Annotated in this window: 52 protein-coding genes (2 of these 52 running past the window's edge); 29 read left to right on the top strand and 23 right to left on the bottom strand. The window is 73.2% G+C overall.

Features of this window, described 5'->3' with window-relative positions; all coding sequences use genetic code 11:
• The 5 genes from ACFY60_RS01730 to ACFY60_RS01750 all read left to right on the top strand — a co-directional run.
• Positions 1-2,258 carry the 3' portion of a PBS lyase gene (locus ACFY60_RS01730; protein ID WP_388607653.1) on the top strand. It extends 73 nt beyond the left edge of the window, so 2,258 of the gene's 2,331 nt are visible here — the last part of the coding sequence; its start codon lies off the left edge, out of view; it ends in the stop codon at positions 2,256-2,258.
• A gap of 104 nt (positions 2,259-2,362) precedes the next feature.
• Positions 2,363-3,235, top strand: a complete 873-nt coding sequence (locus ACFY60_RS01735) for a hypothetical protein (RefSeq protein ID WP_388607652.1) — start codon at positions 2,363-2,365, stop codon at positions 3,233-3,235.
• Positions 3,232-4,647: an ATP-binding protein gene (locus ACFY60_RS01740; protein WP_388607650.1), complete on the top strand. Its 1,416-nt coding sequence runs from the start codon at positions 3,232-3,234 to the stop codon at positions 4,645-4,647. Before ACFY60_RS01735 ends, ACFY60_RS01740 begins: the two co-directional genes overlap by 4 nt.
• A 93-nt stretch (positions 4,648-4,740) precedes the next feature.
• Positions 4,741-6,123, top strand: a complete 1,383-nt coding sequence (locus ACFY60_RS01745; RefSeq protein ID WP_388607648.1) for an FtsW/RodA/SpoVE family cell cycle protein — start codon at positions 4,741-4,743, stop codon at positions 6,121-6,123.
• Complete coding sequence (locus ACFY60_RS01750; protein WP_388607646.1) at positions 6,120-7,643, top strand: penicillin-binding transpeptidase domain-containing protein; 1,524 nt, start codon at positions 6,120-6,122, stop codon at positions 7,641-7,643. The genes ACFY60_RS01745 and ACFY60_RS01750 overlap by 4 nt, the downstream gene beginning before the upstream one ends.
• 43 nt (positions 7,644-7,686) lie before the next feature.
• Here ACFY60_RS01750 and ACFY60_RS01755 read toward each other — a convergent pair whose 3' ends face one another.
• Together ACFY60_RS01755 and ACFY60_RS01760 are read right to left on the bottom strand one after the other, a co-directional pair.
• Positions 7,687-8,115 (bottom strand): VOC family protein, encoded by a 429-nt coding sequence (locus ACFY60_RS01755; protein ID WP_388607644.1) that lies wholly within the window; start codon positions 8,113-8,115, stop codon positions 7,687-7,689.
• A gap of 257 nt (positions 8,116-8,372) precedes the next feature.
• Positions 8,373-9,494 carry a ferritin-like domain-containing protein gene (locus ACFY60_RS01760; protein WP_388607642.1) on the bottom strand — a complete coding sequence of 374 codons (1,122 nt, stop codon included), beginning with the start codon at positions 9,492-9,494 and terminating at the stop codon, positions 8,373-8,375.
• A 175-nt stretch (positions 9,495-9,669) separates the two neighbouring features.
• Between ACFY60_RS01760 and ACFY60_RS01765 the strand changes: the two genes are divergently transcribed.
• The 4 genes from ACFY60_RS01765 (at position 9,670) to ACFY60_RS01780 (ending at position 13,261) form a co-directional block, all read left to right on the top strand.
• Positions 9,670-10,605 carry a diiron oxygenase gene (locus ACFY60_RS01765; RefSeq protein ID WP_388607640.1) on the top strand — a complete coding sequence of 312 codons (936 nt, stop codon included), beginning with the start codon at positions 9,670-9,672 and terminating at the stop codon, positions 10,603-10,605.
• 69 nt (positions 10,606-10,674) lie between these two features.
• Complete coding sequence (locus ACFY60_RS01770) at positions 10,675-11,397, top strand: TetR/AcrR family transcriptional regulator (protein ID WP_388607638.1); 723 nt, start codon at positions 10,675-10,677, stop codon at positions 11,395-11,397.
• A 26-nt stretch (positions 11,398-11,423) separates the two neighbouring features.
• Positions 11,424-11,729: a hypothetical protein gene (locus ACFY60_RS01775; RefSeq protein WP_388607636.1), complete on the top strand. Its 306-nt coding sequence runs from the start codon at positions 11,424-11,426 to the stop codon at positions 11,727-11,729.
• A gap of 77 nt (positions 11,730-11,806) precedes the next feature.
• The gene (locus ACFY60_RS01780; RefSeq protein ID WP_388607634.1) at positions 11,807-13,261 is read left to right on the top strand and encodes a C40 family peptidase; all 1,455 of its coding nucleotides are present in this window, start codon (positions 11,807-11,809) and stop codon (positions 13,259-13,261) included.
• A 23-nt stretch (positions 13,262-13,284) separates the two neighbouring features.
• On the opposite strand, the gene ACFY60_RS01785 is transcribed toward ACFY60_RS01780, so the two are convergent.
• From ACFY60_RS01785 to ACFY60_RS01810, 6 genes are all read right to left on the bottom strand, one after another.
• Complete coding sequence (locus ACFY60_RS01785) at positions 13,285-13,797, bottom strand: DUF6584 family protein (protein WP_388607632.1); 513 nt, start codon at positions 13,795-13,797, stop codon at positions 13,285-13,287.
• Positions 13,798-13,868: 71 nt separating this feature from the next.
• Positions 13,869-15,104, bottom strand: a complete 1,236-nt coding sequence (locus ACFY60_RS01790; RefSeq protein WP_309054098.1) for a styrene monooxygenase/indole monooxygenase family protein — start codon at positions 15,102-15,104, stop codon at positions 13,869-13,871.
• 34 nt (positions 15,105-15,138) lie between these two features.
• Positions 15,139-15,753, bottom strand: a complete 615-nt coding sequence (locus tag ACFY60_RS01795; protein WP_388608155.1) for an ATP/GTP-binding protein — start codon at positions 15,751-15,753, stop codon at positions 15,139-15,141.
• Between the two features lie 94 nt (positions 15,754-15,847).
• Positions 15,848-16,261, bottom strand: coding sequence for a DUF742 domain-containing protein (locus ACFY60_RS01800; RefSeq protein WP_375165247.1), 414 nt, complete (start codon positions 16,259-16,261; stop codon positions 15,848-15,850).
• A gap of 5 nt (positions 16,262-16,266) precedes the next feature.
• Positions 16,267-16,752 carry a roadblock/LC7 domain-containing protein gene (locus ACFY60_RS01805; RefSeq protein ID WP_388607630.1) on the bottom strand — a complete coding sequence of 162 codons (486 nt, stop codon included), beginning with the start codon at positions 16,750-16,752 and terminating at the stop codon, positions 16,267-16,269.
• Positions 16,749-19,820 carry a nitrate- and nitrite sensing domain-containing protein gene (locus ACFY60_RS01810; RefSeq protein ID WP_388607628.1) on the bottom strand — a complete coding sequence of 1,024 codons (3,072 nt, stop codon included), beginning with the start codon at positions 19,818-19,820 and terminating at the stop codon, positions 16,749-16,751. Before ACFY60_RS01810 ends, ACFY60_RS01805 begins: the two co-directional genes overlap by 4 nt.
• A 366-nt stretch (positions 19,821-20,186) precedes the next feature.
• Here ACFY60_RS01810 and ACFY60_RS01815 point away from each other — a divergent pair, with 366 nt between their 5' ends.
• Positions 20,187-20,975 carry a hypothetical protein gene (locus ACFY60_RS01815; RefSeq protein WP_388607626.1) on the top strand — a complete coding sequence of 263 codons (789 nt, stop codon included), beginning with the start codon at positions 20,187-20,189 and terminating at the stop codon, positions 20,973-20,975.
• Between the two features lie 99 nt (positions 20,976-21,074).
• Here the strand turns inward: ACFY60_RS01815 and ACFY60_RS01820 are convergent, their stop codons facing one another.
• On the bottom strand, positions 21,075-21,557 hold the full coding sequence (locus tag ACFY60_RS01820; RefSeq protein WP_309054130.1) for a MarR family transcriptional regulator: 483 nt from the start codon (positions 21,555-21,557) through the stop codon (positions 21,075-21,077).
• A 242-nt stretch (positions 21,558-21,799) separates the two neighbouring features.
• On the opposite strand from ACFY60_RS01820, the gene ACFY60_RS01825 reads away from it, so the two are divergent.
• Together ACFY60_RS01825 and ACFY60_RS01830 are read left to right on the top strand one after the other, a co-directional pair.
• Positions 21,800-22,633, top strand: coding sequence for a lysozyme (locus tag ACFY60_RS01825; protein WP_388607624.1), 834 nt, complete (start codon positions 21,800-21,802; stop codon positions 22,631-22,633).
• Positions 22,634-22,884: 251 nt separating this feature from the next.
• Positions 22,885-23,835, top strand: coding sequence for a lytic polysaccharide monooxygenase (locus ACFY60_RS01830; protein ID WP_388607622.1), 951 nt, complete (start codon positions 22,885-22,887; stop codon positions 23,833-23,835).
• A gap of 102 nt (positions 23,836-23,937) precedes the next feature.
• Here ACFY60_RS01830 and ACFY60_RS01835 read toward each other — a convergent pair whose 3' ends face one another.
• Together ACFY60_RS01835 and lon are read right to left on the bottom strand one after the other, a co-directional pair.
• Positions 23,938-24,615 carry a DUF4240 domain-containing protein gene (locus ACFY60_RS01835; RefSeq protein ID WP_388607620.1) on the bottom strand — a complete coding sequence of 226 codons (678 nt, stop codon included), beginning with the start codon at positions 24,613-24,615 and terminating at the stop codon, positions 23,938-23,940.
• An 87-nt stretch (positions 24,616-24,702) separates the two neighbouring features.
• The gene (gene lon, locus ACFY60_RS01840) at positions 24,703-27,117 is read right to left on the bottom strand and encodes an endopeptidase La (RefSeq protein ID WP_388607617.1); all 2,415 of its coding nucleotides are present in this window, start codon (positions 27,115-27,117) and stop codon (positions 24,703-24,705) included.
• Positions 27,118-27,265: 148 nt separating this feature from the next.
• Here lon and ACFY60_RS01845 point away from each other — a divergent pair, with 148 nt between their 5' ends.
• The 6 genes from ACFY60_RS01845 to ACFY60_RS01870 all read left to right on the top strand — a co-directional run bounded on the left by ACFY60_RS01845 (position 27,266) and on the right by ACFY60_RS01870 (position 35,143).
• Positions 27,266-27,781 carry a hypothetical protein gene (locus ACFY60_RS01845; protein ID WP_388607615.1) on the top strand — a complete coding sequence of 172 codons (516 nt, stop codon included), beginning with the start codon at positions 27,266-27,268 and terminating at the stop codon, positions 27,779-27,781.
• 332 nt (positions 27,782-28,113) lie between these two features.
• Complete coding sequence (locus tag ACFY60_RS01850; RefSeq protein WP_388607613.1) at positions 28,114-28,785, top strand: spermidine synthase; 672 nt, start codon at positions 28,114-28,116, stop codon at positions 28,783-28,785.
• 60 nt (positions 28,786-28,845) lie between these two features.
• Complete coding sequence (locus tag ACFY60_RS01855) at positions 28,846-29,580, top strand: response regulator transcription factor (protein ID WP_309054624.1); 735 nt, start codon at positions 28,846-28,848, stop codon at positions 29,578-29,580.
• Positions 29,581-29,687: 107 nt separating this feature from the next.
• The gene (locus ACFY60_RS01860) at positions 29,688-30,740 is read left to right on the top strand and encodes an ATP-binding protein (protein ID WP_309054625.1); all 1,053 of its coding nucleotides are present in this window, start codon (positions 29,688-29,690) and stop codon (positions 30,738-30,740) included.
• A gap of 269 nt (positions 30,741-31,009) precedes the next feature.
• Positions 31,010-34,828: a multifunctional oxoglutarate decarboxylase/oxoglutarate dehydrogenase thiamine pyrophosphate-binding subunit/dihydrolipoyllysine-residue succinyltransferase subunit gene (locus ACFY60_RS01865; protein ID WP_388607611.1), complete on the top strand. Its 3,819-nt coding sequence runs from the start codon at positions 31,010-31,012 to the stop codon at positions 34,826-34,828.
• A gap of 132 nt (positions 34,829-34,960) precedes the next feature.
• Positions 34,961-35,143 (top strand): DUF6104 family protein, encoded by a 183-nt coding sequence (locus ACFY60_RS01870; protein WP_003961784.1) that lies wholly within the window; start codon positions 34,961-34,963, stop codon positions 35,141-35,143.
• A gap of 153 nt (positions 35,144-35,296) precedes the next feature.
• On the opposite strand, the gene ACFY60_RS01875 is transcribed toward ACFY60_RS01870, so the two are convergent.
• Positions 35,297-36,112, bottom strand: a complete 816-nt coding sequence (locus ACFY60_RS01875) for a hypothetical protein (protein WP_388607609.1) — start codon at positions 36,110-36,112, stop codon at positions 35,297-35,299.
• A 150-nt stretch (positions 36,113-36,262) separates the two neighbouring features.
• On the opposite strand from ACFY60_RS01875, the gene ACFY60_RS01880 reads away from it, so the two are divergent.
• Positions 36,263-37,138 (top strand): DUF4097 domain-containing protein, encoded by an 876-nt coding sequence (locus ACFY60_RS01880; RefSeq protein WP_388607607.1) that lies wholly within the window; start codon positions 36,263-36,265, stop codon positions 37,136-37,138.
• Between the two features lies 1 nt (position 37,139).
• Positions 37,140-38,084, top strand: a complete 945-nt coding sequence (locus ACFY60_RS01885; protein WP_388607606.1) for a helix-turn-helix transcriptional regulator — start codon at positions 37,140-37,142, stop codon at positions 38,082-38,084.
• Between the two features lie 49 nt (positions 38,085-38,133).
• On the opposite strand, the gene ACFY60_RS01890 is transcribed toward ACFY60_RS01885, so the two are convergent.
• The 3 genes from ACFY60_RS01890 to ACFY60_RS01900 all read right to left on the bottom strand — a co-directional run bounded on the left by ACFY60_RS01890 (position 38,134) and on the right by ACFY60_RS01900 (position 41,963).
• Positions 38,134-39,453: a cellulase family glycosylhydrolase gene (locus tag ACFY60_RS01890; protein WP_388608153.1), complete on the bottom strand. Its 1,320-nt coding sequence runs from the start codon at positions 39,451-39,453 to the stop codon at positions 38,134-38,136.
• A gap of 167 nt (positions 39,454-39,620) precedes the next feature.
• Positions 39,621-40,586: a zinc-binding dehydrogenase gene (locus tag ACFY60_RS01895; RefSeq protein WP_388607605.1), complete on the bottom strand. Its 966-nt coding sequence runs from the start codon at positions 40,584-40,586 to the stop codon at positions 39,621-39,623.
• Between the two features lie 165 nt (positions 40,587-40,751).
• Positions 40,752-41,963 (bottom strand): NADP-dependent malic enzyme, encoded by a 1,212-nt coding sequence (locus ACFY60_RS01900; protein WP_388607603.1) that lies wholly within the window; start codon positions 41,961-41,963, stop codon positions 40,752-40,754.
• A 535-nt stretch (positions 41,964-42,498) separates the two neighbouring features.
• On the opposite strand from ACFY60_RS01900, the gene ACFY60_RS01905 reads away from it, so the two are divergent.
• Genes ACFY60_RS01905 through ACFY60_RS01915 form a run of 3 tightly spaced genes read left to right on the top strand, consistent with a single transcriptional unit; the run spans position 42,499 to position 45,221 of the window.
• A complete protein-coding gene (locus ACFY60_RS01905; RefSeq protein WP_388607601.1) occupies positions 42,499-43,476 on the top strand; it encodes an ABC transporter substrate-binding protein in 978 nt (325 codons plus the stop codon).
• A 42-nt stretch (positions 43,477-43,518) separates the two neighbouring features.
• Complete coding sequence (locus ACFY60_RS01910) at positions 43,519-44,463, top strand: amino acid ABC transporter permease (RefSeq protein WP_388607599.1); 945 nt, start codon at positions 43,519-43,521, stop codon at positions 44,461-44,463.
• Positions 44,460-45,221: an amino acid ABC transporter ATP-binding protein gene (locus ACFY60_RS01915; RefSeq protein ID WP_309051233.1), complete on the top strand. Its 762-nt coding sequence runs from the start codon at positions 44,460-44,462 to the stop codon at positions 45,219-45,221. Before ACFY60_RS01910 ends, ACFY60_RS01915 begins: the two co-directional genes overlap by 4 nt.
• 94 nt (positions 45,222-45,315) lie before the next feature.
• On the opposite strand, the gene ACFY60_RS01920 is transcribed toward ACFY60_RS01915, so the two are convergent.
• A complete protein-coding gene (locus tag ACFY60_RS01920) occupies positions 45,316-46,065 on the bottom strand; it encodes a class I SAM-dependent methyltransferase (protein ID WP_388607596.1) in 750 nt (249 codons plus the stop codon).
• 96 nt (positions 46,066-46,161) lie between these two features.
• Between ACFY60_RS01920 and ACFY60_RS01925 the strand changes: the two genes are divergently transcribed.
• Positions 46,162-46,776, top strand: coding sequence for a CGNR zinc finger domain-containing protein (locus ACFY60_RS01925; protein WP_388607594.1), 615 nt, complete (start codon positions 46,162-46,164; stop codon positions 46,774-46,776).
• Here ACFY60_RS01925 and sodX read toward each other — a convergent pair.
• The gene (gene sodX / locus ACFY60_RS01930; RefSeq protein WP_388607591.1) at positions 46,695-47,114 is read right to left on the bottom strand and encodes a nickel-type superoxide dismutase maturation protease; all 420 of its coding nucleotides are present in this window, start codon (positions 47,112-47,114) and stop codon (positions 46,695-46,697) included. The two genes, ACFY60_RS01925 and sodX, sit on opposite strands and share 82 nt — an antisense overlap.
• A 150-nt stretch (positions 47,115-47,264) precedes the next feature.
• Here sodX and sodN point away from each other — a divergent pair, with 150 nt between their 5' ends.
• The gene (sodN, locus tag ACFY60_RS01935) at positions 47,265-47,660 is read left to right on the top strand and encodes a superoxide dismutase, Ni (protein ID WP_030207400.1); all 396 of its coding nucleotides are present in this window, start codon (positions 47,265-47,267) and stop codon (positions 47,658-47,660) included.
• A 158-nt stretch (positions 47,661-47,818) separates the two neighbouring features.
• Entirely contained in the window at positions 47,819-48,949 is a 1,131-nt protein-coding gene (locus ACFY60_RS01940) for a hypothetical protein (protein ID WP_388607588.1), read from the top strand.
• Positions 48,950-48,981: 32 nt separating this feature from the next.
• Here ACFY60_RS01940 and ACFY60_RS01945 read toward each other — a convergent pair whose 3' ends face one another.
• The gene (locus ACFY60_RS01945; protein WP_388607586.1) at positions 48,982-49,935 is read right to left on the bottom strand and encodes a LysR family transcriptional regulator; all 954 of its coding nucleotides are present in this window, start codon (positions 49,933-49,935) and stop codon (positions 48,982-48,984) included.
• A gap of 178 nt (positions 49,936-50,113) precedes the next feature.
• Between ACFY60_RS01945 and snpA the strand changes: the two genes are divergently transcribed.
• Complete coding sequence (gene snpA, locus ACFY60_RS01950) at positions 50,114-50,770, top strand: snapalysin (protein ID WP_388607583.1); 657 nt, start codon at positions 50,114-50,116, stop codon at positions 50,768-50,770.
• A 40-nt stretch (positions 50,771-50,810) separates the two neighbouring features.
• Here snpA and ACFY60_RS01955 read toward each other — a convergent pair whose 3' ends face one another.
• From ACFY60_RS01955 to ACFY60_RS01965, 3 genes are all read right to left on the bottom strand, one after another.
• Positions 50,811-51,230, bottom strand: coding sequence for a DUF6304 family protein (locus ACFY60_RS01955; RefSeq protein WP_388607581.1), 420 nt, complete (start codon positions 51,228-51,230; stop codon positions 50,811-50,813).
• A 127-nt stretch (positions 51,231-51,357) separates the two neighbouring features.
• The gene (locus ACFY60_RS01960; RefSeq protein WP_388607580.1) at positions 51,358-51,591 is read right to left on the bottom strand and encodes a hypothetical protein; all 234 of its coding nucleotides are present in this window, start codon (positions 51,589-51,591) and stop codon (positions 51,358-51,360) included.
• A 39-nt stretch (positions 51,592-51,630) separates the two neighbouring features.
• Positions 51,631-52,218: a dihydrofolate reductase family protein gene (locus tag ACFY60_RS01965; protein WP_388607577.1), complete on the bottom strand. Its 588-nt coding sequence runs from the start codon at positions 52,216-52,218 to the stop codon at positions 51,631-51,633.
• 125 nt (positions 52,219-52,343) lie between these two features.
• Here ACFY60_RS01965 and ACFY60_RS01970 point away from each other — a divergent pair, with 125 nt between their 5' ends.
• On the top strand, positions 52,344-52,919 hold the full coding sequence (locus tag ACFY60_RS01970; protein ID WP_388607575.1) for a TetR/AcrR family transcriptional regulator: 576 nt from the start codon (positions 52,344-52,346) through the stop codon (positions 52,917-52,919).
• 28 nt (positions 52,920-52,947) lie between these two features.
• Here the strand turns inward: ACFY60_RS01970 and ACFY60_RS01975 are convergent, their stop codons facing one another.
• Positions 52,948-53,997, bottom strand: coding sequence for a family 2 encapsulin nanocompartment cargo protein polyprenyl transferase (locus ACFY60_RS01975; RefSeq protein WP_388607574.1), 1,050 nt, complete (start codon positions 53,995-53,997; stop codon positions 52,948-52,950).
• A gap of 143 nt (positions 53,998-54,140) precedes the next feature.
• Entirely contained in the window at positions 54,141-55,556 is a 1,416-nt protein-coding gene (locus ACFY60_RS01980; RefSeq protein ID WP_388607572.1) for a family 2B encapsulin nanocompartment shell protein, read from the bottom strand.
• Positions 55,557-55,838: 282 nt separating this feature from the next.
• Between ACFY60_RS01980 and ACFY60_RS01985 the strand changes: the two genes are divergently transcribed.
• A protein-coding gene (locus ACFY60_RS01985; protein ID WP_388607570.1) for an N-acetylmuramoyl-L-alanine amidase crosses the window boundary here: on the top strand, positions 55,839-56,044 show its 5' end (the start). Its footprint extends 385 nt past the window's final position; the window shows 206 of its 591 coding nt (coding positions 1-206); its start codon is at positions 55,839-55,841; its stop codon lies beyond the right edge, outside the window.

Here is a 56,044-nt window from a genome sequence, read left to right on the forward strand (position 1 = left end):
CACTGCTCCGCGGGCTCGCCTCCCCCGATCCGGCGGAGCGGGAGACCGCGCTCGACGGCATGTACGGCGCGGTGCACCACCAGGGCGACGTCTACGACTCGACGCTCGCCTGCATCCCCTTCCTCCTCGAACTGGTCGCCGACCCGGCCGTCCAGGACCGCGGCTGCATCGTCGAGCTGCTCACCAGCATCGGCGGGATCGAGCTGGACGACGACGAGGACGAGCTGGACGAACTGGGGCCGGACGACGACGAGTTCATCCCCGCCGCCAACTACTCCATGGCGGCGGCCGCCGTCGCCGCCGGGGCCGACGTCTTCCTCGGGCTCGTCGCGGACCCGGACCCCGAGGTACGGCTCGCCGCGCCCTGCGCGCTCGCCTCCCTGCACCCGGAGCCGGGCCGGGTCCTGACCCTGCTGCGGGAGCGGCTCACCGTCGAGCGGGACACCGAGGTGCTGCTCGCGCTGGTGGCCGCCGTGGGGCAGATCGCCCTGCGGCACGCCTTCCTCCGCGACGAGACCGTCGAGTGGCTGGACTGGCTCGCCCGGGCGGCCCAGGACCCGGGGTTGCGGCTCGCGGCCCTCGCCCAGCTGGCGCGGTGCGCTCCGGCCGCCATCCCGGACGACGTGGTGGAGCGGGTGACCGAGCTCCTGGAGCAGATCAGGACCGTGCCGCGCGGCACGGGGCCGGGCGCCGGGCCCGGGCCGGCGGCGGGTGCGGGTTCGCCCGCGCCCACGGGCCCGGGCACCGGGAACGGATCGTCCGCCGCCGGTTCCGGCGAGGGGCGGCCGCCCTCCACCCCGACCCTGGTCGGGCAGGTCCGTGAGCTGCTCGGCGAGCACACGGCCGGCCGGCCTGCTCCCTGGACGGAGGAGCTGCTGCGGACCCTGCACACCGCCCTGGACGACCGGGTCGACGACCGCATCGCCCTCGTCCTGGCCCAGCTGCGCAGCCCCGACTGGGGGCAGCGGGCGGACGCCATCTGGCTGTGCGGCGGGCTGATACGGCGCTGGCGGGGACGGTACGAGGAGGTGGTCCGCCTGGTCGGTGCACAGCTGCACGACCCCGAGCCCCGGCTGCGCGAGGCCGCGACCGCCTTCCTGGAGCGCCTCTTCGAACTGTGCGGCCCGGCCTCCGACGCGCTCGCCGCGCGCGTGGGGGCCCGGTCGGCCGTCTCCTACGTGCCGTACGAGCCCTTGGAGACGTACGGGACGCGGGAGGCGTACGGGTCGGGCGCGTTCCGTGGCTCGAACGGCTCCGGCGGTACGGGCGGCTTCGGCCGTTCCGAGGCGCCGGGCGGTGTCCGTACCGGTCCCGCCGGCGCCCCGGACGGGGGCGGAGGCGGTGACCGGCCGGGAGGTGACGGGGCGCTCCTCGCGCTCGCGCGGGCCGGCGACGCCCGTGCCGTACCCCTGCTCGCGCGCGCCCTGGAACGGGGGGAGGTCCGGCAGGAGCTGCTGTACGCGGTGGACGGCCTCGGCCCCGCGGCCACCGCGCTCACGCCGCTGCTGCGGCTCCGGCTCGCGGAGGTCGACCTCGACGAGCGGCTCTACGACCGGGCCGCCCCGCTCCTGTACGCGCTCGGCGCCGTCCGGGGCACCCAGGCCGTGCCGGAGGTGCTGCGGGTGCTGCGCGGGGCCTCTCCGAACCGGCGCGAATGGGTGTGGGAGTCGGCGCTGCGCACGCTCGCGGCCTTCGGCCCGGCCGCGCGGGCGGCCGCCTGGGACCTGCGCCGGTTCCTGTCCGCCGACGCGGCCCCGGTGGCCACCTGGGCGGCCCGGGCCCTGTGGGCGGCGGAGGGCGACACGCGGGAGGTGCTGCCCGCCCTGGAGCGGTGGCTGCGGCCGGGCGTCCCCGCCGGCGACTGGTGCGCGGCCGCCCAGGCGCTGGGCGCGATCGGCCCGTCGGCGAGCCCGGCGGCCTCCGCGCTGCGCCCCGGCCTGGCCTCGCGGGACCTGTGGGTGCGGGTGCACGGAGCGGCGGCCCTGTGGCGGGTCTCCGGCGAGACGGACCGGACGCTGCCGGTGCTGCTCACCGCGTGGGAGGAGAACCGGCACACGCGCCCCGAGGTCGCCGCGTGCCTGGCGGAGATGGGTCCGGCGGCGGCGGACGCGCAGCTGGTGGTCCTCACGGAGCTGACCCGCAGACGCCGCCACAACGCCCGCGAGGGCACCTCGGGCAGCCACGACATCCACGAGGACGAGAAGCTGCTGACCCTCTGCCGGGCGGCCCTCGCCCGGATGGAGCGGCACTCGCGGTAGGTCCCGCCCTCCGGATGCACCGTGTGGACAAAAAGGACTTCCGTACGAATCAGGCCTTAAGGTCTACGGGAGAACCACCTGTCCCCGGCCCCGCGAGGAACACCGTGACCCGCCGCTCCGCCCCGCCGGCGACGGCCTTCGTCGCCGCCGGTGTCCTCGCGCTGGCCGCCGCCGGCTGCGGGGCGGCGGGCGAGGGGCGGCTGGAGAGCGCGGGACCGACGTCCACGGCCGTGGGCCCGGTGCGGCTCTGGCCCGGTCTGCCGCCCGCCACGAACCCGCCGATCGACTACGGCGAGACCGACAACGCACGCGTGCCCGGCATCGCCGTCACCGCCGGGGACGTGCGCACCGTCGACCCGATGGCCGTCGTCCGCGCGGAGGTCCACGCCCATCCCGACACGGTCTCGGGCCCGAACGGCGTGTACGCGGGGACGGTACGGGCGATCGGGGCCTGCGCCGGCGGGGCCGGATCCGCGGGGTGCCCGCTCATGGAGCCGTACTACCACGACCTCACCGGTGACGGCCGGGACGAGCTGATCGCGGGGATCCGGCTGCCCGACCAGCAGGTGGCCGTGCTGGTCTACCGGGCCGAGGAGGGCGGGCTCACCCGGGTCATGTCCACCGTCGAGCAGGTCATCAGCGTGGAGCTGGCCGGACGGGACCTGATCATGCGGGTGGGCTCCGCCGGCATCCCGGGATACGAGTACCGCACCGCCTGGTCGTGGGACGAGGACCAGGGCAGCATGCTGCCCGCCCGGGACGAGATCGTCCGCGTCCGGCCGCCCGGAAGCGTGCCCTCCGTCGCCGCCCCGTCCGCGCCGCCCACCCCGCCGGCCACTCCCCGGGCCTCGCCGCCTCCGGTGGCACCCGTTCCCGCGCCCGGGGAGACCGGCCCCGACGGCACCGCGCCCGAGGAGACCGTGCCCGGTTCCGTGCCCGGGGAGACCGCGCCCGCCTCCGACGGGACCGCGCCGTGAGGCTGCCCCGGCCGCCCGCCTGGACGGCGACCCTGACCTGGAAGGCCGCCGTCTTCATCGCGGTGATGTGCTGCGCCCTGGCCGCGCTGCTCGGCGTCCTCGTCCACGTGTCGGTGACCGACCGGACGGTGGACGACTCCCGGGAGAAGGCGCTCGCCCGGCTGACCGAGGCGAGCCGCACGTACGAGGCGGGGGAACCGCTCCCCCGGTTCGCCGCGATCGACCCGCCCGGCCTTCCGGCGGCCCTGCGGGCGCTCGCGCTGCGGGGCGAGCACGGCACGATGGTCGCCGACGACGAGGGGCGGCCGACCATGTGGGCGGCGGGCCCGGCCGACTCCCCGCGGACCGGCGGGGCGGACGGGCCGGCGGCCGTGCGCGCCCTCGCCGTGCGGGTCGACCACACGCAGAGCGCCGAGACGATCGAGGCGCTGGACCGGGCCATCCTCGGTTCCTCCGTGCTCGCCATCGGGACGACGCTGCTGGTGGGCGCCTTCGCCGTCACCCGGGTCACGCGGCGGCTGCACGCCACCGCCCGGGTGGCGCGCCGGATCAGCGCCGGCGATCTCGACGCGCGCGTGGACGATCCGCGCACCAAGGACCCCTCCCGCCCGCAGGACGAGGTGGCGACGGTCTCGGGGGCGCTGGACACGATGGCGTCCTCGCTCCAGCGCAAGCTGCAGAGCGAGCAGCGGTTCACCGCCGATGTCGCGCACGAACTGCGGACCCCGCTGACGGGCCTCTCGGCGGCGGCCGAGCTGCTGCCGGAGGGGCGGCCCTCGGAACTCGTACGGGACCGGGTCCGGGCGATGCGGTCGCTGACCGAGGACCTGCTGGAGATCTCGCGCCTGGACGCGCGCAGCGAGACCGTCGACATGGCGGTGCACCGGCTGGGCCCGGTCGCCGAGCGCGTGGTCCGGGCCTCCGCCGGGGGCGGTCCCCGGCCCGGGACCCCGCCCGCCGGCGCCCCGGCCGAGCTGCGGATCGTGCGCGACGCGGAGGTCGAGACCGACCGGCGGCGCCTGGAACGAGTGCTCGGCAACCTGGTGGCCAACGCCTACCGGCACGGGGCTCCGCCGGTCGTGGTGACCGTCGACGGCCCGCTGGTGACGGTGCGGGACCACGGGCCCGGCTTTCCGGCGTACCTCCTGGAGACGGGACCGCAGCGGTTCCGTACGGAGGGCGGTGGCAAGGGCCACGGTCTCGGCCTGACCATCGCGGCGGGGCAGGCGCGGGTGATCGGCGCGGAGCTGGTCTTCGCGAACCCGGAGGGCGGCGGCGCCGAGGCGCGCCTCCGGCTGCCCCCGTACGAACACGCGGCGGACGGCGGTGAGGCGGCGCGCGGGGGCGCGGGGGACGGAGCCCTGGGGGACGCGGGCCAGGACGGCACGGGCGTGGGCGGCTCAGGCGCGTGAGCGCGGGGCCGCACCCGCCACCCGCACGACGACCGCACGGCACACCGTCACACAAAAGGGACATAGGGCATACGGCTTGCTACGTTGCGCACCATGACCGCACCCCCGAGCCCGGACGCGCCGCCGCTCGGGGTCCGTGTGCCGAAGCGCCGCGGGGTGGAGTTCTGCCTCCTGGTCGGCGCGGTCCTGCTGTCCGTCCTCGGATACGCGGAGGTGGGGCTCGCCCGGAACGGTGCCGTCCCGCCCGACGCCCTCCGGTACGGCGCGGGCCTCGGGCTGCTCGCGCTCGTCGCGCATCTCGCGGTGCGGTTCCGCGCCCCGTACGCCGATCCGCTCCTGCTGCCGATCGCCGTCCTCCTCAACGGTCTCGGCCTGGTCCTCATCTACCGCCTCGACCTGGAGACCCCGCACGACCGGGCGGCGGCGCCCCAGCTGGTCTGGTCGACGCTCGGGGTGGCGCTGTTCATCGTCGTGGTGCTGCTGCTGCGGGACCACCGGACGCTCCAGGGGTACGCGTACGTGTCGGTGGCCGCCGCCCTGGCGCTGATGATCCTGCCGATCTTCTTCCCCGCCGTGAACGGCGCCCGGATCTGGATCCGGATCGGCGGGCTGTCCTTCCAGCCCGGGGAGTTCGCGAAGATCCTGCTGGCGGTGTTCTTCGCCGCGTATCTGGCCGCCAACCGCCACGCGCTCGCCTACACCGGCCGCCGGTTCCGGCAGCTGCGGTTCCCCACCTGGCGGGTGCTGGGGCCGATCGTGGCGATCTGGGTGCTCAGCGTCGGCGTCCTCGTCCTGGAACGGGACCTCGGCACCTCGCTCCTCTTCTTCGGACTGTTCGTGATCATGCTGTACGTGGCGACGGGCCGGACCGGCTGGATCGCGATCGGCCTGGTCCTCGCCTCCGCCGGGGCCTTCCTCATCGGCTCGGTCGAACCGCACGTGCACAGCCGGGTGGAGGACTGGCTCGACCCCTTCGCCTCGATCCGTGCGGGCGAGGGACCGGGGCAGCTGGCCCAGTCCCTGTTCTCCTTCGCCGCCGGCGGGATGCTCGGCACGGGGCTCGGACTCGGCCACTCCGTCCTGATCGGCTTCGCGACCAAGTCGGACTTCATCCTCGCCACGGCCGGGGAGGAACTGGGGCTCCTCGGCCTCACCGCCCTCTTCGTCCTCTACGCGCTGCTCGTCGGCCGCGGTTTCCAGGCCGGCCTGTCGCTGCGCGACGCCTTCGGCCGGCTCCTGGCGACCGGGCTCGCCTCGATCGTCGCGCTCCAGGTGTTCGTGATCGCCGGCGGGGTGATGGGGCTGATCCCGCTGACCGGCATGGCGATGCCGTTCCTGGCGCAGGGCGGTTCGTCGGTGGTGACCAACTGGATGATCGTGGCGCTCCTGATCCGGGTCAGCGACTCGGCGCGCGCCCCGCTGCCCGAGGCGGCGGAGACGGGACCGGCCGCACCGGTGCGGGAGGGCGTGCGGTGATCCGGTACATCCGGCGGGCGGCGGTGCTCTGTCTCCTCCTCCTCGTCGCGCTGCTGGTGAACGCGGCCCGGGTGATGGTCTTCGAGGCGGCGGAGCTGGACGGCAACCCGGCCAACCGGCGGATCGCCATCCAGCGCTACGCGCAGCCGCGCGGGGAGATCGTCGTGGACGGCCGCCCCGTGACGGGCTCCCGCGACAGCGGGCAGCAGCTGCGCTGGGAGCGGACGTACCGCGAGGGGCCGATGTACGCCCCGCTGACCGGTTACGCCTCGCAGACGTACGGCACCACGCTCGTCGAGCACGCGGAGGACGCCGTCCTGGCCGGTACGGATCCGATGCTGGCGCCGCTGCCGCTGTGGAACGACCCGCTGCGGGGCCGGCGGCCGGGCGGGGACGTGATCACGACGATCCGCTCCTCGATGCAGGCGGCGGCCTTCCGGGGGCTCGACGGCAAGCGGGGCGCGGTGGTGGCCCTGGAGCCGCACAGCGGCCGGATCCTGGCGCTGGTCAGTTCGCCCTCGTACGACCCGGGGGTCCTGTCGGGGACGGGCCGGGCGGTGAAGGACGCCTGGCGGCGGCTGAACTCCTCGCCGAACCAGCCGATGCTGAACCGGGCGCTGCGCCAGACGTATCCGCCGGGCTCCACCTTCAAGATCGTGACGGCGGCGGCCGCGCTCGACGCGGGGGCGGTGCGGGACGTGGAGGCACCCACGGACACCCCGGACCCCTTCGTGCTCCCGGGCACCCGGCAGGTGCTGCCCAACGAGGCGAAGGGGTGCGGGGACGCGTCGCTGGCGTACGCGATCCAGTGGTCGTGCAACACGGTGATGGCCGGGCTCGGGGTGGAGGTGGGGGCGGCGGGGATGGTGGAGGCGGTGGAACGCTTCGGCTTCAACGACACCGGGCTGCGCGTGCCGTCCTGGGTGGCGCGGTCGAACTTCGACCGGGGGATGAGCCCGGACCAGCTCGCGCTCTCCTCGATCGGGCAGTTCGACACGACGGCGACGCCGTTGCAGATGGCGATGGTGGCGGCGGCGGTGGCCAACCACGGCGAGATCGCCCACCCGTACCTGGTCGACCGGACGACGACCTCCGGCGGGACGACCGTGGGCCGGACGGCGCGCCGCACCTACCGGCAGGCGATGACCCCGTCGACGGCCGTCCAGCTCCAGCGGCTGATGGTCCGCGCGGTGGAGGAGGGGACGGGGGGCAACGCGGCGATCCCCGGGGCGCGGGTCGGCGGCAAGACCGGCACGGCGCAGCACGGGTTCGGCAACACCGGGACGCCGTACGCCTGGTTCATCGCCTGGGCGCAGGCTCTGGACGCGGCGCAGCCGGCGGTGGCGGTCGCGGTCGTCGTGGAGGACGCCGAGGCCTCCCGTACGGACATCAGCGGCGGTGGCAGCGCGGCCCCGGTCGCCCGGGCGGTGATGGCGGAGGCGCTGCGCCTGGAGGCGGAGGCGCGCGGCCGGGGCGCGGGCGGCGCCTCCGCGGCGGGCCGGGCCGGGGCCGTGAAGTAGCGGCGACCGCCCGCGGGGGCAGGCGCGACTTCACGGCCACGGCTCAGGGCCGGACGTACGGCCGCGTCATGACCTCCATGTTGTGGCCGTCCGGGTCGGCGAAGTAGGCGCCGCGGCCCCCGAAGAGGCGGTTGATCCGGCCGGGTTGGGTGTGGGCGGGGTCGGCGTAGTAGGTGACCCCGACCGCCTCCAGGCGGGCGATGACGCCGTCGAACCGTTCCTCGGGGACGAGGAAGGCGTAGTGCTGGGACTGGATCGGCTCGTTCCTCTGCTCGTAGTAGTCGAGCGTCACGCCGTTGTCGAGATCGACGGGCAGGAACGGGCCGAAGGGGGCGCCGACCCGCAGGCCCAGGACCGCCGCGAGGAACTCGGCGGACAGGTACCGGTCGCTCGCGTGGACGACGGTGTGGTTCAGCTGGACGCCGGCCGGGGACGGCTCGGGCGCGTGCGGATGCGGTGGGGGAACGGACATGGGTGAGGTGTCTCCGGTCGTGTGAGGTGCGGGGAAGGGCGCCCGGGGCGCGGGCCGCGAAGACGCGGAGAAGGAGGGCGGGCCTCTCGCCCGCCCCGGCCTCACGCCGGAGCCGGGACCCTCACTCGTGCGTGGCCCATGGCCGACCCGGCAGTCACCCGCCCGACCCTAGTGACCGTCCCGGGCGGAGGCAAGATCGTTTCCCGGTCCGCGCGGGCGGGGCCGGGCCGCCGCCGGGTACGCCCGGGTGCCCCGCGCTACTCCGCCGCCGCGCCCTGGGCTATCGCCTCCTCCACCTCCGCCACCCGCTCGCGCTCCTCGCGCGCGAAACGCTCCGCGTCCAGGCGTTCCGCGATCTCCTCGTCCTGGGCCATGAGGAGGTCCAGGTTGGAGTCGCCGAGCTCGAAGACTCCCATGTCCAGGTAGGCCTTCTGGAGCCGCTCGCCCCACAGGCCGATGTCCTTCACGCAGGGGACGATGCGGCTGAAGAGGAGCTTGCGGAAGAGGTGCAGGAAGGCGCTCCGCTCGCTCATCTCCTCGGCCTCCTTCTTCGGGATGCCGAAGTTCTCCAGGACCTCGACCCCGCGCAGCCGGTCGCGCATGAGGTAGCAGCCCTCGATGACGAACTCCTCGCGCTCGCGCAGTTCGGCGTCGGTGAGCTGCTTGTAGTAGTCACGCAGGGCCATCCGGCCGAAGGCCACGTGCCGGGCCTCGTCCTGCATGACGTAGGCGAGGATCTGCTTGGGCAGCGGCTTGTCGGTGGTGTCGCGGATCATGCCGAAGGCGGCGAGGGCGAGGCCTTCGATGAGGACCTGCATGCCGAGGTAGGGCATGTCCCACCGGGAGTCGCGCAGGGTGTCGGAGAGGAGCCCCTGGAGGTTGTCGTTGATCGGGTAGAGCATCCCGATCTTCTCGTGGAGGAAGCGGCCGTATATCTCGGCGTGCCGGGCCTCGTCCATGGTCTGGGTGGCCGAGTAGAACTTGGCGTCCATGTCGGGGGCGGACTCGACGATCCGGGCGGCGCAGATCATGGCCCCCTGCTCGCCGTGGAGGAACTGGCTGAACTGCCAGGAGGCGTAGTGGCGGCGCAGCTCGCCCTTGTCCTTCTCCGAGAGCTTGGCCCAGTGGCGGGTGCCGTGGAGGGTCATGGCCTCGTCGGGGGTGCCCAGGGGGTCGTACGGGTCGACCTCCAGGTCCCAGTCGATGCGCAGGTCCCCGTCCCACTGCTTGTCCTTGCCCTTCCGGTACAGGGCGAGGAGCCGGTCGCGGCCCGTGTCCTCCATATCGTATTCCCAGGTGAAGCGGGCGCCGGAGCCCGGCGAGGGCACCTCCCAGCGCGGCGCTCCCGGGGGGTTCGCATAGAGGTCGTGGGTCGACACTGACGACTCCTTACTGCCGTTTTCCGAGCAGGCTCACACGGTGTGGACGGGGCGGTCAACAAGTCCCGCACGGGGGATTGACCCCCCTGCTGACGGGCGGTCTCATAAGGAGATACCCCGGGTAACCCCGGTCGATCCGTGGACGTGACGGCGAGCGCGACGAGGTGCCCTGATCATGACTTCCTTCACCGAGCCCGACTTCTCACTCCTCCGGGACGCCCTGGGGCCGCTGCGCGACCGGGAACAGGTCGCCGAGCGTCTCCTGGAGTCCTCCCGCAAGCACTCCTTCGACCCGGACACCGAGCTGGACTGGGACAGCCCATTCGAGGACGGCGCGTGGTTCTGGCCGCCGGAGCTCGTCTCCCTCTACGACACGCCGCTGTGGCGGCGGATGTCCGAGGAACAGAGGATCGACCTCTCACGTCACGAGGCCGCCTCGCTCGCCTCGCTCGGCATCTGGTTCGAGATCATTCTGATGCAGCTGCTCGTGCGGCACATCTACGACAAGTCACTGACCAGTCATCACGTGCGTTACGCGCTCACCGAGATCGCCGACGAGTGCCGGCACTCGATGATGTTCGCCCGGCTGATCCGGCGCGGCGGCACGCCCGCGTACCCGGTACCGCGGCTCTACCACAATCTCGCGCGCCTCCTGAAGACCGTCTCCACCACCCCGGGCTCCTTCGCCGCCACCCTCCTCGGCGAGGAGATCCTCGACTGGATGCAGCGCCTGACCTTCCCGGACGAGCGGGTGCAGCCGCTCGTCCGCGGCGTCACCCGCATCCACGTCGTGGAGGAGGCCCGGCACGTCCGGTACGCCCGTGAGGAGCTGCGCCGCCAGATGGTGACGGCCCCGCGCTGGGAGCAGGAGTTCACCCGGCTGAGCTGCGGCGAGGCCGCGCGGGTCTTCTCCGTCTGTTTCGTCAACCCGGGGGTGTACGAGGCGGTGGGCCTGGACCGGCGGGAGGCGGTGGCCCAGGTGAGGGCGAGCGGGCACCGCCGGGAGGTCATGCGGACCGGCGCCGGGCGCCTGACGGACTTCCTCGACGATATCGGCGTCCTGCGCGGCCCGGGCCGCCGGCTGTGGAAGTCCTCCGGGCTGCTGGCCTGAGGTGCGGGGCGGCGGCCGGTTCCCCGCGCACCGGGGCCGGGGCGCGGGGGCCGGGGTTACGCTGCGGGCATGACGAGCGCCGCTTCTCCCGCGTACCGCAGGCTCGGCGTCGAGGAGCGGCGCGGCCAGCTCCTCGCCGCGGCTCTGGGACTCTTCGCCCACCGGCCGCCCGACGAGGTGTCGCTCGACGACGTCGCGGAGGCGGCCGGGGTCTCGCGCCCTCTCGTCTACCGCTACTTCCCCGGCGGCAAGCAGCAGTTGTACGAGGCGGCCCTGCGCTCCTCCGCCGACGTGCTGAACCGGTGCTTCACCGAGCCGCCGGCCGGACCGCCCACGGAACGGCTCGGCCGGGTCCTCGACCGTTACCTGGCCTTCGTGGACGAGCACGACGCCGGGTTCAGCGCGCTGCTGCGCGGCGGCAGCGTCGTGGAGACCTCCCGGACGACCGCGATCGTGGACGAGGTGCGCCGGGCCGCCGCCGAGCAGATCTACGTCCACCTGGCGGCGGAGCGGCCGGGACCCCGGCTGCGGATGCTGGTGCGGACCTGGATCGCGGCCGTCGAGGCGGCCTCGCTGATCTGGCTGGACGAGGGCAAGCAGCCGCCGCCCGGCGAGCTGCGCGACTGGCTGGTGGACCAGCTGGTCGCCCTGCTGGCCGCCGGCACGGCGAGCGACGCGGAGACCGCCGGGGTGGTCACGCGCCTGCTGGCCCAGGAGACGCCGGACGGCCCGGTGGCGAGCCTGGCCCGCCGGGTGATCCCGGTCGTGGGGAAGGCCGCCCATCTGCTGTGACCGAGGGGTCGGGAGAGACTGGAGGGGTGAGAAGCGAGAACACCCCTTTCCGCGGCGGTCCTCTGGACGGCCGGGTCCTGCCCGTCCTGGTCGGACCGACCGGTCACCCGCCCAAGTGGTACGAGGTGCCGGTGCCGGCCCACGACGGCCGGCCGCCGACCGTGTACGCGTACCGCCGCGAACCGGCCGGCCACACCAGGCGGCTGGGGCTCCCGCGCGGGTGGGTGTACGTGTACGCCCCCGAGGGGCGGGAGCGGCGCGAGCTCAAGTGGCCCTGGTCGAAGCCGGCCCCGGCGGCGGAGCCGCGGCGGGACCCGGAGCCGAACGGGTGATGCGGCCGGGCGCGCCCCGCTTCGTACGGTAATCGGATGAAGTGACGCGTCATCATCCCGGTGGAGGTGATGACGACGTGTCGCGACGGCTGCTGCGCACGGTCTGCACGGGGGTGCTCGCCGCGACGACCGCGCTGACGCCGGTCTCGGGCCTGGCGGAACCGGCGGGAGCCACCGCCGCGCCGGCCGGTCCGCCCGTGGTCCCGCCCGCCGGCCTGCGGACAGGGCCCGCCGCGCCACCGGCGGCGGCCCCTGCGGCCCCGGACGCCGACCCCCCCGCCGGTGCACCGGATGCCGGTGAGCGCGCCTCCGGCGAACCGCCCACGCGGAAGCCCGCCCCTGCCGAGCCGCCGCCCGCACGGAAGCCCGCCCCCGGCGAGGAACCGCCCTCCGGCGAGCCCGCCCCCGGCGAACCGCCCCCGGCGGCACCGCCCGGTGCAGAGCCCGCCCCCGGGGAGCCCTCCTCCCCCGCCGGGGACGACGACGCCGCCGCGCTCCCGCCCTCCGGGGGTGACTCCGTCGCCACGCTCCTGACCCGGCTCCGGACGCTCTACCGGCAGGCCGAGGAGGCCACCGAGCGGTACAACGCCACGGCGGAGGCACTGAAGCTCCGGACCGCCGACACCAAGAAGGTCACGGCCGGACTCACCGCCACCCGCGAGGCCCTCGCCCGCGCGCGGGACGAGGCCGGGCGGCTCGCGCGGGAGCAGTACCAGGGCCGGTCCGCCCTCTCCCCCGCCCTGCGGCTCCTCCTCGCCCCCGACCCCCGGGCCGCCCTGGACCAGGGCCATCTGATGGCACGCGCCGCCCGTGACCGGGCCGCGACGGTCAGCCGGCTGCGCGACGCGGAGCGGCGGGCCGCCACGCTCGCCGCCGCCTCCGCCGAGGCACTGGAACGGCAGCGGGAACTCACCGCACGGCAGCGGACCGAGCACGCGCGGGTCATGGCCCGGCTCCGGGAGGTCGAGCGGCTGCTCGCCTCGCTCTCCCCCGCGCAGCTGACCCGGCTGACCGAGCTGGAGCGGGCGCAGACGGCGGGCGCCCAGCGCACCCTGCTGGACTCGGGGGTCCTCGACGGCCTCCGCACCCCGTCCCGCGCGGGCGCGGCGGCCCTCCGCTTCGCGGTGGACCGGATCGGCACCCCGTACGCGTGGGGGGCGGAGGGCCCGGACGCGTACGACTGCTCGGGGCTGACGCGGCGGGCCTGGGCGGCGGCCGGCCGGGACATCCCGCGCACCAGCCAGGAGCAGTGGGCCCGGCTGCCCCGGGTCCCGCTGACCGAGCTGCGCCCGGGCGATCTCGTGGTCTACTTCCCCGGCGCCACCCATGTCGCCCTCTACCTGGGCGAGGGACTGGTGGTGCACGCGCCGCGGCCCGGCGGCCGGGTGAAGGTCTCCCCCGTCGCCGCGAACCCGCTCCTCGGCGCCGTACGCCCCGACCCGGACGGGACGGCGCTGCCCTCCTACGTACCCCCGGAGCTTCCTGCGGGCGCGCGGGACGGCGCGGACGAGGGGTACGACGCGACGGCCTGAGCGGGGAGACGCGCCGCCCGGGCTCACTCGAAGAGGGAGAGGAGGCCCTTCAGCCAGATGCCGGCCATCACGGTGCCGCCGAGGAACGCCCCGACGGTGACCACGACGCAGCCGGACCGGCCACCTTCTTCCACCGGTCCGTGGCCGTCGAACGGGACCGGCTCGTCCCAGGCCACCGGTCGCCCCACCTCGGCCGCGCAGGCCTCCCGGACCTCGGCGAGCCGGTCCGCCGCGAAGGGGGTGGCCGCGAGCGCCTCCGGCCCCCGCCAGGCGAGGGCCTTCATGCGCCACCGGGCGGAGACGTACCGCCGCTCGAAGGCGGCGGTCTCCTGCGGGTCGCGGTCCTCCTCGAGGTACATCCAGCGCCCGGCCTCGGCCGCGTCCCCGTACAGCCGGTACACCGCGGCGAGCCGGCGGCGCAGCGTCAGGTCCCACGGGTACGACCCGACGAGGCCGCGCAGGCGCTGCCGCGCCAGGGGCACGCGGCCGGCGGCCAGGTCGGCGTCCACCCGGGCCAGGGTCTCGTCGAGGGGCATGGCCCCCATGATCCCCGGACCGCCTCCCCGTTCTCGACCGGTTTTCGCCGGCGGGGAGGCACGGCACTGCCTCAGGCGCCGGTGAGCGACGCCAGGTAGGCGTTCGTCCTCTCGGGGTCGTAGAAGAAGTTCTCGAAGTCCGCCGGGTCGTTGAAGCCGTTGGCGAAGCGGTCGGCGGCCGGCTGGAGCTGTCCCGCCGCGCCGAGGAGGTTCAGGACGTGCTCCGGCGGCGGGGCGAGCATGGCGTTGGTCCACTTCGTGACGTGCTGGGCCGTCTGCCAGTAGCGGTCGAAGGTGGCCCGCATCCACTCCTCGTCGAAGGGGCGGTCGCCGTGCTCCACGATGGCGGCCAGGTACGCGGCGGCGCACTTGGAGGCCGAGTTGGAGCCCTGGCCGGTGATGGGGTCGTTGGCGACGACCACGTCGGCGACGCCGAGGACCAGGCCGCCCCCGGGCAGCCGGCCGACGGGGTTGCGGACGGTCGGCGCGTACCGGCCGGCGAGGGTGCCGCCCGCGTCGGTGAGTTCGACCTTGGTGGCGCGCGCGTACTCCCAGGGCGTGAACCGCTCCATCAGCTCCAGCGTCAGCGCCAGGTGCTCCGAGGGGTCCTTGACACCCTGGAAGACGTCGAGCGGGCCGCCGGGCACCCCCTCCCAGAAGAGGATGTCGGCGCGGCCGCCGGTGGTGAGGGTCGGCATGACGAAGAGTTCGCCGACGCCGGGGACGACGTTGCAGCGCACCGCGTCGAAGTCGGGGTGCTCGGGGCGCGGGCCGAGGCCGTGGACGTAGGCGACGGCGAGGGCGCGCTGCGGTTCGCTGTACGGGGAGCGGGAGGCGTCCCGGCCGAACATGGAGACCAGCTCGCCCTTGCCGGCGGCGACGAGCACCAGGTCGTAGCGGCGGGCGAAGAAGTCGAGGTCGCCGACGGCGGCGCCGTGGATGACGAGCTGGCCGCCGCGCTGGGCGAAGGTCTCCATCCAGCCGGCCATCTTCACGCGCTGGTCGACGGACTGGGCGTAGCCGTCGAGCTTGCCGACCCAGTCGATCGCGCGGCCGCCGTCGGGGGCGGCGACGGAGACGCCGAGGCCCTCGATCCTCGGGGCCTGCGACTCCCAGAAGTTGAGGCCGAGGTCGCGCTCGTGCTGGAGGGCGGTGTGGAACATGCACTGGGTGGACATGACCCGGCCGGAGCGGATCTCGTCCGCCGTCCGGTTCGACATGAGGGTGACCTCGTAGCCCTGCGACTGGAGGCCGAGGGCGAGCTGAAGACCGGACTGTCCGGCCCCGACTATGAGTATCTTCCGCATGGGTGGTGCTCCTGGCGTGACGTGACGGGGAGGGCTATTCGGGGGTGGCTTCGAGCGCGTGGGCGACCATGGCGAGCAGGGTCTCCACGACGCTGTAGCGCTTGCGCGCGTCCATGATCACCACGGGGACGTGCGGGGGCACCGTCAGGGCCTCCCGTACGTCCTCCACCTCGAACCGCTCGGTGCCCTCGAAGTGGTTGACGGCCACGATGTACGGGAGCCCGCAGCTCTCGAAGTAGTCGAGGGCCGGGAAGCAGTCGGTGAGCCGGCGGGTGTCGGCGAGCACGATCGCGCCGATCGCCCCGCGCACCAGGTCGTCCCACATGAACCAGAAGCGCTGCTGGCCGGGCGTGCCGAACACGTACAGGACGAGGTCGTTGTCGAGCGTGATCCGGCCGAAGTCCATCGCCACGGTCGTGGTCAGCTTGTCGGGCGTGGCCGTGAGGTCGTCGGTGTCCTCGCTGGCCCGGGTCATCAGGGCCTCGGTCTGGAGCGGGGTGATCTCCGAGACCGCGCGGACGAAGGTGGTCTTGCCGACGCCGAAGCCGCCCGCGACCACGATCTTCGTGGCGATCGGGGCGCGGCTGTGGTCCAGCTGCCAGTCCTGGGCGCCCTCCTCGGGGTCGGCGCCGGCGTCCGGGCCGGCCAGGGGGTCCCCGGCCCGCGGCTGGGCGGGGACGGTGACGGTGACCGCCGCGGGCTCGGGGACGACGGCGGTGTCCGCCGGTACGACGGCGGTGGCGTCAGAGACGACGGAGTCCACTCAGCACCCTTTCGAGGAGCGCGCGGTCGGGCTGGCCGGTGCCGTGACCGGTCCCGTACACACGGATCTTTCCCTGGTCGGCCAGGTCGCTGAGCAGCACCCGGACAACTCCCAACGGCATCTTCAGAAGTGCCGAGATCTCCGCGACGGTCCGCATCCGGCGGCAGATCTCGACGATGGCCCGCATCTCGGGCATCAGCCCGCGGGCTCCCGGCCCGCCGTCCGTCAGGACCTTGCGGGGGGCCGGTGCTTCGAGCGCGGCCACGAAGGTCTCCACGAGCAGCACATGGCCGAAGCGGGTGCGGCCGCCGGTCAGCGAGTAGGGGCGCACGCGGGCGGGGCGGCGCCCCTCCCCCCGTACCGGCAGCCTGTGGGGGTGGAACCCCGAGGACAGCGACGTCACCGGTTGCCCTCCATCGACTTGCGCAGTTCGCTGCGGACCTCGGGGGTGAGGACGTGGCCGGCGCGGCCCACGAAGAGGGCCATGTGGTAGGCGACGACGCTCATGTCGCAGTCGGGTTCGGCGTGGACGCCGAGCAGCGAGCCGTCGCTGATCGACATGACGAAGACGCTGCCCTCCTCCATCGCCACCATGGTCTGCTTGACGCCGCCGCCGTCCATCAGGCGTGCGGCGCCGACGGTGAGGCTGCCGATGCCCGAGACGATGGTGGCCAGGTCGGCGCTGGAGCCGCGTGGGCCCTCGGGGCGGCCTGCCTCGTCGGCGGTGACCGGCTGGGCAGCCGGGTCGGAGGAGAGCAGCAGCAGTCCGTCGGAGGAGACGACGGCGACCGAGCGGACGCCCGGCACCTCCTCGACGAGATTCCCCAGCAGCCAGTGCAGGTTGCGGGCTTCCGTGCTCAGTCCGAATGTTCCGGTCGCGGTCAACTGCGTGCCTCCTCGACGGTGTCCCCCGTGTTCTCCTCTGTACGCGCGGTTCCCTCCGCGGCTATCTCCGCCTCCACGTCCCGGCGGCCGTTCTTGGCGCCCTGGTGGAAGCCGCCGAGCCGGCGGCGCAGGGCCTCGGCGTCGACGCTGCCGCGGCGCCGCGCCGCGGACCCCTCGGGCTGGCGGACCACCTGCGGGGTCCGCTTGGGCAGCCCCTTGTCGGTGACCCGCTCCCACTGCGCGGGGCGCGGTCCTGGGACGGCCTGGTCGGCGGCCGTCCCCTGCGCGGGACCGGGGTGGACGGGGCCCGGCGCGGGCTCCGGTGCCGGCTGCTGCGCGGGGCCCGTGGCGGGCTCCGGAGCGCCGGGAGTCTCGTCGTACGCGCCGGGGGTCCCGCCGTACGGGGCGTACGCGGGGTCCTCGGGCGCGCGGTCGTGGGCGTCCGGCTCGGGGCGCGGGTCGGGCAGCCGGACCTGGAGCGTGGTCTCGGAGACCGTCTCGCGGAGGTCCGCACCGGACCGCTCCGGTGCGGGGGCGGCCTCTTCGGCGGTCCGCTCCGGTGCGGGGGCGGCCTCTTCGGCGGTCCGCTCCGGTGCGGGGTCCCGGACGGGCTCCGTCGCCTCCCGTACGGGCCCCGCGGGTGCCGGGGCCTGCGCGGTCGCCGGTTCCGCCGCCGGGGCGGGCTCCGCCGGTGCCTCGGGCGCGGCCTGGTCCCCGGCCGCGTGCACGGCCCGCTCGGCGGCTTCCACCAGCGGGTCCCTGGTGCGGGACGGGAGGGTGTTGGAGTTGGCCTCGGCGACCGAGCCCGGCAGGTTGATCGTGGGCGCGGGGCCCCCGCCGCGTACCGGTTCGGGGACGGCCGAGGCCGGCGGGACGGAGGGCAGCAGCGGCAGCGGCAGGACGACGACGGCCGCCGTACCGCCCGGCTTCTGCCCGCGCAGCTGGACGCTGACGCCGTGGCGGGCGGCGAGCAGGGCGACGACCCGCATGCCGAGGCCCTCGCCCTCGAAGGCGTCCGGGTCGGCCTCGGCGAGGCGCGCGTTGAGCTCGGCGAGCCGGGCCGGGGTGACGCCGATGCCCGCGTCCTGGACGGAGAGCATGACCTCGCCGCTCTCCAGGAGCCAGCCGGAGAGCTGCACCTCGGCGTCCGGCGGTGAGAAGGAGGTGGCGTTCTCCAGGAGCTCCGCGATCAGGTGGCTCAGGTCGTCGGCGGCGAACCCGGCGACCTGGGCGTGCGGCGGGAGGGACTGGATGGTGACCCGCTCGTAGCGCTCGATCTCGCTGACGGCGGCGCGCAGCACGTCGACGAGCGGGACGGGTCCGGCGTGGCCGTGGACGTGCTCGTGGCCGGCGAGGACGAGGAGGTTCTCGCTGTGGCGGCGCATGACGGTCGCCATGTGGTCGAGCTTGAAGAGGGTGGCCAGGCGGTCCGGGTCCTGCTCGCGCTCCTCCAGCTTCTCGATGACGCCGAGCTGGCGCTCGACGAGGCCGAGGCTGCGCAGGGAGAGGTTGACGAAGGTGTGCTGGACGGTGCCCTTGAGCCGCTCCAGGTCGGCGGTGAGCAGGGCGACGCGGCCCTGGAGGTCGGCGCGCTGGGCGGCGAGCTCGGCGCCGACGGCCTCCTTGTCGGCCTCCAGGTCGGCGTTCCGGCCGGCGAGCCGCTCGGCGTGGGCGGAGAGGCCGGCCAGCTGCGCGTGGAGGGCGTTGAGCGAGCGGACGACCTGCGCGAACTCGTCGTTGCGGCCGGTGAAGCGGACCGGCTCCTCGGTGTGCGGGGTGGGCGCGGCGGCGAGCCGGGCGGCGCCGAGGCGGAGCACGGCGAGCGGCCGGGTGAGGCTGCGGGCGACGTAGGTGGAGACGCCGAGGGCGACGAGCAGGCAGCCGCCGAGGAAGGCGACGCGCAGTTCGAGGGCGGTGACGTCGTCGTCGCGGAGGGCGGTGATCCGCTCGACCCGCTCGGCGGCTAGGGCGGACTCGACCCCGCGCATCTGCTCGATGCGCGCGGAGAGCGTGGCCTCCAGTGCGGCCGGGGACGTCGCGCGCTCGCGCTCGGTCAGCCGGGGCTGGTCGGTGAGGGCGGCGAGGGACCGCTCGGCGTTCTTCACGTCGGGGCCGGCGACGGTGGCGGCGAGGGAGTCGCGGGCGGCGGTGCCGGCGGACTGGTCGAAGTCGCCGAGGGCGGCGAGTTCCCGGACCCGGGCCTGCTGGGCGGCGGCGGTGAGGGCGTCGCGGACGCGGTCGGCCTCGGCCGCGCCCTCGGGCTCCTCGGGGACGTAGGTGCCGGTCGTCGGGTCGTACCGGACCTCACCGGTGGGCTCGGGACGCGGGACGGCGAGGGCGGCGACGAGCAGCCCGCGGGTGGCGGCGGCCTGCTCGACGGCCCGGCCGAGGGCGGCCGGGGCGCGGGTGGCCTCGGTGAGCGAGGCGTCGGCGGCGCGGGCCGGGGTCTTCTCGGCGAGCTCGTCGGCGAGGGCCTGGAGCTTGACGATGATGTCGGTGTACGCCTTGTGGGCCTCAAGGGCCGTGCCCTTGCCGGTGAGGGCGCCGCGGCGGACGGAGGGCACGCCGGCGAGGTCGCGGCGCAGTTCCTCGGGGGCGGCGGGCCGGATCTCGTCCATCTGCCGGTCCACGCGGGCGGAGCGGGTGGAGGTGACCTGCCGCTTGTCCTGCGGGGAGCCGGACTGGGCGTCCCGGCCGGCGGCGATGTAGGCGACGACCTCGTCGCGCTCGTCGGCGAGGGAGTGGGCCAGGGTGACGGCCTGCCGGTCGAGTTCGGCGAGGGTGACGAGGCGCTGGGACTCGGTGAGCTCGGCGGAGGCGGTGAGGACGGCGGGGGCGCCGGCGGCGAGCACGGTGACACCGACGAGGGCGACCCCGGCGACGAGCCGGTTGCGGACCCGCTTGGCCCGGCCGGTGGGGCCGGCGGGCGCGGGGGCCGGGGCGGCGGGACGGTCGGCGGAGGCAGCGGCGGGCGCCGGGGCGCCGCCGGAGGCCGGCGGCTCACCGGGGGTTCGACTCGGCGTGCCGTTGTTGCTCCGAGGCCGCTTCTTCTGCACCGGTGCTCGCATTCTTGACTCGTCCGCCCACACAGCAGAGGTGACGACCGGTCACATGGAGCGCCCCCAGCCCCCACCCCTGGTACGGCTTCCGACCATTCCAGCGCTTCGGACAAGGGGGCGCGCATCGGCCGCACCGCCACCCGAACGAGTGAACAACACTCATGAGTTGGCGAACAACTCGCCACCCCGCCCCGGAAGGGCCCGGTGCGGGCCCCGGTTGGATCTTCCGCGCGGGCTTTGGCAGGATGCCCGCCCGCAGCTCGCCGGAGCCTCCGGTTCCACCGCTGTTGCGCCCTGCCACCCCTTGGTACAGGCCTTTTTGCCGCCGTTTGCAGGTGTTGTGAAGGTCCGGGCGCGGCCAGCAGACTGACCCTCATGCGCAGTGACGTCGCCTCCTTGCCCGGCAGCCCCGAACGCCCCAACGAGGACTGGGGAGCCGCTGCTCCGGCCGCCTGCGGACGCGGGGGGACGGTCGTCCTGCTCGACGGCGTGACACCGCCCGCCGGGGACGTCGGGTGCGCGCACCCGGTCCCGTGGTTCACCGCCCGGCTGGGCGGGGCTTTGACCGAACTGTCCGCTTCCCGGCCCGAGATGCCCCTCGCCGAGATCCTCGCGGACGCAATCCGGCGCACCGCGGACGCCCACCGGGGCACCTGTGACCTTTCTCACGCCCGTACGCCCCAGGCGACGGTGGTCCTGGCCCGCTGGGACGAGAGCGCCGTCGAGCATCTGGTCCTGTCCGACTCGGCGCTGCTCCTGGAGGCGCCCGACGGGGCGGTCCGGGCCGTCCTCGACGACCGGCTCGACCGGGTGCCGGACGAGGTGCGGCGCTCGGTGGCGGCGACCGACCGGCTGCGGAACCGGGAGGGCGGCTTCTTCACGGCGGCGGCCGACCCGGCGGTCGCGGAGCGGGCGGTGACCGGGACGACTCCCCGGGCGGAGGTACGGGCCCTGGCGGCGCTCACGGACGGGGCGAGCCGCTGGGTGGAGCTGTTCGGCGCGGGCGACTGGACGGAGTGCTTCGGGGTCCTGCGGAAGGAGGGCCCGTACGGGCTGCTGCGCCGGGTGCGGTCCCTGGAGACCCGGGACGCGGCCCGGGGCGGCGCCCGCCGGTGGAAGCTCCACGACGACGCGACGGCGGTGTACGCGGAGCTGGGCGGCTGAACCGGCGGTGACGGGTCCGGGGGGTGGCGGGGCTTCGGTGGGCCCCTGACGGAAGGGCGGCGGGAGGGCCGGGGGTCCGGTACGCGCAGGCCTTGGGGTTCAGCTCTCGGCCCGGACGTTGAACTGCTGGAGCAGGCGCGCCAGCTCCGCGACCTCGGCGCGGTCCCAGTCGGCGAGCTTGCGGACGTACCGCTCGCGGCGGGCGTCGCGTACGCGCCGGAAGCGCCGGCGGCCCTCCTCGGTGAGCCGGACCAGGGAGGCGCGGCCGTCGGCGGGGTCGGGGTCGCGGGCCACCAGGCCGAGGTCCTCCAGGGCCCGCAGCTGACGGCTCATGGTCGCCTTGCCGACGCCGAAGTACGCGGCGAGTTCGGTGGCGCGCTGAGGGCCGGCGTCGTCGAGGCGGACGAAGAGGCCGTAGGCGGCCGGTTCCAGTTCGGGGTGGACCTCGCGGGCCATCTCGCCGGACTGGGCGCGGGCGCGGCGCAGGAAGACCGCCAGTTCGCGTTCGAGGGCGAGGAACTCGCGGTCGACGCCCGCTCCGGGCGCGGCTCCGCCGTCACTCCCCGTACCGCTTCCGTGCACGTCAGCACCCTCCACGCGCCTTCCGGCCGCTGAAAGTTTCCCGGCGCGGCGGCCATCGCCGCAGCTCTTTCAGTATTTCGCAGGCGTAGACCAACGGCGCCACCCGGCACCCCTTCCGCCACCGGTTCTCCGTGCCTAGCGTCATTCCCGGCGACATCAATGACATGTCCACACCAGGACATGCCGTCGCGCTCTCCCCCCGCGGAGCTCATCGAGCTCACCCGAGCCTTCGGAGGCACGCAATGCGTGTGCGCAGATCCGGAACGACCCTCGCCGGCGCCGCCCTCGCGGCCCTGGCCCTCCTCCTCCCCCTCTCCGGCCCGGCCGGCGCCGCTCCCGACCCGGGCACCCGACAGGTCCCGGCCCGCGGCACCGCCTACATGGGCATGGGCGTCATCGAGCACGACGGCCGGAAGGGCGGGCCGGGCGGCATCTCGGTCCAGGCCGTCCAGACGGAAGGCGTGGACGTCTCCAGCCACCAGGGGAACGTGGCCTGGACCACGCTGTGGAACAGCGGCGTCAAGTGGGCCTACGTGAAGGCCACCGAAGGCACGTACTACAAGAACCCCTACTTCGCGCAGCAGTACAACGGCTCGTACAACGTGGGGATGATCCGCGGCGCGTACCACTTCGCGACCCCGGACACGGCGAGCGGGGCCGCCCAGGCCGACTACTTCGTGAACAACGGAGGCGGCTGGTCGAAGGACGGCAGGACCCTGCCGGGCGCGCTCGACATCGAGTGGAACCCGTACGGCGCGACCTGCTACGGCAAGACCCAGACCGGGATGGTCGCGTGGATCCGGGACTTCCTGAACCGGTACAAGTACCGGACGGGGCGGGACGCGGTGATCTACACCGCCACGAGCTGGTGGAAGCAGTGCACCGGGAACTACTCCGGCTTCGGCGCGAGCAACCCGCTGTGGATCGCACGGTACGCCTCCGAGGTCGGCGAACTCCCGGCCGGCTGGCCGTACTACACGATGTGGCAGTACACCTCGTCCGGCCCGACGGTCGGTGACCACAACCACTTCAACGGGGACCTCTCGCGGGTGCAGGCCCTCGCGTACGGCGGCTGACGGCCCGTCCCGCCCGGCCGCTCCGGGCGCGGCCGGGCGGGGCGGCGGCTCCGCGCGGAGCCACGGCGGCTCCCGGGTGTGCGGCGGCACCCCGGGGGCCGCTCCGGCTTTTCCGGCCACCCCCTTGCCTATTGGTATGGACCAATGCGAGGCTCTACGGCGGCCGGACGTGTCCCCAACTCGCCCGCGCCCGAAGGTCGTTGTGCCACCGCTCGTCCCGTACTCCCCCACGCACGAGAGAGAGCCGCCGCATGAGGTCCCCCCGCCGCACCGCCGCCACCGGCGCCGCCGCCCTGTCCCTGTCCGCCGCCGCGCTCGTCGGCCTGACCCCCGGCACCGCGAGCGCCCACGGCGCCGTCTTCAACCCCGTCAGCCGTATCGCCGCCTGTTTCGCGGAGGGGCCCGAAACCCCCAGGTCGCAGGTGTGCAAGGACCTCGTCGCCGACTCCGGCACCCAGCCGCTCTACGACTGGAACGAGGTCAACATCGCCAACGCGGCCGGCAACCACCGGGCCGTCATCCCGGACGGCAGGCTCTGCTCGGCCAACCGCGAGAAGTTCCGGGCGCTGGACTGGGCCCGCACGGACTGGCCCGCGACGGCCGTCACCCCGGGCGCCTTCGGCTTCAAGGTCCGGGCGACGGCGGCGCACGTGGGCACGATGACCGTCTACATCACCAAGCAGGGCTTCGACCCCACCCGGCCCCTGAAGTGGTCGGACCTGGACCCGGCGCCCGTGGCCGTCCACGCCACCGCCCGGTCCACGACCGACGGCCACTACTCCTTCACCGGCACCCTCCCGGCCAGGACCGGCCGCCACATCGTCTACAAGGTGTGGCAGCGCAGCGACAGCCCCGAGGCCTTCTACAGCTGCTCGGACGTCACCTTCGGCGGCGGCACCGCCGCCACCGCGGCGAAGGCACCGACGGAGTCGAAGATCGCGGCGGGCGCCGCGCTCTCGACCGTGAGCCACGCGGGCCACGGCGGCGACGAGCGGCCCCCGGCCCTCGCCGCCGCGCACGCCGGGCCCGGCGAGGCCGCCGGAACGGGTACGGGCCCGGCGGCCGGGTCCGTGACGCACCGGGCCGCCGCCGAACCGGCCACCTCGCCGCTCCCGCTCGCCCTCGCGGGCGCCGGAGCCGTCACCGCCTTCGCGGCGGGCAGCCTGCTCCTGGGCCGCCGCCGGAACTCCGCCTCCGCCTGACGCCCCCGGCACCCGGCCGGGCCGGTCCGCCGCCTGGGTCCTGTCCGTGAAGGAGCGGCGTCCGCCCGCGGGGCAGGGCCCTGCTTCACGGACGCATGCGCCCTAGACGGACCGCCCGGCCGGGAAGAGGGCGGCCAGCCGGGGCAGCGCGGTGCGTCCGCCGGCCGGTCCCCGGGGTCCGGCCGGCGGCACACCGTCCTCGTCCCAGCCGTCGGGGCCGCCGGCGGCGCGGGCGTCGGCACCGTCCTCGTCTCCGTGGCCGTCGTGGCCGTCCCGCTCCCCGTCGGCGTCCGGCTCCTCCGCGTCCAGGATGTCGTCGACCGCGGCGTGGAACTCCTCCCCCTCGTCGTCCTCCTGGCCGGTCAGCTCGTCGTACACGTCCTGCGCGACGTACTCGAGCTCCTCCCACTCCGGCCAGGCGTCGTCGTCCCACTCCTCCTGGTGGCGGCCCACCAGCGCCCGGACCTCCGGCACGTCCGCGAGCGCGTCCGGGTCGGCGAGGACCGACTCGTACGTCTTCCGCCCCTGCCCCACCAGCCAGAGGGTGAAGTAGTGGAAGCCGTCGTCCGAGCAGCCGCCGCCCTCGATCAGGTCGGCCGCCCGCCACAGGGCCCGGGTGTCCGCCGCCTCGCACGCTCTCTCCAGCCGCACCTGGAAGGCCACGCTGTCGGCGGCCGGACGCCGCCTCAACTCCCCCGCCAGCCACTCCAGCCGCTCGTCCCGGTCACCGGATCGGCGGCTCAACTCGTCCATGAGAGCCCAGAAGGCATCGTCGTTCATACCGCCGAGCATGCCAGCCCCGGCCGACAAGGGCGGTGGGGCGCCCCCCTTCCGGGAGGCGCCCCACCGCCGTACCGTCACGGGCCGTCAGGCCGCGACCGCCCCGACCGGCACCTCGGCCGGTGCCAGCGCGATCTCCAGGACCTGCCGGACGTCCGTCACCGGGTGGACCTCCAGCTTCTCCAGGATCTCGGCCGGGACGTCGTCCAGGTCGGCCTCGTTCCGCTTGGGGATCACCACCGTGGTGATGCCCGCCCGGTGCGCGGCGAGCAGCTTCTGCTTCACGCCGCCGATCGGGAGGACCCGGCCGGTGAGGGAGACCTCGCCGGTCATGGCCACATCGGTGCGGACCAGCCGCCCGGAGAGCAGCGAGGCCAGCGCGGTCGTCATGGTGATGCCCGCGCTCGGCCCGTCCTTCGGGACCGCGCCCGCCGGGAAGTGGATGTGCACGCCCCGGTCCTTGAGGCCGGTGACGGGCAGCTCCAGCTCCGCGCCGTGCGAGCGGAGGAAGGAGAGCGCGATCCGCGCGGACTCCTTCATCACGTCGCCCAGCTGACCGGTGAGGGTCAACCCGGCGGCACCGGTCTCCGGGTCGGCGAGCGAGGCCTCCACGAAGAGGACGTCACCGCCCGCGCCGGTCACCGCGAGGCCGGTGGCGACGCCGGGGACCGCCGTGCGCCGCTCGGCCGGGTCCTGGGCCGACTCCGGCACGTGGTGCGGCCGGCCGATCAGGCCCCGCAGGTCGTCCGGGGTGACGGTGAAGGGCAGTTCGCGCTCGCCCAGTTCGTGCTGGGCCGCGATCTTGCGCAGCAGCCGGGCCACGGACCGCTCCAGGGTGCGGACACCGGCCTCCCGGGTGTACTCGCCCGCCAGCTTGCGCAGGGCGGCCTCCTCCAGGACCACCTCACCGGGCTCCAGTCCGGCCCGCTCCAGCTGCCGCGGCAGCAGGTGGTCGCGGGCGATGACGACCTTCTCGTCCTCCGTGTAGCCGTCGAGCCGGACCAGCTCCATACGGTCGCGCAGCGCCTCCGGGATCGCCTCCAGGACGTTGGCGGTGGCGAGGAAGACGACGTCGGAGAGGTCGAGTTCGACCTCCAGGTAGTGGTCGCGGAAGGTGTGGTTCTGCGCCGGGTCGAGGACTTCGAGGAGGGCGGCCGCCGGGTCGCCCCGGAAGTCGGAGCCCACCTTGTCGATCTCGTCGAGCAGCACCACCGGGTTCATGGACCCGGCCTCCTTGATCGCCCGGACGATGCGGCCGGGCAGGGCGCCGACGTAGGTGCGCCGGTGTCCGCGGATCTCGGCCTCGTCCCGCACGCCGCCGAGGGCGACGCGGACGAACTTGCGGCCCATGGCGTGCGCCACGGACTCGCCGAGCGAGGTCTTGCCGACGCCGGGCGGGCCGACGAGGGCGAGGACCGCGCCGCCGCGGCGGCCGCCGACGACACCGAGGCCGCGCTCGGCGCGCCGCTTGCGCACGGCCAGGTACTCGGTGATGCGTTCCTTCACGTCCTGCAGGCCGGCGTGCTCGGCGTCCAGGATCGCCTGGGCGCCGGGGATGTCGTACTGGTCCTCGGTCCGCTCGTTCCACGGCAGTTCGAGGACGGTGTCGAGCCAGGTGCGGATCCAGGAGCCCTCGGGGGACTGGTCACTGGCGCGCTCCAGCTTGTCGACCTCCTTGAGGGCGGCCTCGCGCACCTTCTCCGGCAGGTCGGCGGCCTCCACGCGGGCGCGGTAGTCGTCGGACTCGTCGCCCTCGGACTCACCGTTCAGCTCGCGCAGTTCCTTGCGTACGGCTTCGAGCTGACGGCGCAGCAGGAACTCGCGCTGCTGCTTGTCGACGCCCTCCTGGACGTCCTTGGCGATGGTCTCGGCGACGTCCTGTTCGGCGAGGTGCTCGCGGAGCTGGGCGGTGGCGAGCCTGAGGCGGGCCACCGGGTCGGCGGTCTCCAGGAGTTCGACCTTCTGCTCGACGGTGAGGAAGGGCGAGTAGCCGGAGTTGTCGGCGAGGGCGCCGACGCCGTCGATCTGCTGGACGCGGTCGACGACCTGCCAGGCGCCGCGCTTCTTGAGCCAGCTGGTGGCCAGCGCCTTGTACTCCTTGACGAGCTCGGCCACGGCGCCGGGCAGCGGGTCGGGCACGGTCTCCTCGACCGCGGTGCCCTCGACCCACAGGGCGCCGCCGGGCCCGGTCGTACCGGCGCCGATGCGCACCCGGCCGCGCCCCCGGACGAGCGCGCCGGGGTCGCCGTCGGCGAGCCGCCCGACCTGCTCGACGGTCCCGAGGACGCCGGTGGCGGCGTAGGTGCCGTCGACCCGGGGCACGAGGAGCACCCGGGGCTTGCCGGTCCCGGGGCGGGCCGCGGCCTGGGCGGCCTCGACGGCGGCCCGTACGTCGTTGTCGGACAGGTCCAGCGGCACCACCATTCCGGGCAGCACGACCTCGTCGTCGAGCGGCAGCACAGGCAGAGTGAGCGGCGCGGTCACCTTGGACTCAGAAGCCATGATCTCCCCTTCGGCAGTCAAGTTGAGCTGTACGCACTCAATGCTCATGAGCCGATGAATGTTCCCCGCCCGCTGTTCGCTCTGAGCGATCACCGGCGGACGCCGGTTCCGTCCGGCGCTCCGCGCCGGGGAGAGGCACGCTCGGACCATGACGCGACGTGGACGGGCACGGTGGAGCGGGGCCCTGCTTCTGGCGGTGGTGGTGGCCGTGGGGGGGAGCGGCTGCGGGTCAGAGGCGCCGTCCTCGACCGGAGGGGCTTCCTCGCCCGGCCCCACGACGACGACCGGGCAGGCCTCGCCGCCGCGCCAGGAGCCGAGCGGCCAGGAGGTGCTGGTGGAGGTCGCCGTCACCGGCGGTTTCGCGGGGGTGAACAACCGGCTGGTCGTCCGCGAGGACGGCGGCTGGACCCTGCACTCGCGCACCAAGGAGCCGCGCGGCGGCCGCCTGACCCCCGACGAGGTGGCCCGGCTGCGGGCCGCCCTTGAGGACCCCGCGTACGACCGGGTGCCCGCCCGGCCCACCGGTGAACCCGTCCGGGACGGCTTCCAGTACGCCGTCGCCCACCACGGCCACCGCGTCGTCGCCACCGACGGCGCCGTACCGCCCGCGCTGCGGCGCGTCCTCGACGCCCTCCCGGAGGGCGGCCCGCCGACGAGCCCCTGAGCTCCCGCCAAAAGGGACGTACGGCCCCGCCGTGGACCGAGGCCGGCCGCGCCGGGCGACGGACGGAGCGTGAGACCGGCGCCCGGGCACCCGGAACGGTTCGTGCGCAACGGTCGGGGGGCGGCCTTCGCCCCGGGCACCGCGCTCCGTGCCTGGCGCATCCCGGGCGTCCCGACTTCCCGAATCCCCCGGGGGGCGGATTTCGGCCACCCCCGGTCGCCCGCGGCGGCGGGTCCCGCGCCCCGTTCCGTAACGCGTTTGTCCCGCCCGCGCCCCGCCCGACAGGATGACCGGGAGCCATCAGCTGCCGAGACGAGAGCGGAGTGAACCCGATGTCCAGCCCCGTCACCCTCGACCGCCGCGAGGGACCGTACGGAGAAGTGGTGCTGCGGCGCCGCGCCGAGCACTTCGAGATCATCGCCAACGGCACCTTCCTGATGGACACCTCCGACGGGCGCTCCGAGCGGCTGCTCGTGGACGCGGCCATGGACGCCCTGGCCGAGGACGCCCGGGCCGGCGCCGCGGTCCTCATCGGCGGGCTCGGGGTGGGGTTCTCGCTCGCGCACGCCGCCGCCGACCCGCGCTGGGGGCGGATCGCCGTCGTGGAGCGGGAGGAGGCGATCATCCACTGGCACCGGCGCGGCCCGCTCGCCGCGCTCTCCGGGACGGCGCTGGCCGACCCGCGGACCGTGATCCTGCACACGGACCTCGTGGAGTACCTGCGGACCTCGCCCGACACGTACGACGCGCTGTGCCTGGACATCGACAACGGTCCGGACTGGACGGTGACCGAGGACAACGAATCCCTCTACGCCGCCGAGGGGTTGGCGGCCTGCGCGGCCCGGCTCAACCCCGGCGGGGTGCTCGCCGTGTGGTCCGCGCGGCCCTCCGCCGATTTCGAAAGCTCGTTGCGGAATGCCGGATTCAGCGGGGTACGGACCGAAGAGATCCCCGTTGCCCGGGGCGTCCCGGACGTGGTCCACCTCGGCATCAGGCCTGCGTAGCCGGGACGCCGCCGGTACCTCTAGGCTGCTGCACCGACATCGGCGACGCGAGGCGGGGCAATGGAGCAGACACACACCACTCACCAGGGTGCGGCCACTCCGGGGGCCCAGCGCAGGGTGCTCGTCGTCGAGGACGACGCGACCATCCTGGAGGCCGTCTCGGCCCGGCTGCGGGCCGAGGGATTCCTCGTGCAGACCGCGGCCGACGGCCCCGCGGCCGTCGACGCCGCGGAGGCCTGGCAGCCGGACCTGATGGTCCTCGACGTGATGCTGCCCGGCTTCGACGGCCTGGAGGTCTGCCGCCGGGTGCAGGCCCAGCGGCCGGTCCCGGTCCTGATGCTGACCGCCCGCGACGACGAGACCGACATGCTGGTCGGGCTCGGGGTCGGCGCGGACGACTACATGACGAAGCCGTTCTCGATGCGCGAGCTGGCCGCCCGGGTGCACGTACTGCTGCGCCGCGTGGAGCGGGCCGCCCTGGCGGCGGTGACCCCGCGCAGCGGCATACTGCGCCTGGGCGAGCTGGAGATCGACCACGCGCAGCGCCGGGTGCGGGTGCGGTCCGAGGACGTGCACCTGACGCCGACCGAGTTCGACCTGCTGGTCTGCCTGGCGAACACCCCGCGGGCGGTCCTCTCCCGCGAACAGCTCCTCGCCGAGGTGTGGGACTGGGCGGACGCCTCGGGCACCCGGACCGTCGACTCGCACATCAAGGCGCTGCGCCGGAAGATCGGCGCCGAGCGGATCCGTACGGTGCACGGCGTCGGATACGCGCTGGAGACCCCGGCGCCGTGAGCCGCGCCGCGGACCGTGCCGCGAACCGCGTCCCGAACCGTGCCGTGAGCCGGCCGGGCAGGCTCACGCGGCCCGGCGGGCCCCCGGCCGGGCGCACCGGGCGGCGGATCTCGATCTCGATCAAGACCAAGCTGGGCGCCCTCGTGGTCGGCGCGGTGCTGCTGACCTCCGCGCTCGCCCTCGTGGCGATCCGGACCTCCACCGAGTTCCGGTACATCACGATCTTCGCGATGATCGCGACCCTGCTGATCACGCAGTTCGTCGCGCAGTCCCTGACGGCGCCGCTGGACGAGATGAACACGGTGGCGGGCTCGATCTCGCGCGGCGACTTCAGCCGCCGGGTGCGGGGCGCGGACCGGCGCGACGAGCTGGGCGACCTCGCCTCCACCATCAACCGCATGGCGGACGACCTGGAGGCCGTCGACCGGCACCGCAAGGAGCTGGTGGCCAACGTCTCGCACGAGCTGCGCACCCCCATCGCCGCGCTCCGGGCCGTCCTGGAGAACGTCGTGGACGGGGTCTCCGAGGCCGATCCCGAGACCATGCGCTCGGCGCTCAAGCAGACGGAACGCCTCGGCCGGCTGGTGGAGACCCTGCTGGACCTGTCACGTCTCGACAACGGTGTCGTGACGCTCCGGGCCCGCCGCTTCGAGGTCTGGCCGTACCTCTCCGGGGTGCTGCGGGAGGCGAACCTGGCCGCGTCCCAGCGCGGTCTGTCGTCGACGTCGGGCCTGCACCGCCGTACGGACGTCCACCTGCATCTGGACGTGTCGCCGCCCGAACTGACCGCGCACGCGGACCCGGAGCGGCTGCACCAGGTGATGGCGAACCTCATCGACAACGCGGTGAAGCACTCGCCGCCGCACGGCCGGGTCACCGTCCGGGCCCGCCGCGGCCCGTACCCGGACTCGCTGGAGCTGGTGGTCGAGGACGAGGGGCCGGGCATCCCGGAGGCGGAGCGGCACAAGGTGTTCGAGCGCTTCAACCGGGGCACGGTGCCGAATCAGCACGGCCCGGGGAGCGACGGCGGGACCGGCCTGGGGCTGGCCATCGCCCGGTGGGCGGTCGATCTCCACGGCGGCGGGATCGGAGTGGCCGAATCCTCACGCGGGTGCCGCATCAGAGTCACTCTTCCGGGCAGTCTTCCCTACAGAGATTGACGTAGGGTTCGAACCGGAAGCGCACGTTCTGCGTGTACGCGGGCAGGACGTGATCAGGGATGCGGCCGAAGGCGGCCGTAGCCGTGTTTTTCCGTACCCTCACACAGGGGGAACCACGTTTGTTTCCCGCCATTCACGGCGCCGAAACGCCGCGTCAAGTGTGACTTGCGCGACGTTGGAGTGCCCGGCCTGCACCTCCCGGCCGGACAGGCGTAGCCTTTATTTCCGCTGTCCATCACCTTGTGAAGCGGAAGAGGGCGGTTGCCGCCGTGTCGTCTCAGTCCCCCAGTACCCCGAGCTCCCCGACCGACCAAGACGGGGCGGGCAAGAGCCCCGCGACCGCCTTCGGTGCCAATGAGTGGCTCGTCGACGAGATCTACCAGCAGTACCTCCAGGACCCGAATTCGGTCGATCGTGCCTGGTGGGACTTCTTCGCCGACTACAAGCCCGGAGCGTCGGAGACCCCCGCCGCCCCGGCCGCCACCACGCCGAGCGCGCCGGCCGCGCCGCAGACGGGCCCCGCACAGGCCGCGCCTGCCGCTCCCGCCGCCGCCCCGGCCGCCGCCGTACCCGCCCCTGCCGCCGCTGCGGCACCGGCCCAGCCGAAGCCGGCCGCGGCCCCCGCAGCCCCGGCCGCCGCGAAGCCCGCCGCCGCCGCTCCGGCCCCGGCCAAGGCCGCCGCCCCGGCCGCCAAGGCCGCGGAGGCGACCGAGGCCCCCGCCGGCCCCGAGCTGATCACCCTGCGTGGTCCCGCCGCGGCCGTCGCGAAGAACATGAACGCCTCGCTGGACATGCCGACGGCCACGTCCGTCCGCGCCGTCCCGGTGAAGCTCCTGTTCGACAACCGGATCGTCATCAACAACCACCTGAAGCGCGCCCGGGGCGGGAAGATCTCCTTCACCCACCTCATCGGCTACGCGATGGTGCAGGCCATCAAGGCCATGCCGTCGATGAACTGGTCGTACGCGGAGAAGGACGGCAAGCCCACCCTGGTCAAGCCGGAGCACGTCAACTTCGGCCTCGCCATCGACCTGGTGAAGCCCAACGGCGACCGCCAGCTCGTCGTCGCCGGCATCAAGAAGGCCGAGACGCTGAACTTCTTCGAGTTCTGGCAGGCCTACGAGGACATCGTCAAGCGCGCCCGCGTCGGCAAGCTGACGATGGAGGACTTCACCGGCGTCACGGTCTCCCTGACCAACCCCGGCGGCCTCGGCACCGTCCACTCCGTGCCGCGTCTGATGCCCGGTCAGTCGGTCATCATGGGCGTCGGTTCCATGGACTACCCGGCCGAGTTCCAGGGCACCTCCCAGGACACCCTGAACAAGCTGGGCATCTCCAAGGTCATGACCCTGACCTCGACCTACGACCACCGGGTCATCCAGGGCGCGGCCTCCGGCGAGTTCCTGCGGATCGTCTCCAACCTCCTCCTCGGCGAGGACGGTTTCTACGACGACATCTTCAAGGCGCTGCGCATCCCCTACGAGCCGGTCCGCTGGCTCAAGGACATCGACGCCTCGCACGACGACGACGTCACGAAGGCCGCGCGCGTCTTCGAGCTCATCCACTCCTACCGGGTCCGCGGCCACGTCATGGCCGACACCGACCCGCTGGAGTACAAGCAGCGCAAGCACCCCGACCTGGACATCACCGAGCACGGCCTCACCCTGTGGGACCTGGAGCGGGAGTTCGCGGTCGGCGGCTTCGCCGGCAAGTCGATGATGAAGCTCCGCGACATCCTCGGCGTGCTCCGCGACTCGTACTGCCGCACCACCGGCATCGAGTTCATGCACATCCAGGACCCGAAGCAGCGCAAGTGGATCCAGGACCGCGTCGAGCGCCCGCACGCCCGTGTGGAGCGCGAGGAGCAGCTCCGCATCCTGCGCCGGCTCAACGCCGCCGAGGCCTTCGAGACCTTCCTGCAGACGAAGTACGTCGGCCAGAAGCGGTTCTCCCTGGAGGGCGGCGAGTCCGTCATCCCGCTGCTCGACGCGGTCATCGACTCGGCCGCCGAGTCGCGCCTGGACGAGGTCGTCATCGGCATGGCCCACCGCGGCAGGCTGAACGTCCTCGCCAACATCGTCGGCAAGTCCTACGCGCAGATCTTCCGCGAGTTCGAGGGCAACCTCGACCCGAAGTCGATGCACGGCTCCGGCGACGTGAAGTACCACCTGGGCGCCGAGGGCACCTTCACGGGTCTCGACGGCGAGCAGATCAAGGTCTCCCTGGTCGCCAACCCCTCCCACCTGGAGGCGGTCGACCCGGTCCTGGAGGGCGTCGTCCGCGCCAAGCAGGACATCATCAACAAGGGCGGCACGGACTTCACGGTCCTGCCGGTCGCCCTGCACGGTGACGCGGCCTTCGCGGGCCAGGGTGTCGTGGCCGAGACCCTGAACATGTCGCAGCTGCGCGGCTACCGCACGGGCGGCACGGTCCACATCGTCATCAACAACCAGGTCGGCTTCACCGCCGCCCCGGAGTCCTCGCGTTCCTCGATGTACGCGACCGACGTGGCCCGCATGATCGAGGCGCCGATCTTCCACGTGAACGGCGACGACCCGGAGGCCGTGGTCCGCGTCGCGCGGCTCGCCTTCGAGTTCCGCCAGACGTTCAACAAGGACGTCGTGATCGACCTCATCTGCTACCGCCGCCGCGGTCACAACGAGGGCGACAACCCCTCGTTCACCAACCCGCAGATGTACAACCTGATCGACAAGAAGCGTTCGGTGCGCAAGCTGTACACCGAGTCGCTCATCGGTCGCGGGGACATCACCCTGGAGGAGGCGGAGCAGTCGCTCCAGGACTTCCAGGGCCAGCTGGAGAAGGTGTTCGCGGAGGTCCGTGAGGCCACCGCCGCCCCGGCGCCGACGCACGTGCCGGACGCCCGCGCCGAGTTCCCGGTCGCCGTCACCACCGCGGTCTCCCAGGAGGTCGTGAAGCGGATCGCCGAGTCGCAGGTCAACGTCCCGGAGCGGATCACGGTCCACTCGCGCCTGCTGCCGCAGCTGCAGCGCCGCGCGGCCTCGATCGACGACGGCACCATCGACTGGGGCTTCGGCGAGACCCTCGCCATCGGCTCCCTGCTGATGGAGGGCACCCCGGTCCGCCTCTCCGGCCAGGACACCCGCCGCGGCACCTTCGGCCAGCGCCACGCGGTGCTGGTGGACCAGGAGACCGGCGAGGACTACACCCCGCTGCTCTACCTGACGGAGGACCAGGCCCACTACAACGTCTACGACTCGCTGCTCAGCGAGTACGCGGCGATGGGCTTCGAGTACGGCTACTCGCTGGCCCGCCCGGACTCCCTGGTCGTCTGGGAGGCCCAGTTCGGTGACTTCGTCAACGGCGCGCAGACCGTCGTCGACGAGTTCATCTCCTCGGCCGAGCAGAAGTGGGGCCAGACCTCCGGCGTCACGCTGCTCCTGCCGCACGGTTACGAGGGCCAGGGCCCGGACCACTCGTCCGCCCGCCCGGAGCGCTTCCTCCAGCTGTGCGCCCAGGACAACATGACGGTCGCCATGCCGACGCTGCCGTCGAACTACTTCCACCTCCTGCGCTGGCAGGTGCACAACCCGCACCACAAGCCGCTCATCGTCTTCACCCCGAAGTCGATGCTGCGTCTGAAGGCCGCGGCGTCCAAGGTGGAGGAGTTCACCACCGGCGGCTTCCGCCCGGTCATCGGGGACGAGTCGGTCAACGCGGCCGACGTCCGCAAGGTCGTCTTCTGCGCGGGCAAGGTCTACTACGACCTGGACGCCGAGCGGAAGAAGCGCGGTGTCACGGACACGGCGATCATCCGGGTGGAGCGCCTGTACCCGCTGCCGGGTGCCGAGCTGCAGGCCGAGATCTCCAAGTACCCGAACGCCGAGAAGTACCTGTGGGCCCAGGAGGAGCCGGCGAACCAGGGTGCGTGGCCGTTCATCGCGCTCAACCTGATCGACCACCTCGACCTGGCGGTCGGCGCGGACATCCCGGCGGGCGAGCGCCTGCGCCGGATCTCGCGCCCGCACTCCTCCTCCCCGGCGGTCGGCTCGGCCAAGCGCCACCAGGCGGAGCAGCAGCAGCTGGTCAACGAGGTCTTCGACGCCTGACCCGGTCACCGCGTACGGAGTACGGAGGCCCGGCACCCCTCTCGGGGGTGCCGGGCCTCCGGCGTTCCCGGCCGACCGCCGGGGCGCCGGGGGGCACCAGGGCGCGCCGGGGGTACGGCCTATCCTGGGCGTATGTACTTCACCGACCGTGGCATCGAGGAACTGGAGAAGCGGCGCGGCGAGGAGGAGGTCACCTTCGAGTGGCTCGCCGAGCAGCTGCGGACCTTCGTCGACCTCAACCCCGACTTCGAGGTGCCGGTCGAGCGCCTCGCGACCTGGCTGGCCCGCCTCGACGACGAGGACGAGGACGAGTAGAGGCCGCGTGGCGGCCTGCGGCGGGCGGTGGGCCGCCGGTCCGGTACGGCGGGGGCAGGTGCGGCACGGCGCCGGTACGGGCTCCACGCGTGCGTGGCTTCGGACGGGCGGCGGTACGGCGCCGGTACGGGGCTCCGCGCGCGGGGGCGCCGGTCAGTCGGCGCGCAGGCGGTCGTAGGTGAGGCCCAGGGCTCCGTGGGCGACGAGGACGGTCCCGGCCGTCGCCCAGGCGCCGCTGCGGCGGCGCAGGGCCCACAGCAGGAGCGGTAGGCCCGCGGCGAGCTGCGCGGCGGCGAGGGCACGCGCCCGGGGGCCCCGCAGGTAGGGGCCGAGGGGGCTCTCCTCCACGATGTCCAGTTCGGCGCGTACGGCGTCGCGCAGGCCGCCGCCCTCCAGTTGTTCGGCGCCCTGCGCGAGTGCGGCGGAGCGCAGCCGGTCCGTGTCCTCACCGGGGCCGATCCCGGGCGGCAGGGCGAGCCCGGTGCGGGCGAGGACGGCGACGAGGCCGACGAGGCGGGCCGTGCCGTGGGCGTCCGGGTCGGGGGCGGTGAGCGGTTCGAGGTCCTGGACGTCCAGGACGGGGTCGAGGCCGAGGCGGTCCGCGAAGGTCCGCATGGCCTCGTCCTCGCCGGCGGGCGTGCCGTCCGCGAGCCACGTGTAGCCGACGGTGCGCCGGAACCCCGCGGCCAGGACGAAGCCGGCACGTTCGCCGTCCCACCAGAGCGCGAGGACGGGCCAGGTGGCGGCGGTGACCGCGAGGGCGGTGGCCCAGCCGCTGACGACGCGTTCGACGGGTTCCCCGCCGTGGAGCCAGGGGGTGCCCTCGGGCACGAGGACGCTCCAGTCCGTCCCGGCGGGGGCCAGCAGCACGTGTTCCCCGAGGAGCGGGGCCGGCGGCCTGACCAGCGAGGGTGCGGCACGGCAGAGCAGCAGCGCCCCGGCGGGGCTCGGTCGGGAGGTCGCGTTCATGCGCCCTACGCTAGGTCAATTTGTCCGCTTAGGAGGGAGATTGCGACGACCCTGTCAGGGGAGAGTCAGGGTTGACTTCCCCTCGCCGCGATATATCGTGTATGAGGAAAGACGCGATATGTTGCGTTGCCGATACGGGAGGTCAGCACCATGACAGAGTGGTCCGTCACCGAGCCGACGAAACTCACGCCGACCGGGCCCGTGACGCGCCTCCAGGTCCGTGTCGTCAACGGCGCGGTGAACGTGGTGGGGACCGAGGAGGCCTCCGCGCGGGTGGAGATCTCCGAGATCGAGGGGCCGCCGCTGATCGTGTCGCAGGAGGGCTCGACGCTGACCGTCAGCTACGAGGACCTGCACTGGAAGGGCATCCTCAAGTGGCTCGACCGCAAGGGCATGCGGCGCCGGGCCGTGGTGTCCGTGGCCGTGCCCGCGGGCGTGGACGTCGAGGTGGGGGTGGTCGGCGCCGAGGCGGTCGTCTCCGGCATCCGGGGGCGTACGGAGGTGCGGGGCGTCACCGGCGACACGACGCTCGTGGGACTCTCCGGCCCGGTCCGGGCGGAGACGGTGTCGGGCGCCCTGGTGGCCCAGTCGGTGACGGGGGAGCTGAGGGTGAACTCGGTGACCGGTGACGTGACGGTCATCGAGGGCGCCGGGGCCTCCGTGAAGGCCGACACGATGAGCGGGGACATGGTGATCGACCTCGCCGGGGCCGGTCAGGACGGGCCGCCGGCGGACATCCGGCTCACCAGCGTGTCCGGCGAGGTCGCGATCCGGCTGCCGCATCCGGGCGACGCCCGGGTCGAGGCCATCACGACCAGCGGCTCGCTGTCCAACGCCTTCGAGGATCTGAGGGTGGGCGGACAGTGGGGCGCCAAGTCCCTGACCGGCACCCTCGGTTCCGGCCGGGGGACGCTCAAGGCCACGACCCTCTCCGGTTCGATCGCCCTGCTCCGCCGACCCGAGCCGGACGAGGACGCCGAATCCCCCGCCCCGTCCTCCCCCTCCGCCACCGGAAAGGTGCTCTGACATGCCGCCCGTCTTCGCTCATGGCCGCCTCCGCCTGTACCTGCTCAAGCTGCTCGACGAGGCTCCCCGTCACGGCTACGAGGTGATCCGGCTCCTGGAGGAGCGCTTCCAGGGGCTGTACGCGCCTTCGGCCGGCACCGTCTACCCGCGCCTCGCCAAGCTGGAGGCCGAGGGGCTCGTCACCCACGCCAGCGAGGGCGGGCGCAAGGTGTACTCGATCACCGACGCGGGCCGGGCCGAACTGGCGGCCCGGCGTGCCGAACTGGACGACCTGGAGCGGGAGATCCGCGAGTCGGTGTCGGAGCTGGCGGCGGAGATCCGGGAGGACGTGCGGGGCGCGGCCGGCCGGGTCCGCAGCGAGATGCGGGCGGCGGCGGGCCGGACCCGGCAGGCGGAGAGCTCGGCCTTCGCCGACGCCAAGGAGGAGCTGCGCCGGGCCCAGCAGGAGTGGAAGGAGCAGGCCCGGCAGGCCCGTGCGGAGGCGCAGAACGCGCGACGCCAGGCCAAGGAGTTCCAGCGGATCGCCCAGCAGGTCCAGGAGCAGGTCCAGGACCGGTTCTCACGGGGTGAGTGGCCCAAGGCCGTCTGGGAGGGCCTCTCGGACATCACCGCCCAGCTCGGCGGTCTGGTCACCGGCACCACCCACCCGAAGGCCTCGGGTGCCGACTCGCCGTTCCCGCCGGACCGGGAGACCGCCGGCGGCCCCGGCACTCCGGGCGCGTCCGGCGCGGAGAGCGCCGAGGCGCCGGAGTGGGCCCGCCCCTCGGAGGGTTCGGGTGACCCGGCCCGCGACCTGGACCGCCTGCTGGACCGGTTCCGTGACGAGATCCGCGACGCGGCACGGGACCACGGGGTGAACGAGGAGCAGCTGTCCGAGGCCCGTCTCCACCTGTCGACGGCGGCGGTCCGCATCACGGGTCTCCTGCGTCCCCGGCGCAGAGCCTGACGCCGGGCGCCCGGCCGGGACCGGGCGCCCGCCGGTCCCCGCCCGGCCGTCAGCCGCGGGTGACCGTCACCGTCACCCGGGAGTCCGGAGCGGCGAGGACCCGGGCCCTGCCCCGGTCCTCGCGCAGCACCAGCGCCCCGCCCCCGGCGGTGACCCGCCAGTCGCCGGGCGGCAGCGAGAGTTCGGTGACACGGGGGCCGCGGCGCCCGGCGGAGTCGTACACGAGCCGGTAGACGCCGGTCAGGGAGTCGTACGCGGCGGAGCGCACCGTGCCCGCGACCGCCTCCGCGTACGGCTCGGCGGTCAGCTCCTTGTTGGTGCGGAAGGCCCCGGAGCCGTCGACGGCGCAGTAGCCGCCGCCGTAGCACCACACGTACCCGGCCCATCCGGAGCCGTACCGGCCGAGGGAGGCCATGGCGTCACGGTAGAAGCGGTTCATGTTCGGGAGGGAGTTGTTGAGCGGACCCCACTCCCCCACCACCACGGGAACCTTGTACGTGGCCGGGTACCGGGTGACGGCCCGCTCGTAGCTCTCGACCCAGCCGGCGGCCGGATCGTAGTCGGCGCCGGCCTCCATGCCGGTGTTGTAGAAGTGGGGGGCGTAGACGACCTTCGGGTCGTCGATCCGGCCGAGGCCGGTCGGGACGCCCTCGCCGACGATCGGGGTCGGTTCGACGAAGACCCAGGCGTCCGGATCGGCCGACCGCACCGCGTCGGCCAGGCGGTTGTACAGGGGGGTCAGCTGGTCCCGTTCGATGCGCCGGGCCGCCGTCGCCAGGTCCTCGCCCTCCCGGAGCTCGCCCATGGGCTCGTTGATCAGGTCGTAGCCGAGGACGGCGGGGTGGTCGTCGAAGCGCTCGGCGAGGACCCGCCACATCCGGGACTGGGCGCGCCTGAGGTCCTCGTCCTCGTAGAGGTGGGTGAAGGCGCGCTGGACGGCCGGTTCGAAGTACTCGGAGAACCAGTCGTCCGGGTGGGGCGTGAAGGGCAGGCCGTCGGTCCTGGTGGCCCAGGCGGGGATGCCGCGGTGCCCGAAGGCCGGGCCGAAGACGTCCTGGTGGGCGTCGAGGAGAACGGTGACGTCATGCCGGTGCGCCCAGTTCAGGATCCGTTCGATCTTCCGGAAGTACTCCTCGCTGTACCGGCCGGGCCGGGGTTCGAGGTCGTCCCAGAAGACGAGGAGGCGGGCGAAGTTGAAGCCCTGGGCGCGCATGTCGCGGAAGTGCTTCTCGGTGATCGCGGAGAGGGCCGCCTCGCCCCGGTTCACCTTGTCCTCGACGTTCCAGCCGCGCAGGGTCAGGGTGCGGCCGTGCTCGTCGGTGAGGGCGGGGATGCCCGTCACGTCCCCGGCGTTCCCGGCGCGCGCCACGGCGCCGGTGGCGCCGGTGGTGGCAGTGGCCGTGGCGGTCGGGGCGAGGAGGACGGCGAGAACGGCGCTCGCCGCCAGGGTGGTTCGCAACACAGGGAGCACGGGGACCTCCGGCACGACGGTGTGTTCGCAGTGCCGGAGATCCCATCAGGTGATCTGATGCGCCATCAAGAGTTGGTGAGCACGATCTTTCCGAAGAGGTCGCCCGAGGCCATCTTCTCGAAGCCCTCGCGAGCGCGGTCGAGCGGCAGCACCTCGTCGATCACGGGCCGGACACCGGTGGCCGCGCAGAACGACAGCAGGTCCTCCAGCTCGTCCTTGGAGCCCATGGTCGAGCCGACGACCTTCAGCTCCAGGAAGAAGATGCGGGTGAGCTCCGCGTGCGAGGGCCGGTCACCGCTGGTGGCGCCGGAGATGACGACGGTGCCGCCCGGGCGCAGCGACTTGACCGAGTGCGACCAGGTGGCCGCGCCGACGGTCTCGATGACGGCGTCCACCCGCTGCGGGAGCCGCGCCCCCGGCTCGTACGCCTCGACGGCCCCGAGCTCGACGGCCCGCTTCCGCTTGGCCCCGTCGCGGCTGGTGGCGAAGACGCGCAGGCCGGCCGCCTTGCCGAGGGCGATGGCGGCCGTGGCGACGCCGCCACCGGCGCCCTGGACGAGGACCGAGTCACCGGGGCGTACACCCGCGTTGGTGAAGAGCATCCGGTAGGCGGTGAGCCAGGCGGTGGGAAGGCAGGCGGCCTCCTCGAAGGAGAGCTCCTTCGGCTTGGGCAGCACGTTCCAGCGGGGGACGGTGACGCGCTCGGCGAAGGTGCCCTGGTAGCGCTCGGTGAGGATCGAGCGGGGCTCGTCCGGGCCGACACCATGGCCCGTCTGGCCGATGACGGAGTGCAGGACGACCTCGTTGCCGTCCTCGTCGATGCCCGCCGCGTCGCAGCCGAGGATCATCGGCAGCTTCTCCTCGGGCAGTCCGACGCCGCGCAGCGACCACAGGTCGTGGTGGTTGAGGGAGGCGGCCTTGACGGTGACGGTGGTCCAGCCGGGCCGGGCCTCGGGTTCGGGGCGTTCGCCCAATTCGAGGCCGTTGAGGGGCTGGTCGCGATCGATACGGGCGGCGTAGGCAGCGAACATGGCCCCGACCCTAGGACGCCACGGGCGGTCACGGAACCACGCGCCTGTGTGACGCGCGTCCCTCCCCCGCCCGCGCGCGCCCGCGTTCCGCCCGCCGCACGCCGAGGGCCCCGCTCCGGGTGCGGAGCGGGGCCCTCGGGCGTACCGGGTGGGACGACGCGCGCGTCAGCGGCGGGCGACGCCCTCCGCGCGGGCGGCGGCGGCGACCGCGGCGGCGACGGCCGGGGCGACCCGCTCGTCGAACGGCGAGGGGATCACGCAGTCCGCGGAGAGCTGGTCACCGACGACGTCGGCGATGGCGTTGGCCGCGGCGATCTTCATGCCCTCGGTGATCCGGGAGGCCCGGACCTGGAGCGCGCCGGCGAAGATGCCCGGGAACGCGAGGACGTTGTTGATCTGGTTCGGGTAGTCCGAACGGCCGGTCGCCACGACGGACGCGTACTTGTGCGCGACGTCGGGGTGGACCTCCGGGTTCGGGTTGGCCATGGCGAACACGAACGCGTTCGGGGCCATGGAGGCGACGGCCTCCTCCGGAACCGTACCGCCGGACACGCCGATGAAGACGTCCGCGCCGGCCAGGGCGCTCTCCAGGGAGCCGGTGAGGCCGGCCTTGTTGGTGAGCTCGGCGATCTCGCGCTTGACGTCGGTCAGGTCCTCGCGGTCCCGGCTGACGATGCCCTTGCGGTCGGTGACGGCCACGTCACCGAGGCCGGCCTCCAGCAGGAACTTGGCGATGGCGACACCGGCCGCGCCGGCGCCGGAGATGACGCCGCGCAGCTCGCCCAGGCTCCGGCCGGTCAGCTTCGCCGCGTTGCGGAGGGCGGCGAGGGTGACGATGGCCGTGCCGTGCTGGTCGTCGTGGAAGACCGGGATGTCGAGGCGCTCCTGGAGCTTGCGCTCGATCTCGAAGCACCGGGGGGCCGAGATGTCCTCCAGGTTGACGCCGCCGAAGGACGGGGCGAGCCGGACGACGGTCTCGACGATCTCGTCGGTGTCCTTGGTCGCGAGGGCGATCGGGACCGCGTCCACGCCGCCGAACTGCTTGAAGAGGATGGCCTTGCCTTCCATGACGGGAAGGGAGGCCTCCGGGCCGATGTCGCCGAGACCGAGCACCGCGGTGCCGTCGGTCACGACCGCGACGACCTGCGACTTCCAGGTGTAGTCGTTGACCAGCTCGGGCTGCTCGGCGATGGCGGTGCACACCTTGGCCACGCCGGGCGTGTACGCGAGGGACAGGTCGTCCTTGTCCCGGAGGGGGACAGTGGCCTGAATGGCCATCTTGCCGCCCCGGTGGAGCGCGAACGCCGGATCGAAGGGCTCCTCGGGAGCTCCTTCCGTCGCGGCCTCGCTGCGAGGATTGACGATCTCCGCTGCCATGTGGGTAGACCCCTTAAGTCTGCTTCAGTGAGGGTGGCCGCTCCTGGTGAGGAGCGGTTGGCGGGTCCCGCGGCCGCCGTGTCTGGCAGCCGCGCGGGCGCGCCGCACAACGCGCCCTGAGCCCCGGATGAGGGGTGTAAGGATCCTTCTTACCGGACGGACGGCACCGCCAGCGAGTCCATAACCGCTCGGTGACGCGACTCATACCGAGCGCACCCGCACGGGGACGGGGAATGACACGTCACTCGATGTCCGGAAAGATGCGCTCCAGGGCCGAATGGCGGCCTTTCACTCGTCCGAATGGCGAGATGAACCGGAGATTTTCCGGTGCCGGGGAAGTGTTTCCGAAGAAGATCCGGCCTTGATGTACCGGCCTGTCGGGATTCGGGGGTCACCCGTTACCCGATTTTGACATCCGAGGCCGTCGGTTTGAGCCGGTCCGAATGGCAAGATGCCGTAATCACACGAGGTCGCGACACCCGAAGGTGCGTACGCGATCTTTGGCAACTCCCTCACACGCCGGAGGAACCCGACCATGACCGCACGCTCCACGCGCTGTACGACCGTCGCCAAGACCCGCACCACCCGTCTTGCAGCGGTCGCCGCCATCGCGGTCGCCGGCTCCATGCTGCTGACCGCCTGCGGCGACCAGACCGAGGGCGCCAAGAAGCCCGAGGGCGGCGCCTCCAAGGCCCCCGTGAGCACCGCGCCGCTGTTCTCCAAGCTCCCGGCCGACATCCAGAAGGCCGGCGTCATCAAGGTCGGTACGGACGCCACGTACGCCCCGATGGAGTTCAAGAAGGGCAACGAGATCGTCGGTGTCGACCCCGACATCGCCGCGGCCCTCTCCAAGCAGCTCGGCGTCCCGTTCCGGTTCGAGAGCGGCACCTTCGACACCCTGCTCACCGCCCTGCCGACGGGTCGCACGGACATCGTGATGTCGTCCATGACGGACACCAAGGCCCGCCAGGAGGGTCTGGACGACAAGGGCAAGAAGACCGGTACCGGTGTCGACTTCGTCGACTACTTCAGCGCCTCGACCGGCATCCTGGTCAAGAAGGGCAACCCGGAGAACATCAAGTCGCTCGACGACCTGTGCGGCAAGAAGCTCGCGGTGCAGCGCGGCACCACGTACGAGCAGGCCGCCAAGGACCAGGCGGCCAAGTGCGAGAAGGACGGCAAGCCGAAGCTGACCTTCGAGTCCTTCCCGACCGACGCCGAGGCCCAGACGCGCGTCAAGGCCGGCGGCGCCGTGGCCGACCTGAACGACTCGCCGGTCGCCGCGTACATCGCCCAGACGGCCGGTGGCGGCAAGGACTTCGAAGCGGTCGCCAACAAGTCGGACGCCGGTTACTTCGGCATCGCGGTCGACAAGAAGAACACGCAGCTGCGGGACGCGATCAAGGAAGCCCTGGACGCGATCATCAAGGACGGCACCTACAAGGCCGCCCTCGACAAGTGGAACGCCGGTTCCGGCGCGATCCCCGCGGCCAAGATCAACGGCGGCTCCTGACTACCCTCCACCCCCTCCACGTAGCACCGAAGGGCAGTCACCGTGACTGACAAGCTCGCCAAGGTTCCCGCCGGGGCGTCGCCCGCCCCTGCGGGAACCCCGCCGGAGGCCATCAAGGCCATCCCGGTCCGCCACATCGGGCGCTGGGTCGCCGCGATAGTGGTCATCGCCCTCCTCGCGCTCCTCGGGTTCGCCTTCTCGCAGGGCAACGTCCGCTGGGCGACCGTGCCCGAGAAGCTGTTCGACCCGACCATCCTCACCGGCCTCTGGAACACCATCCAGATCAGCGTCGCGTCCATGGTGCTCGGCCTGGTCCTGGGCATCCTCTTCGCCGTCATGCGGCTGTCGAAGAACCCGGTGACCAGCACCATCGCCTGGCTCTACATCTGGGTCTTCCGGGGCACCCCGGTCTACGTCCAGCTGCTGATCTGGTTCAACCTCGCCCTGATCTTCCCGATCCTCAACATCGGGTTCTACAAGGACGAGATGACCGACGTCATGACCCCCTTCCTGGCCGCCCTCCTGGGCCTCGGCCTCAACGAGGGCGCGTACATGGCGGAGATCGTCCGGGCCGGCATCCAGTCGGTCGACGAGGGCCAGACGGAGGCCGCGCACGCCCTGGGCATGTCCCAGAGCAGGACGATGCGCCGGATCGTGCTGCCCCAGTCGATGCGGGTGATCATCCCGCCGACGGGCAACGAGTTCATCAACATGCTCAAGACCTCGTCCCTCGTGGTCGCGGTCCAGTACCCGGACCTCCTGCGGGCCGCACAGGACATCGCCTCGGTGTCGTTCGCCGTGATGGAGATGTTCTTCGTCGCCTCGATCTGGTACCTGATCCTCACCACCGTCTTCAGCATCGGGCAGTTCTACCTGGAGCGGCACTACGCGAAGGGCTCGCTGCGCTCGCTGCCGCCCACGCCATGGCAGAAGATCAAGGCCAATCTGCGCTTCGCGCCGACGACGCGCTCCGGAGGTACCGCATGACCCCCATGGTGAAGGCCGAGGGCGTCCACAAGTCCTACGGCGCCGCGCACATCCTCCGCGGCATCGACCTGGAGGTGCAGAACGGCGAGGTGTTCTGCCTGATCGGACCGTCCGGTTCCGGCAAGTCCACCTTCCTGCGCTGCATCAACCACCTGGAGAAGATCAACGCCGGCCGGCTGTACGTCGACGGCGAGCTGGTCGGCTACCGCCAGAAGGGCGACAAGCTCTACGAGCTCAAGGACAGCGAGGTCGCGCTCCAGCGCCGCGACATCGGCATGGTCTTCCAGCGCTTCAACCTCTTCCCCCACATGACGGCCCTGGCCAACGTCATGGAGGCGCCGATCCAGGTGAAGGGCGAGACCAAGGCGGTGGCGCGCGAGCGCGCCGAGCGCCTGCTCGACCGCGTGGGCCTCGGCGACAAGGCGGGCAACTACCCCTCGCAGCTCTCCGGCGGCCAGCAGCAGCGCGTGGCCATCGCCCGCGCGCTGGCGATGGAGCCGAAGCTGATGCTGTTCGACGAGCCGACCTCGGCGCTCGACCCGGAGCTCGTGGGTGACGTCCTCGACGTCATGCGGGACCTGGCCGAGTCGGGCATGACGATGGTCGTCGTCACGCACGAGATGGGCTTCGCCCGCGAGGTGGGCGACTCGCTGGTCTTCATGGACGGCGGCGTGGTGGTCGAGTCCGGCCACCCGCGGGACGTCCTGACCAAGCCGCAGCACGACCGGACGAAGGCGTTCCTGTCGAAGGTGCTGTAGGGCGCGTACGGGAAGGGGCGGTACGGGATCTCCCGTACCGCCCCTTCCCGTGTCCGGGCCCTGATCCCGGGCTCCCGCGTCACTCCCGGCGGGTTCACTTCACGGCGAGGACCATGGTGTCCGAGGGCGAGGCCCAGACGGCGCGGGCCTCGCCGAAGCCGGAGGCGCGCAGGATCTCGGCGTGCCGGCGGGCGGAGGGCATGTCGCCGTCGGCGTGCTCCCCGTAGATCTCGTACCGCCGGGCGGTGGGCTCGGCGAGGACCGGGTCCTTGGCGGCGAGCGCCCACCAGTCCGCCCAGTCCAGCGCCCCGGCCTCCTTGGCGCGGTCCATGGCGGCGTGCCGGTGGGCGCGCTCGGCGGCGTTGATGCGCGGGGTGGTCTCGTCGATCATGTGGTCGGCGTTCATGAAGACGCCGCCCTCCCGGACGAGACCGCCGAGCTGTCCGTAGAGCGCCGTGAGGGGCTCGGTGTGGAGCCAGTGCAACGCGGTGGCGGTGAGGACCGCGTCGTACGAGTCGTGGGGCAGCAGCGCCGTCCACGCGGGGTCCTTGAGGTCGGCGGTCACGAAGGTGACGCGCTCGTCGCCCGCGAAGTACCCCTCGGCGATGGTGAGGAGCGCGGGGTCGAGATCGACACCGGTGCTCGTCGCCTCCGGGAACCTCTTGAGGAGCCTGTCCGTGATACTTCCCGTACCGCAGGCGAGGTCGAGGATCCGGGGCTTCGGCCCCACGAACGCCTCGACCATGTCGAGCATGACGCGGAACCGCTCCTCGCGGTCCGGCATGTACCACTCCTGCTGCCGGTCCCAGCTCTGCTGCCAGGCCGCCCAGTCGGTGTCGGTCATTCGCCGTGTCCTCCCCGTCGACGTAATACCCTCGGAGGGGAGACAGTTGTTACCCCTCATGACCATGACCCTAGCCCGCCGGAGTAAGGACTACAAGTGGAACTGGCCTATTACTCGGACTACGCCGTGCGTCTGGTCAACACCGAGGAGCCGACCCGCAACAAGGACTCCCTCACCTCCGTCGAGGTGATCAAGGACCTCTTCGGATCGGCCTCCCAGATGGCCCGCCGCGTGACCGAGGCCGACCTGAGCCGCTTCCGGTCCGTACGGGCACGCCTGCGCGCCGTCTTCACGGCGGCCGACGAGGGCGACCACACCACCGCCGTGGACCTCCTGAACTCCCTTCTCCTGGAATTCCCGGTCAGCCCGCAGATCTCCGGCCACGACATCCTCGACGAGCAGGGGCACCCGCGCTGGCACATGCACCTCGCCGACCACGCCTCCAACGCCACCGCCGGCTACGCGGCGATCTCGGCGATGGGCCTGGCCTTCCACCTCACCGAGTTCGGCGCCGACCGCCTCGGCCTCTGCCAGGCCCCGCCCTGCCGCAACGCGTACCTCGACACCTCCACCAACCGCTCGCGGCGCTACTGCTCCGACCGCTGCGCGACGCGCGCCAACGTGGCCGCCTACCGGGCCCGCAAGCGCCTGGAGGCCACCGGCCGTACGGCCGAGAACAGCCAGGAGGCCAGCACCCCGACGGACCGCTGACGCCCCGGCGTCACCGGCCGGTACCGCGCCAGCACCCGCCCGAGCACCAGCTCGGGCGGTACGGCGCCGAACACCCGGCTGTCCCCCTCCGCGTCCGGGTTGTCCCCCAGCACCCACCAGCCGCCGTCACGCCGCTCGGCCAGCCGCTTCACGACGAGCAGGTCCTGCTGGAGCGGATGCCGCAGCACCGCCACGCACCCGGGCGTCAGCCGCGCCCCGTACCGGACGAGCAGCTGGTCACCGTGGAGCAGCGTGGGCACCATCGAGACGCCCGTGACCTCGGCGATCCCGAACGGGGCCGCCCCCTCGGCCGCCCGCTCCCCCGGCGTGTCCCTCATCCGGCACCTCTCGCTCCGCTCGTTCACTCGTACACGAGTCCCATCGTGACCCTGGACTTTTGACCTAAGCCCCAGGGGGCGCTCGCGAAAACGCCCTTCTCACCGAGTAATGTCCCACCTGAGAAGACGATCACGAGGAAGGACGGCTCAATGCTCTCCCGCCTGTTTGCCCCCAAGGTCAAGGTCAGCGCCCACTGCGACCTCCCCTGCGGTGTCTACGACCCGGCCCAGGCCCGCATCGAGGCCGAGTCGGTCAAGGCTGTCCAGGAGAAGTACCAGGCGAACGAGGACCCGCACTTCCGGGCCCGCGCCACGGTCATCAAGGAGCAGCGCGCGGAGCTCGCGAAGCACCACGTCTCCGTGCTGTGGAGCGACTACTTCAAGGCCCCGCACTTCGAGAAGTACCCGGAGCTCAACCAGCTGGTCAACGACACCCTGAAGGCCCTCTCGGCCGCCAAGGCGTCGACCGACCCGAAGACGGGCGAGAAGGCGCTGGAGCTCATCGCCGAGATCGACCGCATCTTCTGGGAGACCAAGAAGGCCTGACCTTCGCATCCTCCCGTCCGCACCCGGGCCGCAGGCCGCCGAACACGGCGTCCCGCGGGCCGGGTGCGGTCTTTCGCGCCGGGACCGCCCGCGGGCGCTTCCCGTGGCCGGACGCCCTCATGCATCGTGCGGCCCCGCCCCTCACTACGCTGACGGGCGTGAACACGCCGCCGACCCCCGCCCTGACCCCGGACGCCGCCCGCGCCCTCCAGGGCATGCTCCGCACGGAGATCGCACCGGGGCTCACCGAGCGGGAGCTCGACGCGGTCGAGGCGCGGTTCGGCTTCACCTTCGCGGCGGACCACCGGGACTTCCTCGCCGCCGGGCTGCCCAGGGGCTCCGGCTGGCCCGACTGGCGCGACGGCGACCCCGAGGACCTGGCCGGGCGGCTGGCGTGGCCGGTGGACGGGGTGCTCTTCGACGTGGAGCGCAACGGGTTCTGGCATCCCGCATGGCCGTCGAGGCCGGCGGAGAGGTCCGAGGCGCTGCGCGTCGCGAGGACCGCGCTGGAGAGCGCGCCGCAGTTGGTTCCGGTCTACGGGCACCGCTACCTGCCCGGCACGGCGGGCGAGTACGGGCACCCCGTCCTGTCCGTCCACCAGACCGACGTCATCCTGTACGGCAGCGACCTCACCGACTACCTCCACCACGAATTCACCGGCCGGTCGAACGGCCTCCTCGCTCGCGCGACCGTCGACTTCTGGTCGTACTTCACCGAGGGAGGACCGGGCATCGACGTCACCGCGCCCACGCCGTTCGCCCCGTACGCCACGAGCGCGCCGGCGGCCGTCGACTGCCTCCGGATGCTGGCCCTGGAGCGGCTGGTGGGCCGGCGGCCCCGCCCCGAGCAGCTCGTCGAAGCGGGCCTCAGCGCGCTGGTGCTCGACGTCGAGGCGGAATCCCTCCCCCTCCTCGCCGGTCTGTCGCGCGCGGAGCACGAGCGGGCCGACGCGCTGTTCGATCAGGTGCTGTCCGAGCTGGACCTGGTGCGGGACCTTCCCGGCGGCTCCGCCGGCCCGCCCTGGGAAGCGGCCCGCTGGGAGCTCGTCCGCTGGTGGCTCCGGCTGGTCGTCAACGGCAGCCTGGACCCCGGCGCCGGCGGTGACCTGGTCACGTACGAGGGCTGGGGCGCCCTGGGCCGGCCGGGGACGCTCAGGCCGCTGGTCGACCGGACCGACGCCTACAACGCCTGGGCGGCGCTCCCGCGCGGCGACCGGGGACCCCTGGCGGAGGCGATCGCCGAGGAGGCGCGGCGCCTGCTCGCCGGGCCCTGGCCGCCCCGGGGGTGACCCCGGTGCGCCGTCCGTCGTCGTACGGGTTCTCAGGAGCCCGTCAGACAGGGTTCCGAGAGGCCGTGGCCGTGGAGCCAGGCACGGTACGGGGCGGCCTGTCGGGCGGCCTCGCGGTAGGCGTCGGCCAGGTCGGCGTACAGGGCGTCCAGCGCGGTCCCCGGGCGGCCGTACAGGAGCAGGCGGACGGCCAGGGGGTCGCCGCGCAGCGGGCGGATGGCCATGTCCTCGCGCGGGCCCGAGGTGGGCTGGCAGGGGGCGACGGCCTCGCCGAGGACGACGAGCGAGGCGGCGGTGAGGTAGTCGCCGTGCAGGACGGGCGGGTCGATGCCGGCGGCGCCGAGGACGCGGCGCAGGCCGTCCCACTCGCCGTCCACGGTCGGGTCGACCATCCAGTGGTCGGCGGCGAGGTCGGCGAGGTCCACGACGGGCCGGGCGGCGGCCGGATGGTCCAGGGCGAGGGAGACGAACTGGGGCTCGCGCGCGACCAGGACGCGTTCCCGCAGCCCCGGAGGCACCCGTAAGGGGAAGCCCTCGACCTCGTGCACGAACGCCACGTCGAGCTGGCCCTCGGCGACCGTCCGCAGCAGGGCGTTGGCCGAGACGTCCACCCGCAGGCCGACCTCCGTCCCGGGAAACCGGCGGCGCAGCCGGCGCAGCCAGCCGGGGAGCGCGCGGCTGGCGGTGGAACCGACCCGCAGGGCGGGGCCGTCGGCGCGGGAGGCGGCGGCTCGGGTCTCGGTGACGAGCGCGGCCAGGTCGGCGATCAGGGGGCGGGCGCGGTTCAGCACGGAGCGGCCGAGGGGTGTGGGCAGACAGCCGGTGCGGTCGCGGGAGAACAGCGGGGCGCCGAGGGAGCTCTCGATCCGGCGCAGCTGAGTGGTCAACGACGGCTGGCTGATGCCGAGTTGCCGTGCCGCCTTGTGCAGGCTGCCCGCGTCCGCGATGGCGCACAGCGCCCGCAGGTGTCTCACCTCCAGTTCCATGCCCCGAGGGTAGGGCGGCGCCCCGGGCCGCACCAGACGTCGCCGCACCCCGAGCACCCCTGGCGGAGGGGCAGTTGAGGAAGGGGTGATGTGACGGGGTTATCGGGGGTTGACATCATCCCCACCGGCACCGGTGTCCCCGACACTCACTTGCTATCCCCTACCGGAGGAGCCCCCCATGCGACACCCCAAGGTCCTCAGCTCGGCCCTGGCCACCGTCCTCGGTCTCGGCCTCGCCGCCTCCCTCGGCGCCGGTCCCGCCACCGCCGCTCCCACCCCCATGCCTGTCATGAGCACGTCCACTCTCGGCGCCGCGTACGCCGGCTCCGCCGAGGAGGCCTCGGCGAACCGGGCCTTCTTCGACGCCGTCGTCGCCTCGGTGGCGAAGAAGCGCGCCGCCACCCCGGGCGCGACCGCCGTCACCGTGGTCTACAGCGCCGCCAACGCCCCCAGCTTCCGTACGCAGATCGCCCGCTCCACCCAGATATGGAACAGCTCGGTGGTGAACGTACGGCTGGTGGAGGGCAGCAACCCGGACTTCCGCTACTACGAGGGCAACGACTCCCGCGGCTCGTACGCGAGCACCGACGGGCACGGCAACGGCTACATCTTCCTCGACTACCGGCAGAACCAGCTCTACAACTCCACCCGCGTCACGGCGCACGAGACCGGGCACGTCCTCGGCCTGCCGGACCACTACAGCGGTCCGTGCAGCGAGCTGATGTCGGGCGGTGGCCCCGGCACGTCCTGCCAGAACGCGACGCCGAACGCCCAGGAGCGTTCCCGCGTCGACCAGTTGTGGCGGTACGGGCTCGCCTCCGCGTTCAAGAACTGACCGAGGCCCCGGTGGCGCCCCCTTTCCGGGGGCGCCACCGTCAGGCGGTTTGAAGCAGGCGGCGGCCGAAGGCGGCGCCGTCCGGAAGCTGGCGCCGGACCCGTTCGAGCGCCTCCTCGAAGTCCCCGCCGGCCACGACCGCCTCGAAGGCGGCCCCGCCGTAGTGGAGCGTGAGGCTCAGGTCCGCCCGCTCCCCGAGCGTCAGCAGGCAACTGAGCGTGGCCTGCTGGTCCACCCCGTCCACGACGACGGGGAGCGGCAGGTCCCACTCCAGGACGCAGCCGGTGAGGGGCTGCTCGCCCGCGGGCGCGGCGCCGAGCGCGGCGAAGCTCTCGCCGGCGTACTCGACCCCCCTGATCCGGGTGGCCACGCGCCGCCCGTCGGCCGTGATGACGATCGCTTCCGCGCCGCTGCGGTCCCGGTACCAACCGGTCCACACTTCTGTCGACTCCGATGACATGCGCGGACTGTAGCGGTATGACCGGCTCCTGCGCGCGCCCGGTCACCCGGTGGCCGGACTTCTCCCGTTCTTGGCGTTCTTGCCGGTCACGTACGTGGTAGCGGCTTCCGCGCCCCGTCCGCGCCCTTCACTCCGCCCCCGGGGCACTCCGGGCGTCACGCGCCCCGCGCCCGGAGCCGGGCGCGCCCTGTGCCGCTCCGCCTCCGCAGCCGGCCGCGCGGCAGGGCTGGACCTTCCACTCCGGCACCCACGCCCCGAGGACCTTGTGCCGGGTGGCCACCATGTCGAGGGGGCCGCCGCAGGCCGGACAGACCGGCTCGGCGCGCGGGTCCCGCAGCGTACGAGGCACCTCGTCACCCATGGATCCAGGGTAGGCCGCCCGGCGTGAGGCCGCCCCTCGTCACCGCTTCCGGGTGTACGTCCGGACGACCACACCGTTGTCGAAGGTCCGCACCGGACCCAGCGTGAACTCCCGGACGGCGAAGTCCGTGCCGAACATCGGCATGCCGGCGCCGTAGACCTGGGGGTACGTCTTGATGACCAGCTCGTCGACCTCGTCGATCAGCGCGCCCGCGAGTGTGGAGCCGCCGCAGAGCCAGATGTCCAGGCCGCCCTCCTCCGCCTTGAGCTCCCGCACGCGGCCCACGAGGTCGTCGGCGATGAGCTCGACATTGGGGTCGGGCGACTCGGTGAGCGAGCGGGTGGCGACGTATTCCCGCAGGTGGCTGTAGGGGCTGGTGATGCCGACGTCCAGGCCGACCTTGTACGAGTTCAGCCCCTGGATCACGGTGTCGAAGCGCCGACTGGGGGTGCCGGGCTCGATGCCCAGGACGGGCCAGCCGGGGGCGGCGACCGTCTCCGGATACTCGGCCTTCATGTACTCCAGGTACTCGCCCATGACATAGCCGTACGCGGAGCTGGCGTCGCCCTCGGGGTCACCGATGAAGCCGTCGATGGAGCAGGCGACGAAGTAGGTGAGCTTGCGCAAACCGGTCCTCAGTTTCTGTGGGAACATGGCCGCGTCCGCAACCACGACGCTTATAGTGCTTCATCTGTAGTGGTTGCGCAAGGCCTTTTCCCTGAGGCACCCGGAAGACCTGGAAGGAGCGCGGCATGGCGAGGAACCCGGAGCGCCGCACGGCACTGCTGGACGCGGCGATCGAGGTGCTGGCGGACGAAGGTGCCCGGGGGCTCACCTTCCGGGCGGTCGACGCCCGGGCCGGTGTGCCCACGGGCACCTCGTCCAACTACTTCACCGACCGGGACCAGATGCTCTCCCAGGTCGCGGACCGCATCTTCGTACGGCTGACGCCCGAGCCCGGGGCCATCGACACGGCCCTGCTGCCGGCCCCGAGCCGGGAGCTGGTCGTGGACCTGATGCGCTGGCTCGCCCGCCGCATGGCCGCCGAACGCAGCTGCTACCTCGGCCTCTTCGAACTGCGTCTGGAGGCGGCGCGGCGCCCGGAGCTCCGGACGCGGTTCACCGAGGTGCTCCGGTCCGATCTGGACCTGAACATCCGGCTGCACCTCGACTCCGGCATGCCCGGGGACGCGGACACCGTCCGACTGCTCTACTTCGCTCTGACGGGGCTGCTGTTCGACCACTTCACCGTGCCCGGCCTGCACGGCGAGCGGGACCTGGACGAGCTCATCGAGACGGTGGTCACCCGGATCGTCCCCGCCTCCTGACCCCGGACGCGCGGTCCCGCCACGGCGGTCAGCGCGTGCGGCGCGTGACGAACTCCGCGAGGGCGAGGAGGTCACCCGCCGCGTCCAGGTCGGGCACCGCGCGCGCCAGGTGCTCGACCGCGCGGCCCATGGAGTCGGCCGCCCGCGCCTGCGCCCAGTCGCGGCCCCCGGCACGTTCCACGGCGTCCGCCGCCGCCCGTACCGCGGCCGCGTCGAGGGTCGTACGGGAGTAGAGCGCGGCCAGCTCCTCACCGGCGGGGGTGCCGGAGGTGAGCGCGGCGACCACGGGCAGGGACTTCTTGCGGGCGGCGAGGTCCGCGCCGGCGGGCTTGCCGGTCCGGTCCGGGTCGCCCCAGATGCCGATGAGGTCGTCGATCAGCTGGAAGGCGAGCCCGGCCTCCCGGCCGAAGGCGTCCAGTGCCGCGACCTCCTCCTCGCCCGCACCGGCGTAGAGCGCCCCGAGGGCGCAGGCGCAGCCGAGCAGGGCACCGGTCTTCGCGGTGGCCATGGCGAGGCATTCGTCGAGGGAGACCTCGCCGGGGCCGCGCCGCTCGAAGGAGCAGTCCGCCTGCTGGCCCGCGCAGAGTTCGATGACACAGGCGGCGAGCCGCGCGGCGGCCGCCCCGGAAGCGGGGTGCGGGTCCTCGGCGAGCAGCCGGAGGGCGAGGGCGCTCATCGCGTCACCGGCCATGAGGGCGTCCGGGACGCCGAAGACCGTCCAGGCGGTGGGGCGGTGCCGGCGCGTGTGGTCCTCGTCGACGATGTCGTCGTGGAGCAGGGTGAAGTTGTGGGCGAGTTCGACGGCCGCGGCGGCCTTGACGGCGTGGGCGGGGTCCGCACCGAGCGCCCGGGCGGCCGCGAGCACGAGGGCGGGCCGGATGGCCTTGCCGGCCTGACCGGCGGCCGGCGTCCCGTCGGCCTGCTCCCAGCCGAAGTGGTACATGGCCACCCGCCGTATGGAGCCGGGCAGGGACTCGACGGTCGAGCGGAGTTCGGGGTGGACGGCGGCGCGCGTCTGGTCGAGGAGGAGTACGGCCCCCTGGCCATCGGTGACGGCATCCGCGCTGGTCACGGTCACGTTGTCTTCCTTCAGCACATGGAGCGCGGGGTACGGCGGCGGTGGCGGAGCCGCCTCCGGGGCGGCCCGGAGCGGGGCGCGGCGGCCGGGACGGCTGACGCCGGGGGCGGGAGGGATCGGTTCCCGCCCCCGGCGTCACCCGCTCAGTGCCAGCGGCTGACCTCGACGTTCTCCAGGACACCGAGGGCGTCCGGGACGAGGACCGCGGCCGAGTAGTAGGCGGTGACCAGGTAGGAGATGATCGCCTGCTCGTCGATGCCCATGAAGCGGACGGAGAGGCTGGGCTCGATCTCGTCGGGCAGCCCGGTCTGGTGCAGACCGATCACGCCCTGGTCGGCCTCACCGGTACGCATGCAGATGATCGAGGTGGTGCGGGCGTCCGAGATCGGGATCTTGTTGCACGGGAAGATCGGGACTCCGCGCCAGGTCGGGATGCGGTTGCCGTTGACGTCCATGGTCTCGGGCACCAGACCGCGCCTGTTGAGCTCGCGGCCGAAGGCGGCGATGGCCCGCGGGTGTGCGAGGAACAGCTTGGAGCCGCGGCGGCGGGTGAGCAGCTCGTCCATGTCGTCGGGGCTGGGGACGCCGTCGTGCGGCTGGATCCGCTGCCCGTAGTCGCAGTTGGCGAGGAGGCCGAACTCCTTGTTGTTGACGAGCTCGTGCTCCTGGCGCTCGCGGAGCGCCTCGACCGTCAGCCGCAGCTGCTGCTCGGTCTGGTTCATCGGCTTGTTGTACAGGTCGGCGACGCGGCTGTGGACCTTCAGGACGGTCTGGGCGACGCTCAGCTCGTACTCGCGGGGCGAGGCCTCGTAGTCGACGTAGGTGTGCGGGACGACCGCCTCGCCGACGTGGCCGGCGGAGACGTCGATGGCGGCCTCGCCGTACTTGTTCGTGCGGTGCGCGGGCCGGGCGGCCGCGGCGGCCAGGTGGGCCGCGAGCGACTCCGCCCGGTCCGCGAGGTTCCGCACGTCGTCACGGGTGAGCTCCAGGACGGTGCAGGCGGTGGCCGCGCGGGCGGTCCACTCCCAGGTGACGCCCTCCCGGACGAGGGAGGAGTCACCGAAGTAGGCGCCGTCGGCGAGGACGCCGAGGACCGTCTCGTCCCCGTACGGCCCCTCGCCGACCTGCTCGATGCGGCCGTGCGCGAGGAGGTGGACGCGGTCGGTGGGCTCGCCGGCGACGGCGATGATCTCGCCCGCCGCGTACTCCCGCTGCCGGCAGCGGGACGCCAGCTCCGTGAGGGCGTCCACGTCCTCGTAACCGCGCAGGGCGGGGAGTTCGCCGAGTTCCGCCGGGATCACGGCGACGCTCCCACCGGTCTGTACGAAGGTGACCCGGCCGTCGCCCACGGAGTAGCTGAGCCTGCGGTTCACCCGGTACGTACCGCCCTGCACCTCGACCCACGGCAGCATCCGGAGCAGCCACCGGGAGCTGATCTCCTGCATCTGCGGGGCCGACTTGGTGGTCGTGGCGAGGTTCCGCGCGGCGGCGGTACCGAGACTCTGCTGCGGGGCCTGCCGCTCCGCGCGGACCTCGTCGCCAACCGAACCAACGGACATGGAACTCCCTCTCGTATGACTGAGTTACGAGAGAAGCCTTTCAGTACGGAGAGTAGGCGCGCCATTACACGATCGGGTGGGACTGTTCGGTGATCTTCGGGGCATGTCACGCTTTTCACCCCCGAACAGCGGAGCCCCTGAGGTTTCCCGGCCGGATGTCCGGAACGGCTCGCACGGCGCTCGAACGCCTAGCGCGGAGCCGGTGCCTCCGGTACTCCGGAGCCAGGGACTCCGGCCGCGGTCCGCGCTCCGGAGGTGCACCCCTTCCGAAGGGAGTCGGTCATGGCCAAGCCCATGTCGGCGAGAAGATTCCTCGAAGCGCTGCGCGACGAAGGCCTCTCGGTCGTCGAGGTCGGCGACTGGTCCACCCACAACCGCAACCACAAGGGCCCCTGGGGTCCGGTCCACGGCGTGATGATCCACCACACCGTCACCCGGGGCACCGCGGCCACCGTCCGGATCTGCCGCGACGGGCACTCCGGCCTGCC

This window comes from Streptomyces sp. NPDC012827 (assembly GCF_042900905.1).
GTDB lineage: Bacteria > Actinomycetota > Actinomycetes > Streptomycetales > Streptomycetaceae > Streptomyces > Streptomyces gulbargensis.

What these genes read in the sequence shown, in the direction of transcription:
- ACFY60_RS01920 (WP_388607596.1), bottom strand. Translation starts at nt 46,065, where the DNA reads ATGACCGACACCGACTGGGCGGCCTGGCAGCAGAGCTGGGACCGGCAG.
- ACFY60_RS01855 (WP_309054624.1), top strand. Translation starts at nt 28,846, where the DNA reads ATGGAGCAGACACACACCACTCACCAGGGTGCGGCCACTCCGGGGGCC.
- ACFY60_RS01955 (WP_388607581.1), bottom strand. Translation starts at nt 51,230, where the DNA reads ATGTCATCGGAGTCGACAGAAGTGTGGACCGGTTGGTACCGGGACCGC.
- sodX (WP_388607591.1), bottom strand. Translation starts at nt 47,114, where the DNA reads ATGAGGGACACGCCGGGGGAGCGGGCGGCCGAGGGGGCGGCCCCGTTC.
- ACFY60_RS01870 (WP_003961784.1), top strand. Translation starts at nt 34,961, where the DNA reads ATGTACTTCACCGACCGTGGCATCGAGGAACTGGAGAAGCGGCGCGGC.
- ACFY60_RS01755 (WP_388607644.1), bottom strand. Translation starts at nt 8,115, where the DNA reads ATGTCCGTTCCCCCACCGCATCCGCACGCGCCCGAGCCGTCCCCGGCC.
- ACFY60_RS01825 (WP_388607624.1), top strand. Translation starts at nt 21,800, where the DNA reads ATGCGTGTGCGCAGATCCGGAACGACCCTCGCCGGCGCCGCCCTCGCG.
- ACFY60_RS01745 (WP_388607648.1), top strand. Translation starts at nt 4,741, where the DNA reads ATGACCGCACCCCCGAGCCCGGACGCGCCGCCGCTCGGGGTCCGTGTG.
- ACFY60_RS01980 (WP_388607572.1), bottom strand. Translation starts at nt 55,556, where the DNA reads ATGTCCGTTGGTTCGGTTGGCGACGAGGTCCGCGCGGAGCGGCAGGCC.
- ACFY60_RS01845 (WP_388607615.1), top strand. Translation starts at nt 27,266, where the DNA reads ATGACGCGACGTGGACGGGCACGGTGGAGCGGGGCCCTGCTTCTGGCG.
- ACFY60_RS01960 (WP_388607580.1), bottom strand. Translation starts at nt 51,591, where the DNA reads ATGGGTGACGAGGTGCCTCGTACGCTGCGGGACCCGCGCGCCGAGCCG.
- ACFY60_RS01970 (WP_388607575.1), top strand. Translation starts at nt 52,344, where the DNA reads ATGGCGAGGAACCCGGAGCGCCGCACGGCACTGCTGGACGCGGCGATC.
- ACFY60_RS01830 (WP_388607622.1), top strand. Translation starts at nt 22,885, where the DNA reads ATGAGGTCCCCCCGCCGCACCGCCGCCACCGGCGCCGCCGCCCTGTCC.
- ACFY60_RS01895 (WP_388607605.1), bottom strand. Translation starts at nt 40,586, where the DNA reads ATGTTCGCTGCCTACGCCGCCCGTATCGATCGCGACCAGCCCCTCAAC.
- ACFY60_RS01765 (WP_388607640.1), top strand. Translation starts at nt 9,670, where the DNA reads ATGACTTCCTTCACCGAGCCCGACTTCTCACTCCTCCGGGACGCCCTG.
- ACFY60_RS01915 (WP_309051233.1), top strand. Translation starts at nt 44,460, where the DNA reads ATGACCCCCATGGTGAAGGCCGAGGGCGTCCACAAGTCCTACGGCGCC.
- ACFY60_RS01900 (WP_388607603.1), bottom strand. Translation starts at nt 41,963, where the DNA reads ATGGCAGCGGAGATCGTCAATCCTCGCAGCGAGGCCGCGACGGAAGGA.
- ACFY60_RS01810 (WP_388607628.1), bottom strand. Translation starts at nt 19,820, where the DNA reads ATGCGAGCACCGGTGCAGAAGAAGCGGCCTCGGAGCAACAACGGCACG.
- ACFY60_RS01770 (WP_388607638.1), top strand. Translation starts at nt 10,675, where the DNA reads ATGACGAGCGCCGCTTCTCCCGCGTACCGCAGGCTCGGCGTCGAGGAG.
- ACFY60_RS01815 (WP_388607626.1), top strand. Translation starts at nt 20,187, where the DNA reads ATGCGCAGTGACGTCGCCTCCTTGCCCGGCAGCCCCGAACGCCCCAAC.
- ACFY60_RS01885 (WP_388607606.1), top strand. Translation starts at nt 37,140, where the DNA reads ATGCCGCCCGTCTTCGCTCATGGCCGCCTCCGCCTGTACCTGCTCAAG.
- sodN (WP_030207400.1), top strand. Translation starts at nt 47,265, where the DNA reads ATGCTCTCCCGCCTGTTTGCCCCCAAGGTCAAGGTCAGCGCCCACTGC.
- ACFY60_RS01790 (WP_309054098.1), bottom strand. Translation starts at nt 15,104, where the DNA reads ATGCGGAAGATACTCATAGTCGGGGCCGGACAGTCCGGTCTTCAGCTC.
- ACFY60_RS01945 (WP_388607586.1), bottom strand. Translation starts at nt 49,935, where the DNA reads ATGGAACTGGAGGTGAGACACCTGCGGGCGCTGTGCGCCATCGCGGAC.
- ACFY60_RS01785 (WP_388607632.1), bottom strand. Translation starts at nt 13,797, where the DNA reads ATGCCCCTCGACGAGACCCTGGCCCGGGTGGACGCCGACCTGGCCGCC.
- ACFY60_RS01850 (WP_388607613.1), top strand. Translation starts at nt 28,114, where the DNA reads ATGTCCAGCCCCGTCACCCTCGACCGCCGCGAGGGACCGTACGGAGAA.
- ACFY60_RS01880 (WP_388607607.1), top strand. Translation starts at nt 36,263, where the DNA reads ATGACAGAGTGGTCCGTCACCGAGCCGACGAAACTCACGCCGACCGGG.
- lon (WP_388607617.1), bottom strand. Translation starts at nt 27,117, where the DNA reads ATGGCTTCTGAGTCCAAGGTGACCGCGCCGCTCACTCTGCCTGTGCTG.
- snpA (WP_388607583.1), top strand. Translation starts at nt 50,114, where the DNA reads ATGCGACACCCCAAGGTCCTCAGCTCGGCCCTGGCCACCGTCCTCGGT.
- ACFY60_RS01835 (WP_388607620.1), bottom strand. Translation starts at nt 24,615, where the DNA reads ATGAACGACGATGCCTTCTGGGCTCTCATGGACGAGTTGAGCCGCCGA.
- ACFY60_RS01905 (WP_388607601.1), top strand. Translation starts at nt 42,499, where the DNA reads ATGACCGCACGCTCCACGCGCTGTACGACCGTCGCCAAGACCCGCACC.
- ACFY60_RS01875 (WP_388607609.1), bottom strand. Translation starts at nt 36,112, where the DNA reads ATGAACGCGACCTCCCGACCGAGCCCCGCCGGGGCGCTGCTGCTCTGC.